The sequence below is a fragment of the Streptomyces sp. NPDC056734 genome (genome assembly GCF_042790455.1).
GTDB lineage: Bacteria > Actinomycetota > Actinomycetes > Streptomycetales > Streptomycetaceae > Streptomyces.
The window spans coordinates 121449-179119 of the sequence record NZ_JBHTZD010000001.1 but is presented as its reverse complement, the minus strand read 5'-3'; the positions used below and the strand labels follow the sequence as shown (position 1 = coordinate 179119).

Sequence of the window (57671 nt, the reverse complement as noted above, 5' to 3'; positions counted from 1 at the left end):
GGACCGTGAACCAGCGGTCGCCGAGGCCGCTGACGCGGATGCCGAAGGTGCGGCCGTTGCCGGACATCGTGGTGACGACGGGGCTGCCGGGGACACCGGCGGCGGCCAGGGTGACCGCCTTGGCCGCGGAGATCGCGAAGGGCAGCGCGAAGTGGCCGTTGCGGGCCATGATGCCGGTGATCCGGGCCAGGTCCTCGCGGTCGGCGGAGCCCCGGAGCAGGCCCGGCGTCAGGGCGGTGAGCAGGGCGGCGCTGGTCGCCACGAGCCGGTTGTGGCAGTCGTCGCCGCGCCGGAGCCCCTCGGCCACCAGGGCGAGCAGATCGAGCGGCTCGGACCGCTGCACGGCCTCGTCCAGGGCGGGCGCGAGGACGTCGCCGAGCATCCGCAGCCGGGCGAGGGTCGCCCCGTCGTAGGAGCCGTAGCGCACGGCACCCTCGATGCCCTCGTTGAGCGGGGAGAAGGTGCGGATGGCCCCGGCGGCGGCCACCACGACCGGGGTGCTGGGGGTGATGATCCCGGCCATCGCGCCCACGGCGCCCGCGTCGTGGCAGGGGCTGATGCCGACCTCGCCCCGGTCGATGACGGCCTCCGCCTCGGCGACGGAGGCGACCTCGCCTTCGAGGAGCAGCCCGCCGATGATCGCGCCCCGCATGGGGCCCGGGATGTCGGCCAGCGCGATCGGGGGTCCGGCGTGCAGGAAGTGCCGTCCGGACACCCGGTCGGTCACCTCCCGCGCCTTGCAGACGCGATGCAGCAGCACCTCGGTGTGGTTGAGGGCGTCGAGGGACACCTGGGTCGGGGACGGCGTGATCGCCGGGCCCGGGGTGGAGGTGGGCATGCGAGTGCTCCTGGGTGGGAGGCGGAGGAGGGAGGGGGCGCGTCTGCTCGCCGGATGAGGGCACGTCGGCGCACCACCGGGGGGGCCGTCGGGCGGTCCGGACCGTCGGGCGCGGACGCCGCCACCCGGCGGGGAAGCCGTCGGGCGCCGGTGACGAGGCCCGGCGGAAAAGCCCGTCAGGTGCCGGTGACGAGGCCCGGTGGAGAGCGCTCGGGCATCGCCCCGGACGTCACGCGGAGGGCGTGTCCTGGGCGCGTTCGGCCATCAGGCGGCGGACGATCTCACGGTTGAGCCGGTTGTGGTGGCGGGCGTGTTCGGCCGCGCGGTCGGGGGAGCCGGAGGCGATGGCCTCGAAGAGCGCGGTGTGCTCCGCGAGGAGGTCGTAGGGGTCGCCGGTCTTGCGGAGCAGCCAGTGCAGCCGCCCTTGCAGGGGGTGCAGCACGGTCTGGAGCAGGTCGTTGTGGGACAGCTTCAGGATCTCGTCGTGGAACGCCTCGTTGGCGTGGCCGAGCGCGACCTGGTCCCCGGCGTCGAGGGCCTTGCGGGCGCGGGTGAGCTGGGAGCGGACCCGGCGCAGATCGGTCTTGGTGGCCCGGGTCGCCGCCTGCCGGCAGGCCAGCACCTCCAGCGCCTCGCGTACGTCGAAGAGTTCCTCGATGTCCTGGGCGGACAGTTCCACGACGACGGCGCCCCGGCGCGGGACGGTCCGTACGAAGCCCTCGCTCTCCAGTCCCCGCATGGCCTCGCGGACCGGGACGCGGGAGACGCCGAGCTGGGCCGCGATCTCGCTCTCCACGAGCCGGGTGCCGGGCGGGTGGACATCGTCGATGATGCGCCGGCGCAGCTCGTCACGGACGCGGTCGCGCAGCGGCTGGTAGTCGGCGTCGATGTCGAAGGAACCGGCGTCGCCGGCCTGCCTGCTCACCGGGTGGTCTCCCTGGTCGTGGCCTGTGTCGTGCGGGCACCCGGTCCGGTCCCGATGGGCGAGGGGCGCTCGTCGGCGTCGAACGGGTAGCGGCGGCGGAAGTCGTCGGCCGCCGCGTCGAAGGTGGTGAACTCTACGCCGGGCAGGTCGAGCCAGCTCTCGAAGAGCCGTTCCAGCATCATCAGCACCTGCGGTCGTCCGGACACATCGGGGTGCAGTGTCACGGGGAACACCGCGTAGTCGAGTTCACGGTAGACCCACTCGAACTGGTCGCGCCACAACCGCTCGACGTCGTGCGGGCTGACGAAGCCATGGCTGTTGGGGGACTTCTTGACGAACATCATCGGCGGCAGGTCGTCCACGTACCAGTTGCCGCAGAATTCGACCAGGTCGACCTCGGTGCCGTGGCGCAGGGGTTTCATCCACTCGTCGGCCCGCCGCGAGAAGTCGATCTTCGTCCATTCGTCGCCGACCCGGGCGTAGAAGGGGTGGAAGTCGTTGTAGTTCTGCGAGTGGTCGTAGGAGAAGCCGAACTCCTGGAGCAGGGCGGCGGTGTCGCGGCTCATCTCCCACCAGGGGGCGACATAGCCGCGCGGGGGTCTGCCCCACAGCCGTTCCACGAGTTCGACGCAGCGGCCGAGTACGTCGCGCTCCTGCTGGGGGCTCATCTGGACGGGGTTCTCGTGGGAGTAGCCGTGCGCGCCGATCTCATGGCCCCGCTCCACCACGGCGGCCATCTCGGCGGGGAACGTCTCGATGGAGTGGCCGGGGATGAACCAGGTGGTGCGGAGGTCGTAGCGGTCGAAGAGCTGGAGCAGACGGGGGGTGCCCACCTCGCCCGCGTAGACACCGCGCTGGATGTCGTTGGGGGAGTCCTCGCCGCCGTACGAGCCGAGCCAGCCCGCGACCGCGTCGACGTCCACGCCGATCAGCACCTTGATGTTCTTGGCCATGGTGTCCCTCATGTCTGTGTGTGGTGGGCGTCGGGAGTCGCGTGCGGGTGCCGGGGTCCGGCGGGGGCGGCGGCGATGGGTGGCAGGTCGGCGAGCAGCCGCCCGTATCCCTGGATGGGTGTCGCGTCGCCGGCGAGCCGCAGTGCCTGCCACAGGGTGGCGGCCACGCTGTCGACGACGGTGACCGGCCGCCGCTGTTCCCAGCGCTTTGCGAGGTGGGCGGCGCGGAGGTTGGTGCAGACGACCGCGACGGTGTCGCAGCCGCGGGCGGCGAGGGTGTCGAAGGCGGTGTCGAGTTCGCCGTCGGTGGTCAGTGCGAAGTCGTAGTTGGTGGTCCGTGCGAAGTGGTGGGCGGCGTGCACGGGGAAGCCCCTGGCCGCGTAGTGGCCGGTGATGGCACCGGCGAGGTCGTCGGTGTAGGGCGTGAGGAGTCCGAGCCGCTGGGTCCGGCAGTGTTCCAGGGCGGCGAGGAGGGCGAGGGTGGCGGTGGTGGCCCGGATGCCGGTGGCGTCCTCGATGGCCCGGCACATCTGCCGGTCGTGGTCGGGGCCGAGCCAGGAACCGGAGGTTCCGTGCCAGGCGATGACATCGACGCGGGCGTCGGCGAGCAGCTGTGCCGCCCGGACGAACGCCTCCTGTGCGAACTGGTCGGTGTCCTGGGGATCGAGGCTGATCCGGGTCACCCGCAGCCGGGTGAAGTGCACGGAGACATCGGCCAGATCGCGGGTCAATGCGCTGGTCACCGGCTCAAGGACGGTGTTGGAGGAGGGGGTGATCATTCCGATCCGCAAGGCGGCCTGCCGCATGGGAGCCTCCCTTCCAGGGCGCTCAGCAGGGATACGGTATACAGGAATGTAGAGAGATGAGGCGCCAAAAATCAAGGCTGACTCCTCATTGACAGTGACTTGGACCACGCTTAGCCTCCGTATACCGGATCCCGGTCGCAGGACCTTCTGACGGGAAATCCCCGGCCTCTACAGATGCGTGTGCGCTGCTCTGGCAGCCCTCGCAATCGTCTGCCCATAACTCCGGATCACGCAGGGTGATCACCGTCGGAGGGACCAGGGCGCGATCGTCGTCTTAGTGCCAGGAGACCCTCGTGTCACCTCTCAGCCGCGCACCCCGCGCCGCGACCTCGGACCGCCATCCGGTGGACGAAGTCCTCCCCGCTTCCCGGCTCTTCTTCTTCGGCCTGCAACACATGCTGATCATGTACGCGGGCTGTGTCGCCGTTCCGCTGGTGCTCGGCGCCGTCCTCGGGCTCGACACCCATACGATCGCGCTGATCGTCAACGCCGACCTGCTGGTGGCGGGCATCGCCACGATCATCCAGAGCGTCGGCCTGACCCGCTTCTTCGGCATCCGGATGCCGGTGGTCGCGGGTGCCTCGTTCACCTTCCTGACCCCGATGATCCTCATCGGCTCCGAGTACGGCCTGCCCACCATGTACGGCTCGATGATCGCCGCCGGTGTCTTCGGGATGCTGCTCGCGCGCCCGTTCTCCAAGGTGCTGCGGTTCTTCCCGACGCTGGTCACCGGGTGTGTCATCACCATCATCGGGCTGTCCCTCATCAAGGTCAGCGCCGATCTGATCATCGGGTCCGACCCCGAGTCGGCCAACTACGCCAGTGTGAAGTACATCCTGCTGGCGTTCGGTGTCGTCGTCGTCATCGTGCTGATGAACCGGCTGTTCACGGGCTTCGTCCGCAATGTGTCGGTGCTCTTCGGACTGGCGATCGGGGCCGTCGCCGCCTGGCTGATGGGCATGGCCCACTTCGGTTCGGTGGGGGCCGCCAAGTGGTTCGGCTTCTCGACGCCGCTGCACTTCGGCGCACCCGAGTTCAAGGTCGTACCGATCATCGCGATGTGCGTCGCCATGATCGTGGTGTTCAGCGAGATGACCGCCTGTGTCCTCGCCATCGGGGACGCCGTGGGCAAGAAGGTCACCGACAAGGACATGGCCCGCGGGCTGGCCACGGACGGGCTCGCCGCCACTCTCGCCGGTTTCATGAACTCGGTGCCCGACTCGACCTTCGGGCAGAACGTCGGCCTGATCAGTCTGACGAAGGTCAAGAGCCGGTACGTCATCACGGTCACCGGCGTGCTGCTGCTGGTGATGGGCGCCATCCCCAAGCTGGGCGAGGTCGTCGCCAGTCTGCCCGGTCCGGTGATCGGCGGCGCCGGCCTGGTGATGTTCGCGATGACCGCGGCCGTCGGCATCCAGATGCTCCAGAAGGTCGACTTCGAGGGCAATCAGAATCTGCTCATCGTCGCCGTCGCCCTCGGGGTCGGCATGCTGCCGGTCGTCGTGCCGGCCATCTACCAGAACTTCCACCGGGACGCCCAGTTCATCCTGGGCAGCGCCATCACGGCGACGGTGCTGGTGGCCTTCGTACTGAATCTGCTGTTCAACCATCTGCTGCCGGGGCAGCGGGGTGCGAGCGCCGGGGGCGGGAGCACCGGGGGCGGCGGCGAGGCCGGTAACGGAGTCGTGGTCCGGGTCGAGGACGGGCGCGGGAGTACAGGTGTGCCGGAGAGCACCGCCGTGCCGGAAGGCGTGGTGCTGCCCGACGGCGCCGGGCTCACGCCCGGTACCGGGCGCACGGACGCCCCGCGCGAGGCCGACGGCCGGGCCTGAGTCCCCGCCTTTCACCCCAGCCTCTCGCCCCGCCCCACCTCGCCCCACCTCTCCACGAACCCGCACGTCAGTAAGTGAAGGAGCACCACCACCATGGGTCACGCACCCGTCTCCGCACACATCCAGAAGATCCTCAAGGTCATCAAGGACGGCTCCCACGACATGACCACGGGATGGAACCTCCCCCGTGAGTGCTATGTCGACCCGGAGTTCTACGCCTTCGAGCAGGAGGCCGTCTTCATGCGGCAGTGGCTCTGTCTGGGCCGCGTGGACGAGATCCCCCGGCCCGGTGACTTCGTCCGGGTCGACATGGGTGACGAACCGCTGATGATGGTCCGCGGCAAGGACATGGACATCCGGGTCCTCTCCCCCATCTGCGCGCACCGGGCCCATCTGGTGTGCGAGGGCGCCGGGAACACGGGCAAGCTGTTCCGCTGCCCCTTCCACGCCTGGACCTACGGCCTCGACGGCAACCTCATCGCGGCCCCGTCCATGAACGACACGATCGGCCTGAAGAATCTGAAGAGCGAGGCGTATCTGCCCTCGCACCGGGTCGAGATCTGGAACGGCTTCGTCTTCACCAACCTCGACCCGGACGCCGCGCCCCTCGCGCCCACCCTCACCAAGCTCACCGCCGAGCTGGAGAACTACCACGTCGACGAGATGGTGAGCATGCCGGTCGCCGAGCTGCGCGGCAACCACTGGAACTGGAAGTCCCAGCTGGAGAACGGCATCGAGCCGTACCACAGCGCCTATCTGCACGGCATGCTGCATGACTTCGCGCATGTCCGGCTGACCAGCTTCGTGGACATCAGCCCCGACGAGGGCGCCATCTACCACCCGACCGGCTTCTATCACCCCGACGCCGGTTTCAACCCGACCACCAAGGCGCTGCTGCCGGTCATCCCGACGCTCGGCGAGAAGGAACGCAACCAGGTGATCTTCGCGTCGATCCCGCCGAACCTCGGCTTCGGCGCGGTACCGGAGGGCCTCTTCTACTATCTGGTGCTGCCCGCCGGACCCGAGCACATGAACCTGCGGATCGGCCATCTCTATCCGGAGGAGAGCACCAAGCACCCCCGCTTCGAGCAGCTCTACCGGATCGCCCAGGACGGTCTCGTCCTCTTCCACCAGCAGGACGCCAGCTCGGACGCGTCGCTCCAGAAGGGCATGCGGTCCCGCTTCCGCAGGCCGGGCCGCTACTCCTTCCAGGAGGAGTCCCTGCTCCAGTTCAACCAGTGGCTGCTCAAGCGGTACCAGGACTATGCGGCCCACGCGGACGGCACGGACACCACCAGCGGTACATCCCTCGCCGACCGTCCCGCGCCCGCCGCTTCCTGACCCACGACACCCCTGTGAGGACCGCCATGAAAGTCACTGTTGACCGCCAGCTGTGCGACGGGAACGGCGTGTGCATGGGCATCGCGCCGGATGTGTTCGACATAGACGACGATCTGACGCTGCACATCGCCGCCGAGATCCCCGACGACCCGGTGATCCGGGCCCAGGTACGGCAGTCGGTCACCTCCTGCCCGATTCTCGCCCTCTCGCTGGAGGAGTGAGCGGCCATGACCGCCACCTCCGTACGGACCGTCGTCGTGGCCGGCGGCTCACTCGCCGGCCACACGGTGGTCACGGAACTCGACCGCCGGGGCTTCACCGGGAACGTCGTGTGGGTGGGCGGGGACGAGGGTGTCGCCGCCTACTCCAAGCCCGCGCTCTCCAAGGAGTTCCTCCAGGGCAAGCTCGCCCGCGACCGGATCTCCCTGCCCCCACCGCCCACCGATCACATCCGGCTGCGCCGCCTCGACCGCGCGTTGTGCACCCGGCTCGACCCCGAAGCGGACCGTGTCCTGGTCGACGGGACGTGGATCGACTTCGACGCCCTGTTCGTGTGCACCGGGATGCGGGCCCGGGTGCCTCGGCCGTTCACCGGGCTGCCGGGTGTGCATGCCCTGCGCACCTTCGCCGACGCGGCGGCGATCCGGGCCCGGCTCACCGGGCGGCCCCGGACGGTGGTGGTCGGCGCGGGCCTGATCGGCAGTGAGACCGCCGCCTCCCTGCGCACGCTGGGGCTGCCGGTCGAACTGATCGCGAGCGGCGCCCTGCCCATGGAGGAGATCGTCGGCGAGGAGCTGGGACGGTTCTGTCTCGACCAGCACACGGCCCACGGGGTCGTCACCCGGGCCTCGACGATGGTCACCGCTCTGACATCTTCCTCGCCGGGCGGCCCGGTCACGGTGGAGTTCGACGACGGTACGGGCACCCGGGCGGACCTCGTCGTCCTCGGCCTCGGCGCTGTCACCTCCTGCGACTGGCTGCGCGGCGCCGGGCTCGACACCTCCGACGGGCTGCGCTGCGACGCGACGCTGCGGACCGGGCGGGCGTCCGTCTTCGCCGCCGGGGACATCGCCAACTGGCCGCACCCGGTGTTCGGCCGGCGGCTGCGGGTGGAGCACTGGAGCAACGCCTCCGCGCAGGCCCGGCACGCCGTCGAGAGCTGGCTGGCGGACCTGGAGGGGCGCGAGCGGCCGGTGTTCGCCGACATCCCGTACTTCTGGTCCGACCAGTACGGGCTCAAGTACCAGATGGCCGGTCACGCGCGCGGCCATGACGAGGTCAGCGTCGCCACCACGGGCCCCGGCGGACGGCCCTTCGTCACGTACTTCCGCGAGGGGCGGCTGGTCGCCGCGGCCGGGGTCAACGCCACCCGCGCGGTGATGCGGACCAAGGCGCTGATCCAGTCGCCGGACGCGTCCCCGGCCGTATCCCCGGCCCCGGCCCCGCACGGCATGAGAGAGACGACGACATGAGCGACGAGCCCAGTGACCTCACGGCCCGGGACAACGCCGGGTCGGACAACACCAGGTCGGACACCGCCGGGTCGGACACCGCCCGGTACGTCATCGTGCGGGACAGCATGTGGTCCCTGCTGAGCGACCGGTACCGCACCAACCGCCGGGCGGGCGGGGCCCCGGCCGAGGACGAGTTCCTCCATGAGCGCCCCTTCTGGCCCGCGTTCACCTTCGAGGACGTGGTGCATGTCGTGGAGGACGGCGTCGACCGGCTCCTGGTGACCTTCCACGACACCGATGAACCGTCGGTCACGCTCGGCTTCCGGATCGACCTGGCCAAGGCGATGACCGAATGGTCCCGGCGGGTCGGCGGACGCGATCCACGCGAGCATCCGGAGATGTTCGCCGCCGAACTGATCTGGTTCATGGTCTGTTTCATCGGCGTCACCGACTTCGCCGCCGCCACCGGCACCCCGGACGCCCCGCACTTGATCAACGACGGCACCGAGATCTTCGGGCGCCTGAAGAACAACCCCAACATGGACGCCTTCGACTCCCACCACTGACCGTCCCACCACCACTGACCGTCCCACCACCGACTGTCCCGTACGCATGGAAAGGGCCGCCCCATGGCCGTCGTAGAAGTCGACCGACCCCAGGACGGCGTCGCGGTCGTCCGCCTGAACAGGCCGGATGTCCGCAACGCCCTGAACACCGAGGTCCGCAGGCTGCTGGCGGACGCCGTGGCCGAGCTGAACCAGGACGACGAGGTCGGCGCCCTCGTCCTCACCGGCGGTGAGACGGTCTTCGCCGTCGGAGCCGACCTCGCGGAGCAGGCGGACCGCGATGTGGTGGGCGCCATCGGCGCCTACACCCACCAGGCGTTCTGGTACAGCGCCAAGCCGGTGATCGCCGCCGTGAACGGAGACGCCTTCGGCGGCGGCAACGAGTTCGTCGCCCAGTGCGACTTCGTCATCGCCTCCGACGCCGCCCGCTTCGCACAGCCCGAGGTCACCATCGGCCTGGTCCCCGGCGGCGGCGCGACCCAGCGCCTGCCCCGCGCCATCGGCCGCCAGAACGCCCTGTACGCCCTGCTCACCGGGCTGCCCCTGACCGCCCAGGACGCCTATCGCCTCGGATATGTCGCCGAGGTCGTGGCGGGCGACGCCCTCGGCCGGGCCGTCGAACTGGCCGCCCTGATCGCGTCCCGTCCCCGTCTCGCCGTACGGCAGATCAAGGAGGTCGTACGGCTCGGCCTGGACGCCCCCTTCGAAGCGGGCATCGCACTGGAACGCCGGGGCTACCAGCTGATGTTCGGCACGCGCGACCTGCGGGAGGGCTTCGCGGCGGTCCGGGAGGGCCGCGAGCCGAAATTCACCGGCACCTGACCCCCACTCACCCGCCCTCATCCACACTCACCCCCCCGCTCTCCCCTGCTCCCCCTCCTCCCCCGTCCCCCGACCACCCGCCGACCGTCGCCCCCACCGGCCGTCCCCCACCAGCCGTCCCCAGATCTCATCCCGCTCAGCAAGTCACTGAGCCGGTGCCCCCGCACCGGCTGGAGAGTGGTGCACGGACATGGAAAGAGAACTCCTCGACGGCACGGGGTCCACGACGCCCCCGGCCGCCCCCGAACTGATCGAGAGCAAGGGCATCGAGCTGGTCGGGCCCGATGAACGCACGGGCCGGCTGCGCGACCAGACCACGCTGTGGTTCTCGGCGAATGTGCAGTTCGCGGCACTGACCGCGGGGGCCCTGTCCACCGCGGTCTTCGGCCTCGACCTCCTGTGGGCATCGGTGGCGATCGTCCTGGGTACGGGCCTCGGCTCGGCGGCGCTGGCCGTCCTGGCCGGTGCCGGTCCCCGGATCGGCGCCGCCCAACTGGTCCAGTCCCGGGGCCCGTTCGGGCATCTCGGCAATCTGCTGCCCGCCGCCGCGTTCTTCCTCACGGCGACCGGCTGGTTCGCCGTGAGTGTGGTCCTCGGCGTGTTCACCGTGCAGGCCCTGGTGGACATTCCGTTCGCCGTGGCCTGTGTCGGGTTCGGTGTCGCCATCGTCGCCATCGCGGTGTTCGGCTACCGGGTGATCCACTCGGTGGAGAAGATCCTGTCGGTGATCCTGCTGGTGCTGTTCCTGGTGGTCACCGTGTACGCCCTGTTCCGGGTGGACTTCGGGGTCTCCGTGGAAGGGCTCGCGGACGCCCGGCTCGGGGTCGGCGGCGCCTTCGCCACGGTGACCGCGATCTGCGCCGCCCGCTGTCTGGGCTTCGCCGCCGCCGCGTCCGACTACAGCCGCTACCTCCCGGCCGACAGCCGCCCCCGGGATGTCTCCCGCCATGTGTTCCTCGGCTCGTTCATCGGCGGCACGTGGATGGGCGTCCTGGGCGCCGCACTCGGGCTCGTGGCCATCATCGGCAGCCCCGCCGACCTGGTCACCGGGCTGCTGCCCACCGCGCTCGGGGTGATCGCGATGATCGCCCTCATGCTGTCGACGGCGGCGTCGAGCTGTATCGACATCTACTCGTCGTCGCTGGCCACGCTGGTGATGGGGGTCCCGGTCAGGCGCTGGGTGTCGGCACTGACGGTCGGCGGCCTGGGAGTGCTCGCCGCCTGGTACGCGGGGACGAACGACTACTACCGCAGCTTCGAGACGTTCCTGATCTTCCTCGGCTACTGGCTGGGCCCCTGGGTCGCCATCATGCTCGTACAGCTGAAGGTCGGCCCGCGCGGCGAGGAACTGCGCCGCCAGCTCTACGACCGCACCCGCCGGTTCGGCCCCGGGCTGATCGCCTGGGTGGTCGGCTTCGCCGCGGCGATCCCGTTCATGAACCAGGCGGACATCTACATCGGCCCCTTCGCGAAGGCGTACCCGGGCGCCGGAGACCTCACCTCGCTGGTCGGCGCGGTGGTGGCGGCGCTGGTGTACGCGGTGCTGGCGGGGCGCGAGCGGCAGCGGTCCGGAGTGACCCGATGACCCGGCACCTCACCGACCCGGCTCCGACCCTGCTGCGCGGCGGCATCGTTCTCACCATGGAGCCCGGCCGCCGGGCACTCGACACCGGCTCGGTCCTCTTCGACACGGAGCGGATTCTCGCCGTGGGCCCGGTCGCCGAGGTCGACGCCCACCCGCGGAGCGCGGGCGCCCGTACGGTGGACGCCACCGGCCATGTGGTGATGCCGGGCCTGCACAACACCCATCTCCACTCGGGCCTGTTGCGCGGCACCGCCGAGTCACTGTCGCTGTGGGACTGGCTGAAGTACCACGTGGACCCGGCGCACCGCGCGATGACCCCGGAGATCGCGCGGGCGGCGGCCGAACTCGCCTACACCGAGGGCCTGCTCGCCGGGACCGTCTCCGTCCTCGACATGTGGCGTTTCCAGGAGGGCGGCGCCGAGGTGGCCGCGGCCCTCGGAATCCGGGCCACGCTCGCCCCCTACACGGCGGATCTGGAGCCGTACACCTACTTCGAGACGCTGGACAGCAACTTGCGCCTGCTGGAGTCCGTCGCGGACCGGGCCGATCCGCTGATCCGGGCGTGGGTCGGGCTTGAGCACTGGCTGTACAGCACGGAGTCCGGCATCCGCAAGGCCGTGGATCTCGCCCGCTCCTGGGAGACCGGCTTCCACACCCATTCCTCGGAGAGCGTCTGGGAGGTCCAGGAGTGCCTGTCGCGCTTCGGGCGCAGGCCGATCGAGCAGTTCTACAACTGGGGCATCCTCGGCGAGGACAGTGTGGTCGCCCATTGCGTCTGGCTGGACGACCGGGAGATCGAACTCCTCGCCCGGACCGGCACCTCGGTCGCCCACTGCCCCTGCTCCAACATGAAACTCTCCTCCGGCGCCGCGCCCGTGCGGCGACTGCGCGAGGCGGGGGTGACGGTCGGGCTGGGCACCGACGGGGAGAAGGAGAACAACAATCTCGACCTCGTGGAGGAGATGAAGTTCGCCTCCCTCCTCCAGAAGGTCACCACCCTCGACCCCACGTCGGGCGACCCCTGGGACATCCTGGAGATGGCGACGATCGGCGGGGCCCGCACCCTGGGTCTGGCGGCCGTCTCCGGCACCCTCACCCCCGGCAAACAGGCCGACCTCATCACCCTCGACCTGCGCGCCCTGCACCTCACTCCCCTCCTGCACGGCCCCGACTTCAACGCGGCGGCACATGTGGTGTTCTCCGCGTCGGGACATGACGTGGACAACGTGTGGGTGGCCGGCCGCCGGCTGATGGCCGACCGCACCCTGCTCACGGCCGACGCGGACGACGTACGACGGCACGCGCAGGACGCGGCGGAGGAACTCTTCGGGCGGGTGGCGGCGTTGCGGGACAGCGGGGATGTGCCGCTGCGTCCGCCATCGACGGGAGGAGAGGGCGGGTGATGGTGGGGGGCGGGGCCCGGCGCGCATCGCCGGGCCCTGCCCCCCACCGGTGCCGGCGCGCTACAGCGCCCGTTCCAGCCGTTCCGCCACCAGCTTCACGAAGCGGCCCGGGTCGGCGGGCTGGCCGCCCTCGGCGAGGATGGCGAGGCCGTAGAGGAGTTCGACCGTCTCGGTGAGGGCCGTGTCCTCCTCGCCCCGGCCGTGGGCCTCGTTGAGGGCCTTCACCAGCTGGTGGCCCGGGTTGAGTTCGAGGATCCGCTTGGTCTTCGGGACCTCCTGGCCCATCGCCCGGTACATGTTCTCCAGGGCGGGGGTGAGTCCGTCGGAGTCGGAGACGACACAGGCGGGCGACACGGTGAGCCGGGAGGAGAGCCGGACGGCCTTGACATCCTCGGCCAGCCGCTCGGTCATCCAGGCCAGGAGGGCCGCGTACTCCTCGGTCCGCTTCTCCTTCTCCGTGTCGGCGATCTCGTCGTCGTCCGCGCCCAGGTCGATCTCGCCCTTGGTGATCGAGCGCAGCTTCTTGCCGTCGTACTCCCCCACGGCGTCGACCCACACCTCGTCGACGGGGTCGGTGAGCAGCAGCACCTCGATGCCCTTGGCGCCGAAAGCCTCCATGTGCGGGGAGTTCTCCAGCGCCTGCCGGGAGTCGCCGGTGATGTAGTAGATGTCGTCCTGGCCGTCCTTCATCCGCTCGGCGTAGGCCGCGAGGGTGGTCGGCTCGTCGGCGTCGTGGGTGCTCGCGAAGGAGGAGGCGGCGAGGAGGGCGTCACGGTTGTCGGGGTCGGTGATCAGCCCCTCCTTGAGGACGGCGCCGAACTCCCGCCAGAAGGTGGTGTAGCGGTCCGGGGCGGAGGTCCTCAGGTCCTTGACCGTGGACAGGATCTTCTTCGTCAGCCGGCGCTGCATCATCAGGATGTGCCGGTCCTGCTGGAGGATCTCCCGCGAGACATTGAGGGAGAGGTCCTGCGCGTCCACGACGCCCTTGACGAAGCGCAGGTAGGACGGGAGGAGTTCCTCGCAGTCGTCCATGATGAAGACGCGCTTCACATAGAGCTGGACGCCACGCTGATAGCCCTGGGTGAACAGGTCGTGCGGGGCGTGGGAGGGGATGTACAGCAGCGCCTGGTACTCGAAGGTGCCCTCGGCCTGGAGGCGGACGGTCTCCAGGGGGTCGCGCCAGTCGTGGCTGATGTGCTTGTACAGCTCGTGGTACTCGTCGTCCGACACCTCGTTGCGCGGCCTGGCCCACAGCGCCTTCATCGAGTTGAGTGTCTCGGGCTCGGGGGTGTCCTCGCCGTCGCCCTTCTCGGGGACGAGCCGGACCGGCCAGGTGATGAAGTCCGAGTAGCGCTTGATGGTCTCCTTCACCTTCCAGCGGTCGGTGAAGTCGTGCAGTTGGTCCTCGGGGTCGGCGGGCTTCACACGCAGGATGACGGAGGTCCCCTGCGGCGCCTCGTCGACGGCTTCCAGGGTGTACGTGCCCTCGCCCCGGGACGTCCAGCGGGTGCCCTTGGTCTCACCGGCCCGGCGGGTGAGCAGGGTGACCTCGTCGGCGACCATGAAGCTGGAGTAGAAGCCCACACCGAACTGGCCGATCAGTCCGTCCGCCCCGGCGCCGTCCTTCGCCTCCCGCAGTTCCTTCAGGAACGCGGCCGTGCCCGAGTTGGCGATGGTGCCGATCAGCTGGGAGACCTCGTCGTACGACATCCCGATGCCGTTGTCCCGCACGGTGAGCGTACGGGCTTCCCTGTCGATGTCGATCTCGATGTGCAGGTCGGAGACGTCGGCGCCGAGCGTGTCGTCGCGCAGGGCGGCGAGACGCAGCTTGTCCAGCGCGTCGGACGCGTTGGAGACCAGCTCTCGCAGGAAGACATCCTTGTTCGAGTAGATCGAGTGGATCATCAGATGGAGCAGCTGACGCGCCTCTACCTGGAACTCAAATGTTTCAGTCGCCATGGTTCGCGAGTACCTCACAGGTCCACTGTTCGACGGAGCTTGTCACGCAGAGTTTAGTGATGTTCGGGAGCGCCGTCCGCTCGTCTCGTCCACCCTTCCGGATCAGGCCATGATCGAAGGCGGGTTCGACGGTGGGGCGTTGTCAGTGGCTGCCTCTGGCATTGTGGTCATGGTCCCCTCGGGCGCGGTCCCGGCCCGCCCCTTGGCGGATTCGGCGGGCCCCTCCCTCATGGCGGCGGACGCCGACCGGGCCCGGGGCGGCGGGTGATACCGGCACTGTCCAGCCGACCGGCCGCGTGCGACCCGGTGCGTGCGACCCGCTGCGTGCGGGCCTCTTGGGGAGAAGATGGCCCGGAGAGACCGACAGCGTGGAGAGGAAACCATCATGGCCGGTGACAGGGCGATCATCTTCCGGGCCGACGAACCGGGTGAGCCCGGCGCACCGGGTCCGGACCCGGTGCGTACCGGACCGGACGGCGCGGCCACGCACATTCTCACGGCCGCCACCCCCGCCGCCGCGGCGGCCGTCGCGGCCGAGTACGCGGACCGGGGGGTGACCACGATCGAGCTGTGCGGTGCCACCGGCTATCTGTGGACGGCCGAGGTGGAGGCCGCCGTGCGCGGCCGGGCCCGGGTGCGTACCGTGCTCTTCGGGTTCGAGTCCCTCGTCGATGTCGCCCGGTTCAAACAGCGTGCCCTCGCGGGCGAGGCTCAGCGGGAGCTGTTCCTGTACGTCCAGCCGGGCGCCGACCCCGGCACGGACCGGTTGCTGCGCAACGCGGGCGCCACTGCCTTCGTCGCCGTGCCGGAGGCGGGTGCGGGGGCGGCGGTCGCGGCCGAGTTCGCCGACTCCGTCCAGTTGATCGAGCTGTACGGCGAGTGGGATCCGGAGTCGGTGGCCGCCGTGATCAGGGCCGTCGGTGAGCGGGTGCCGGTGGGGGTGTGCGGATCCTCGGCCTGATCCCACCCCCGCCGCCGGTCAACCTGTCACCACGTCACCACGTCACCACGTCACCACGTCACCACGTCACCGGCAGGCTCAGCGGGAAGCGGCGGATGGTCTCCGTGTCCCAGCGGACGTCCTCCGGGGCGATGGCCAGGCGCAGGCCGGGGAAGCGGGTGAGCAGGCCGGTGATCGCGGCGTCGAGTTCCGCGCGGGCCAGCGGGGCGGCGACGCAGTGGTGGCCGCCCCAGCCGAAGGTCATATGGGGGTGGCTGGGCCGGTCCAGGTCGAGTGTGTGCGGGTCGGGGAAGACGGCCGGGTCGCGGTTGGCGGCCAGGTAGGACACATGGACGTAGTCACCGGCGCGGATGAGGGTGCCCTCGACCTCCGTGTCCTCCAGCGCGACGCGGGGAATGCCCACGCCCTTGCGGAAGGGGATGTACCTCAGCAGTTCCTCCAGCGCGGCGGGGACGCGGGCGGGCTCGCGCGCGAGTGCGGCGCGCTCCTGCTGCCGGGTCAGCAGCAGATAGGCGATGTTGCTGATCTGGCAGGTGGCCGTGTCGTTGCCGCTGAGGATCAGGGTGACGGCCAGCACCGCGAGTTCGTCGTCGCTCAGCGGTTCCTGGCCGTCGGGTACGTCGGCGGTGACCATGGCGCTGAGCAGGTCCGGGCCGGGTGCGCGGCGTCGGCGCGGGACGAGTTCGGCGAAGTAGGAGCGCAACTGGGCCTTGGTCGCGCCCTGGCGGGCGTCGGGGGCCGTGGACAGCAGGCGCATGGTGTGGTCGCGCAGTTCGTCGCGGTCGGCCTCGGGGACGGCCAGCAGTTCGCAGATCGTCAGGTGGGGCAGTGGCACCGCGAGCCGGGCCACCAGATCGGCGGGCGGTCCCGATGCGGCCATCGCGGTGAGCAGTTCGGCCACCGCGCGGTCCACGGCCGGGCGCATCGCGGCCACCCGGTCGCGGGTGAACGCCACCGCCGCCGCCTGCCGCAGCCGGGTCGCCTGCGGCGGGTCGGCCACATTGACCGACTCCGGCGAGACGATGGGCTCCGGGGTCATCCTCGGATAGTCCCGGCCCACGATCGCCGCCCGGCTGAAGCGGGCGTCGCACGTCACTTGGCGCACCCCGGCGAAGCTGGTCACCAGCCAGGCCCCGGTCTCCCCGTACGGCAGCCGGATCCGGCTGACCGGGCCGTTGCCCGCCAGCTCGGCCAGTGCGGGATCGAAGTCCAGCGCGTCGCTGAAGTCGAAGGGACAGGCGAGTACCGGCGGGTCTTGGGACAGCATGAAACTCCTTCGGCCACGGGCGGGCACAGCTGTCATCAAGTCTCCGGCCAGGTCATCCCGGCGGGTACCGGCGTGCGGAAGCAGCCCCCGCGCTCGGCGTCGCCGCCGCACCACCGGCCCGCCCCGCGCGCGGCACCGGACGCCGCCCGCGACGGGGTGCGGGTCGTCGTACCGGCGAACTCGACCGGTCCCTGCGGTCGGTGGGCGCCCGCCCGCCGCCCCGGACGGGACGGGGACGGCCGACCGGCGGGATCGGTCCGTACGGCCCCGAGGCGCCCAGAGCGGGCAGGCCCTCGGTCGCCCCGGGCCTACGGGCCTCAGGCATCCGGTGCGGGCGGTTCCTCGGAGCCGTCGAGCTGACGCATCAGGGTTTCCATGTCCCAGCCGATCCATTCCTCGGCGAGGAGACCGTCGGTGACGCGGTACAGCTCCAGGCTGGAGAACCGGACGCGCCGGCCGGTGGCGGGCAGGCCGCGGAACTCACCGCGGTGGGTGCCGCGCATGGTCAGCCGGACCGCGACCCGGTCGCCGGACCCGAAGGCGTCGTCGATCCGCACCTCGAAGTCGGGGAACGCCGTCCGCAGCACGGTCGCGTTGCCCCGCCAGGCGTCACGGCCGCGCATCTGGAACGGCATGCCCGCGATGTTGATCGCGAAGTCCTCGGTGAGGAGCTGGACGCAGGCGTCGAGGTCCTCGCGGTTGAACGCCGTGAACGCCGCACGGAGGAGATCGACGGCCGACCGGTCGGCGGTTCGGTGGGACGGGGACGTGTTCATGGGGTTTTCCTCGCTTCGGGTGGCGCGGAGATGCGCGGCGGCCGGGGCGCCCGGTGGGGGCGCACAGCCAGTACAGACCGTGACGTCGCGACAAGGTCAACCCATCGCTCCGGGCGGCGGCACGGGGGCCGCCCCGGGGTGGGCGCCACGAGCGGGAGATCACGTACACGACCGCGGAGTATCTGGAGCTGCTGCGGACCTACTCCGGTCACCGGGCGCTGCCCGGGGCCGCGCGGGAGGGGCTGCTGGGGTGTGTCGCCGGGCTGATCGACGGCCGGTACGGCGGCCGGGTGACCAGGCGGTATCTGATCGAGCTGGCGGTGTGCGCCCTGCCCGGCTGAGGGGGCCGCACAGGTCGGAGTGCCCCGGGACCGGTCCCGGGTCGGGTGCCGCGCCCGCCGGGCCATCGGCGCCCGGCCGGTGGTGGCGGTGACTGGCCGGGTTCGCTCGCTTCCCCGGGCGCCCGGGCGGGAAGGAACCCACCGGCAGGTACTCGGCAGCGTCTTCGGCGCGAGGGAGGTGCCGCTCGTGGGCGGCGAGTTCGGGGAGTCCGATGGGGACAGCGGGCCCGGCGGGGGCAAGGGGTACGGGTTCCGGCGGATCGAGCGGGGCGGGGCGGCGGCCGGGTGCCCTGTCGTGCGGGGCGGTGACGGGGTCTGGGAGGTGCGCGGGTACGACGAGGCGCGTGCCGTGCTGCGCAGTACGGCGACCGTCCAGGCCGGGCTCGGTATCGAGACCGTGGAGAAGCTGCCGCCGAGCGTCCGTCGGCCGGTGCTCTACCGGGACGGGCCCGAGCACCGGGAGCACCGTCGGCAGACCGCGCGGTTCTTCACCCCGCGCCGCGTGGACGAGCACTACCGCGAGGTGATGGTCCGGGTCGCGCAGGCGCGGCTGGACCGGCTGCGGGCCGACGGGCGGGCCCGGCTGTCCGAGCTGAGCTTCGATCTCGCCATCGAGGTGGCGTGCGCGGTCATCGGTCTGACGGACAGCAGGCCCGGCATCAAGAGGCGGCTGGAGAGCTTCTTCCCGGAGCGGTTCGGCAGGCCGGGGCTGACCAGCCTGCACGGCGTCTACTGGATGGCGCGGCTGAACACCAACTGGTTACGGGTGTACCTCGGCGACGTACGCCCGGCCGTGCGGGCCCGGCGGCGGGCCCGCAGGGACGATCTCATCTCGCACCTCATCGACGAGGGGTGTTCGTCCGGTGAGATCCTCGGGGAGTGCCTCACGTTCGCCGCGGCGGGCATGGTCACGACCCGTGAGTTCATCAGCGCGGCGGCCTGGCATCTGTTCTCCGAGGCCGAGTTGCTGGCGCGCTACCGGGCGGCGGAAGAGCCGGAGCGGCTGGCGGTCCTGGGCGAGATCCTGCGCCTCGAACCGGTCGTGGGCCGGCTGAGCCGCCGGACCACCGCGCCGCTCGATCTGCCCGGTGCCGGGGGTGAGCGGGTGACCGTACCGGCCGGGGAGCAGATCGACATCCTCCTCGACCACACCAACGTCGATGAACGGACCGTGGGGTCCCGGCCGCGCTGTCTGCGTCCCGGCCGGGCCATGGCGGACGGGGCCGGTGCGCCGGGGCTGTCCTTCGGTGACGGTCCGCACAAATGCCCGGGGCTGCACATCGCGCTCCTGGAGACGGATGTCTTCCTCAGCAGGCTGTTCGCCCTGCCGGGGGTGCGGATGGCGGCGCCGCCCACGATCGGTTTCATCGACGGCATCGGCAGCTATGAGCTGCGGCACTGTGTCGTGGAGGTCGACGCGGACGCCCGGGCGGCCGGCTGAGCACCGGCACGCGGCGGGCCGGACGGCCCGTGGTGCTACGGCCGGTCCCGGAGGTGCCGCCAGACGAGTTCACCGCGCGGTGAGAGCCGGTAGCCGATGTCGAGGCTCTCGGTCAGGCCCTGTTCCTTGAGGCGGCGGACGTCCGCCTTGAAGGGCAGGGTGTCGCGGCCGGTGCGGGCGGCCAGGTCGGCGGCCCGGGTGGCGGGGTGGTCGTGGATGAGGCGCAGCACGGTCCGGGTCCAGGGCCCGCGGGTGCTGCGGGCGTCGATGCCGTCCAGCCGGGCGACGATCTCGGCGACGCCCTCGGGCGTGAGGTCGGTGTCCTCGCGCAGGGCGGTCCGGGGGTCGGCACCGGCGAAGCGGAGGGTGACGCGGTGCAGGCGGCGGTCCTCGCCCCGGTGCTGGTCGGCCAGGAGGGCCGCGCGGTCCGGGTAGCCCGCCCGGTGGGCGTCGCGGGCGGTCAGCGAGGCGGGGTCGAGGGGCTCCACGCCGGTGATCTCCACCAGTCCGACGGCCGTGCGAAGACTGGTGCCGGGGCGTACGGCGGGCCTGCGCCAGCTGCGGAAGGCCAGGTCGACCGCGCCCGAGGCGATCTTGTCCAGGACTTCCCGGGTGAACAGCATCGCGGTCTCCGTCCCTGCCGTGCTCGATGCCTGGAGCGTACGTCGCCCCCGCCCTGGGGGCGCCCGCTCATGGTGTCCGCGGGAAGTCCGAGCACACGTGGGTCGTGGACGGGCCCGTGTCCGCCCGGAGCACCACGCGGATGTCGTCCGTGCGGGTCGTGCCGGCGCGGTCCGTCATGGCGCGGGCGCGCGCCAGGCTGCACACGAGCTGGCCGGTGAGGTTGCGGTCCCGCAGGGAGGCCGGGTCCAGGGGCGGGCCGTCGATGTCGACCGTGACCGTTCTGTCCCGGGGTGGTCACCTCGAAGGTGCCGCCCTCCACGAGGGAGGTGAGGCCCGTCTCGCGTTCGGCGGGGGTGGGGCCGCCCATGAGGTACTTGAGGATGTTCTGCAACTCGGGTGCCGGGGGCACGGGTGTGCCGGGGCGGGAGACGGCTTCCAGGCGGCCCGACTGGGAGACGAAGTACAGCCGCAGGCCCTTGGTCAGTCCCCCGGCGGGCTCGCCGCCGTCGAGGACGCCCGTGGGCCGTACCCCGCACGCGGTGAGCAGGGCCGCCGCGGCGAGGGCGGCGGCCGTGATGGCCCGGTGCCGGGGCCGGATCGCGGTCATGCGCCGGCCTCCTCGGCCGGGGGGCGCCACGGCAGGCGCAGGGTGAACACGGCTCCGCCGCCGGGCCGGTCGGCGGCGTCGATGGTGCCGCCGTGCAGACGGGCGTTCTCCAGGGCGATGGCGGTGCCGAGTCCGCTGCCCTCGGAGCGGGTGCGGGCGGTGTCGGCCTTGTAGAAGCGGTCGAAGACCCGGGCTAGGGCGTGTCTGACAATTCCCGTCGTCGCCCGGAGGGCGGCGCCGCGGGGTCAGGTGCGTGCTCTCGGCGTGCCGGGCACGAGTCCTCGTACTGGTTGTACGTGGGCTTGTGCCCGGTGCGGCGAGAGTGCGTGCATGGCGTCGCGGGGCAGGCGGGAATTGTCAGACACGCCCTAGGGCCTCGGGCGGGAGTCCGGGGCCCAGGTCGGCGACCTCGACGGTGACCCGGCCGGCCGTCCGGTCGCCGGTCAGGGTGATGGTCACGGGGGCGGCGCCGTGCCGCAGGGCGTTGCCGACGAGGTTGGCGACGGTGACATCGACGCGGACACGGTCCACCGACGCCCGTATGCCGTCGGGGAGTTCGGCGCGGGCGTGGCCGGTCCAGCCGCGCAGGGACAGGGTGACGCGGACGGCCTGCGCGAGGTCGGTGTCCGCGAGGTGGAGGGTGGCGGCGCCCGAGTCGAGGCGGGACATCTCCATCAGGTCGTCCACGAGCCGGGTGAGCCTGCCGGTCTCCTCGCTGACCGTACGGGCGGCGCGGGCGGCGTCCGCCGGGAGGTGGCCGGCCTCCTCGTCGAGCACGGTGACGACCATGGTCATCGCGGCGAGCGGGGTGCGCAGTTCATGGGAGACATCGGCCACGAAACGTTTCGCCCGCGCCTCCGAGGAGGCGACAGCGTGAGTGTCTGGCTCTCGGAGCGCCCCGCCCGGTAACCGGCCGGGGTGCGCTCATCGATCACAGTGGCGGGACCACGCCGGATTCGCACCGGCTTCCTCGGACCGCTGCCGCCTGGTCGCCGGTCATCCTCTCATCCGGCCGGCCCGGGTCCCAGAGGGCCTCCAGGCGCCGGACGGCCCCGGGACCTCGGCGGGTCACGTCTCCCGGGGCGCCACGCCCCCGGAGCCTCACGGCCCCCGGTGCCCCGCACCCCCGAGAGCCCACGCCTCCAGGACCCCCCGCGCGTTCACTCCGTCTCATGGACGTGCGGGCTGGCCGCCGGTGGCTCGGCGGGGCGTTCCCGGCCGCCGTCGCGACCGGAGACCACGACCACGATCAGGCCGATCACTACGGCCGCGGCGGCGATCCGCCCGGCCGCCCGCAGCACCCAGCCCGGCAGGGAGCCGCCCCGGCCGGGTGCGCGCAGCCGTTCGGCGCGTCTGGCCGGGCGCAGCAGCCGGATCAGCAGCAGGACGGCGATGGGGAGTTGCAGCAGCCACAGCGCGGTGCGCGGCCAGGAGCCGTACCAGACATTGGTGCCGTACAGCAGGGTGTGCCACACGCTCAGCACATAGACGACGATCACGAAGCGGTGCAGCCGGCGCCAGGTCGCGGCGCCGATGCGGTGGCGGATGTAGAACAACAGGCCCAGTGGGATCGCGAGATACAGGGCGCCCTGGCCGATGGGGATGGCGGTGCGGCCGGTCCCGGAGTCGTACCAGCCCGGTACGAAGGAGTCCGCGAAGCCCGCCCACAGGCGTCCGGCCCAGCCCAACTGGTCCTCGTAGCGGACGAGTTCGGCGGCGAACATCAGGGCGTGCGCGAACATCAGGGCCATCGTGGTGAGGCTCGTGGTGCGGTGCCAGCGCTCCAGCCGCTGGTGGGAGACGGGCAGCCGGGAGGTGCCGGGCCCGGACAGCAGCAGGCCGAACATGACCGTGCCCCACGCCCACAGCAGGCCCGACCAGCCGAACGCCTGGCTGAGCAGGTACATCCAGTACTCGCGGGGGTCGCTCATGAACGGCATGATCGCGACGGTGTCCCCGGTGCCGGACTCCATGCGGGCCCAGAAGAACACGAAGACGGCGGCCGTGACGACCATCGCCGCGCTCGCGTCGGGTATCGCGGCGCGCAGATCGCCGCGCAGGGCGACCCGCTCGGCGGGGCGCCGCTCCGGGGTGTCGGGCGGAGCCGTCGCCCCGCTCTCCGGCGCGGTCTCCGGCGGAGTCTTGGGGGATGTCTCCGGCGATGTCTCCGGTGGCGTCTCTGGCAGCATTTCGGGGCCTCCCGGCAACACGGACCGGCTACGGGTGTGGGGCACGTGTGGTGTCCGAGGCCCCAGTCTGGACTAGTCCATTCACGATCATCGAGTCCAAATTCGGCCAGCACTTTTAGGTCAATTTTGGTCGGGCCGCGACCGGATACCGGACGGATTCCGGCCCGACCGCGCGCGCCCGTTGCATATCTCCCGCCTCATTTCAACCCACTGCATCAGGACAATCGAACGCATCAGGACAACCCATGGATGCTCCCCTGCCGCAGCGGCTTGCTCCCCCCTACGCTCAGGGATGCCGCACGGCGTACGCATCGCCACCTCTCGCGGTACGTATCGCCGCACCTCGCTCCCGGTCGCGGTTCAGCACGGACCAGGAGGAGGACCCGTACGTGACCACACGAGTGCCCGTCGTCCGGGCGGGCCGGCCCCGGTCGGCGCCGGGGGACGCCGAGGGTTCCCCGGCGGCGCGCGAGCCGGTGACCCGTACCGTGTCCGGGGTCTGCCACGGCACCCTGGGCGAGCTGTATCAGGGGCCGTTGCGGGCCGGGCCCGAGCCGGACATCGCGCTGGTGTCCTTTCCCGTCGACCGGCACGCGTGGGTGCACTTCACGCCGGACGAGACCGCACAGGGGCCGCCCGTCCTCGGAGAGAAGTCGGCCGCTGCCGTCCGGCTGTTCCTGGACCGCTTCGGGCTCACCCTGCCGCCGGGCCGGTGGAGCGCCCACTCCGATCTGCGGGTGGGGGTGGGGATGGCCAGTTCGACCGCCGACATCGTGGCGACCCTGCGCTGTCTGTTCCAGCTCTTCGGCCTGCCCTACGACCTGGACGTGGTGCTCGGCGTGCTGGCGGCGATCGAACGGGCCGACAGCGTGTTCCTGGACGAGTTCGCGCTCCATCTCAGCGGCCGGCACCGGGTGGTGCGGCGGCTCGGCACCCAGCTCGGCTTCCACACCGCGTACATCACCGAGCCCGGCACGGTGGACACCGCCGCCGTCACCGAACCGCTGCTCGCCCACTACCGGCGGCGCGGAGCGGAGTACGAGCGCTGCCTGGACGCTCTGCTGAAAGGGTTCTCCACAGGTGACGCGGGGGCCGTGGCGCGGGCGGCCACCGGCAGTGCGGTGCTGTCCCAGGAGGTGCTGCCCAAGGCGGCGTTCGACGCCGTGCTCGCCCAGCGGGAGCGGTTCGGCGCCGACGGGGTCTTCGTCGCGCACACCGGCTGTCTGATCGGCTATCTCTTCGCGCGGCGCCCCGGCGCCGCCGTCAAGTCCGAACTGTCCGCGTTCTTCCACTCGCTCGGCCACCAGTGCTCATTCGCCCAAGGAGGCTACGGGTGATCCACCCCCACATCGCCGACGCCCTGAAGATTCCCGACCTGGTACGGCTCACCGACGGCCTGGTGCTGATCCGGTTCGAGTCGATGAAGATCTACTCGGCGCTCGCCGCCGTCCGCCGGCTGCTGGAGCGGGGCACGGTCCGCCCCGGGCAGACCCTGGTCGACAGCTCCAGCGGCATCTACGCCTACGCGCTGGCGCTCGCCTGCCACCGCTACGGCATGCGCTGCCACATCGTCGCCTCCACCACCGTGGACACCACCACCCGGGCCCAGTTGGAGGTCCTCGGCGCCACGGTGGAACAGGTCCGGCCGTCCCTCAATCTCAAGCTGGACCAGGAGTTGCGGGTGCGCCGGGTACGGGAGATCCTCGCCGACCGGCCCGACTGCCACTGGATGCGCCAGTACCACGACGACATCCACTACCTCGGCTATCAGGAGGTCGCCGACCGGATCACCGCCGCGTTCCCCGGCCGGCCGCTGGCCCTGGTCGGCGGGGTGGGCTCGGGCGCCTCGACGGGCGGCATCGTGCAGCGGCTGCGGATGACGGACGACTCGGTGCGGCTGGTGGGTGTGCAGCCGTTCGGGAGTGTCACCTTCGGCAGCCAGGACCATCACGACCCGGAGGCGATCATCGCCGGGATCGGCTCGTCGATCGTGTTCGACAACGTCCGGCACGATCTCTACGACGCCCTGCACTGGATCGACTTCACCCACGCCATGGCCGGGGCCGTCGCCCTGCTGCGCGAACACGCCGTGTTCGCCGGGCTGTCCACCGGCGCCGGCTATCTGGCCGCCGTGCACGAGGCCCGCCGCCACCCCGACCGGCTGCATCTGCTGATCGGCGCCGACACCGGGCACCGCTATGTCGAGCGGGTCTTCGCCCGGCATACGGAGGCCCTCAACCCGGCCGTGCTCAAACCCGTCGAGATCTCCGGCGCCGGGGAACTGTCCATGCCCTGGTCGACCATGGCGTGGCGGCGCACCCCCTGCCCCGCCGACTGGAAGGAGCGGGCGGCATGAGTGTCGTACTGCTGGAGTCGCTCACCTTCGGCCTCGGACACCTGGTCCGCGCCGCCGACGCGCTCGGCGAGCGGCTGGTGCTGCTGACCCGTGATCCGGCCTACTACGCCTACGAGCTGGAGCGGCTGCCCGCGCACGCGCTGGACGTGGTGGAGACCGACACCTTCGACGTGGACGGCGTCGCGGAGCTGCTGGGCCGCACGCCCGGGCTGCGCGGGCTGATCAGCTCCACCGACACCTGGATGCTGGTCGGCGCCGAACTGGCGGCCCGGTTCGGGCTGCCCGGACTCGACCCGGACGTACTGCGGCTGACCCGTGACAAGGCCGCCGTGCGCAATCTGCTGCACGAGGCCGGGCTGAGCAGGGGCCGGGCCCTGGCGGCGGACGGGCCGGGCGGGGACGTCCGGGAACTGCTGCTCAAGGAGATCGGCCTGCCCGCCGTGGTGAAGGACTCGGCGGGCACCGGGAGCCAGAATGTGTGGCTGGTGCGGGACGAGACCGAACTGGACGCGGCGCTCGCGGAGTCGGCCGGGCGGACCCTGAAGGGCAGGCTGTTCGCGGAACCGTACTTCGGCGGGCCGGTGTACAGCGCCGAGACCCTCACCTGGGCGGGCCGGACCCGGCTGCTGGGGGTGTCCAGCCGGCTGATGTCGCCGGAGCCGCACTTCCGCGAGGAGATCACGGCGTTCCCGGTGGCCCTTCCCGAGGCGCTGCGCGGCTCCCTGGAGGGGTGGCTCGACGCGCTGCTGGCAGCCGTCGGGTACACCGACCGGTTCGCGCATGTGGAGTTCGTGCTGACCGCCGACGGGCCGGAGCTGGTGGAGGTCAACCCACGGATCGGGGGCGCGCTGGTCGGGGAGGGGCTGTGCCGGGCGCTCGGGGTCAATGTGTACGAGGCGATGGTGGAGGCGGCGCTGGGGCGGCGGCCCGGGCTGCTGGACGCCGAGCCGCCGGGCGGTCCCGCCGTGGCGTTCGTGCTGGGGTATCCGGCCGCGCCGGGCGTGTTCAGCGGGGTCGCCGGACTGGAGCGGCTGGCGGAGCTGCCGGGCGCGCCCGCCTGGTTCCCGGTGAAGCGGGTCGGCGACCCGGTGGAGCATCTGGCGGACAGCCGGGGCTACGCGGGGATCGTGTACGCGGAGGCGGAGACCGCCGAGCTGGCGACCCACCGGGCGGTGGCCGCCGCGAACGCCGTACGGGTGCTCACCGAGCCGTTCGCGCCCGGTGAGTGAACGTGACAAGGGCCGGGCAGGATTGGGGCCGCTCGACGGGCCGCTGCGCTTCCTGCTGCTCAGCTCGTTCCTGATCCCGCTCGGCAGTTTCATGGTGCTGCCGTTCATGTCGGTGTTCCTGCACGAGCGGCTCGGCATGGGGCTCGGCACGGTCGGTGTGGTGCTGGCGGTGGCGTCCCTCGTGCAGTTCTCCGGCGGGATCGCGGGCGGGGCGCTCGCGGACCGGATCGGGCTGCGCCGCACGATGCTGTGGGCGCTGATCGTCCGTACGGCCGGGTTCACCGGGATGCTGCTGGCGCTGCGCTGGCCGCCGCTGGCCGTTCCGGCGCTGATCCTGACCTGCTGCGGCGCGGCCCTGTATCTGCCCGCCAACAAGGCGTATCTGGTGCACGGGGTGGCCGACGAGCGGCGCCCGGCGTTCCTGTCGGCGGGCAACGCGGCGCTCAACGCGGGCATGGCGGTGGGCCCGCTGATCGCCGGGCCGTTCGTGCTGTCCTCGCCGGGCTGGCTGTTCGTCGCCGTCACGGCCCTGTTCCTGCTGGTCACGGCCGGGCACACCCGGCTTCCGGCGGTCGGGGAACGCCCGCCGGGCCGGCAGCCGTCCCGGCAGGGCCTGCTGGCCGGCGTTGCGGCGCTCCCGTTCGCCGCCAACCTCCTGGCCTTCTATCTGTACTTCCACTTCCAGCACTTCCTCGCGGTGTACGCCGTCGAGCGGGCCTCCAGCGAGTTCTACAGCCTGGTCCTGCTGCTGTGCTTCGCCCTGGTGATCGTCGTCCAGCCGCTCGCGTCGGACCTGATCCGGCGGATGCCGTACGCCCTCGCCCTCGGCGTCGGTTTCGCCGGGCTCACGGCGGGGCTGGCGGTGCTGGCGATCGGCAGCCGCCCGGCGCTGCTGGCGGGCGGGGCGCTGATCACGCTGGGCGACATCGTGCTGTTCCTCAAGAACGACCTGGAGGCACTGGCGCGCAGCCCGCGCTCGGACGCCGTCGTCTTCGGCCAGCAGCGGCTGGCGGCGGGGCTGGGGGCGGGCGCGAGCGGGGTGCTGGGCGGGCAGCTGTACGGGGCCGGGGAACGGGCCGGGGACACCGGCTGGTTCTGGCTGCTGGCCGCCGCGCAGTGTCTGCTGCTGCCCTGGCTGCTGGCGCTGCTGCGCGGCCCCGCGACCCGGGACGCCCTGACCGCCGTACCACCCGAGACCCCCTCCCCCACGGTGCCGACGACGAAGGAGCGATGAGGCCGTATGACACGGACCGGCGGGTTCCAGGACGACGACTTCTGGACCGAGTTCCATGACTTCCTGTTCTCCGAGCAGCGCCACACCCAGGCCGCCGACCTGCTCGGCGGCTCTCCCCTGCTGGACTTCCCGGCCGGGGCGCGGGTGCTGGACCTGTGCTGCGGTCCGGGCGTGTTCACCGTGCCGCTGGCCCGGCGCGGGTACGCCGTGACGGGGGTGGATCTGAGCCCGGCGATGCTGGAGCGGGCGCGCAAGCTGGCGGCCGACGCGGGGGTCGGCGTCACGTATGTGCGGGCGGACGCGCGGGAGTTCACGGCGCCGGGCGGCTTCGATGTCGCCCTCAATCTGTTCACGTCGTTCGGGTACTTCGAGGACCCCGCCGACAACGCCCGGGTGCTGCGCACCCTGTACGACTGCCTGGCGCCCGGCGGGACGCTGCTGCTCGACCTCGCGGGTAAGGAGCTGCTGGCCCGCCGGGTCACCCCGCCGAAGGTGGTGACGCGCGGCGAGGATCTGATGGTGCAGACGGACACCGTGCTGGACGACTGGGCGCGGCTGCGCAGCGACTGGGTGCTGGTGCGGGGCGAGCGGGTCACCCGGGCGACGCTGGTGTGGTTCGTGTACAGCGCGGTCGAGCTGCGGCGGATGGTGGCGGAGGCCGGGTTCGGCCGGGTGGAGGTCTTCGGCGGCTTCGACGGGCGGCCCTACGACGAGAACGCCGAGCGGCTGGTGGTGCGGGCGACGCGGCAGGACTGAGGGGGCGACGCGCCAGGGGCGGGGGGGTGTGATCCCCCCGACCTTTTGGCCCGGACTGTGCGGAACGTAGTATCACGAGGTCAATAGCCGCGACGGGAGACAGGAAGCCGGTGTGAATCCGGCACGGTCCCGCCACTGTGACCGGGGAGTGCAACCCTTCGACATGCCACTGCGCGACGCGCGGGAAGGCGGGGGGAGCGTCGATCCGGGAGTCAGGACACTGGCCTGTCGCGGGCCCGTTTTGAGGAGCGCGGACTCCCCAGGAGGCTCAACGTGTACGACGGCATGTCCCGTCCCGCCCTGTCCACCCCTGCCCGCCGGCGGCTGCGCGCGGCGGCGCTCGCGCTGTCGGCGGCGCTGCTGGCCGCCGGGTGCGGCTCGTCCGGTGATTCCGGCGCGGATCCGAAGGCTTCGGCCGCCCCCGCCGGTGGTTTCCCCGTCACCGTCGACAACTGCGGGGTGAGCACGACGTACGACGCCCCGCCCGAGCGGGTCGTCACCATCCACCAGCACCCGGCCGAACTGATGCTCGCGCTCGGGCTGAAGGACCGGATGGTCGGCACCGCCTTCCCCGACTCGGCGCCGCTGCCCGAGCTGGCGGAGGACTTCGAGGCGATCCCGGAACTGGCGGAGAAGGAACCGTCGTTCGAGACGGTTCTCGACGCCGAGCCCGACTTCGTCTACGGCGGGTACGGCAGCGCGTTCGCCGACAACGAGGGCCGCTCCCGTGAGGCGTTCGCCGACGCGGGCATCGACACCTATCTCAACCGCGAGTACTGCGAGGGGGCGGCGTCGGCCACGATGCGGGACACCTACGACGAGATCCGCGCCATCGGCGAGATCTTCGGGGTGTCCGAGCGGGCCGACGCACTGGTCGCCGATCTTGAGGGCCGGGTCGAGGCGGCGTCCGCGGCGGTGGCCGGCGAGGAGCGGGTGCCGGTGTTCGTGTACGACAGCGGCGACAAGTCCGCGTTCACGGCGGGCGGCAAGGGGCTGGGCAGCGAGCTGATCCGGCTGGCGGGCGGCGAGAACGTCTTCGCCGATCTCGACGAGGTCTTCGGGGACGTCTCCTGGGAGCAGGTCGTGGAGCGCGGGCCCGAGGTCATCGTCATCTACGACTACGCCGGGGCGGGGGGCGTCGAGCGGAAGAAGGAGTTCCTGCTCGCGCAGCCGGCGCTGGCCGACGTACCGGCCGTGCGGAACGAACGGTTCGTGGTGCTGCCGCTGACGGACACCCTGGTCGGCGTGCGGTCGGCGTACGCGGTCGAGGATCTGGCCCCGGCGCTGCACCCCGAGAGCTTCCGGTGACGGTTCCCGCCACCGAGCGGGCCGCCGGGTCTCCCGGGGGCGGGCCGAGGGCGGGCCGGGCGACGCTCGCCACGACCCTGCTGGTGCTCACCGCGCTGCTGGTGCTCTCGGCGACGGCCGCGCTGGCGATCGGCTCGGTGCGGGTGCCGCCGGGGCAGGTGTGGGGCATCGTGACGCACGCGCTGGGTGCCGGGTGGGTCGAGCCGGACTGGTCCGGGGCGCGGGAGACCATCGTGCTGGAGGTGCGGGCGCCGCGCGTCCTGCTCGGCGCGGTGGTCGGCGCCGGGCTCGCGGTGGTCGGTACGGCGATGCAGGCGCTGTTGCGCAACCCGCTCGCCGAGCCCTATCTGCTGGGGGTGTCCTCCGGGGCGTCGCTCGGGGCGGTCGTGGTGATCGTGTTCTCGCTGACCCTGTTCGGGGCGGTGTCGCTGTCGGTGGCGGCCTTCGCGGGTGCGCTCGGCGCGCTGCTGCTGGTGTACGCCACCGCGCGGACCGGCGGGCGGATCACCTCGGTGCGGCTGGTGCTGTCCGGGGTGGCCATCGCGGCGGTGCTCACCGCGGCGACGAACCTGCTGCTGCTCACCACCGAGCGGGGCAATCAGGCGCGCGAGGTGCTCGCCTGGACCCTCGGCGGTCTCGGCGGCGTCAACTGGGACACGCTGTGGCTGCCGGCCGGCGCGCTCGCGGCCGGGGTCGGGGTGCTGCTGGTGCAGTCCCGGAATCTGAATCTGCTGCTGGCCGGTGAGGAGGCGGCGACCACGATGGGGCTGGACGTGGGGCGGTTCCGGGCCCGGATGTTCGTCCTGCTGTCGCTGGTCACCGGGGTGCTGGTGGCGGCGGCCGGGCCGATCGGGTTCGTCGGCCTGATGCTGCCGCACATCGTCCGGCTGTTCGTGGGCGGCGATCACCGCCGGGTGCTGCCGACGGCCGCGCTCGGCGGGGCCGTCTTCCTCATCTGGGCCGATGTCGCCGCCCGGACCGTCGCCGCGCCGCTGGAGATCCCCGTGGGGGTGCTCACCGCGCTGTGCGGCGGACCGTTCTTCCTGTGGCTGATGCGCCGGGACGCCCGGCGCGGCACGGATCGAGGAGCCGTATGAGCCCCGCCGAACTCGTCGTCGACCAGGTCACGCTGTCCGCCGGTGCGCACCGGCTGGTGCGGGACATCTCACTGACCGCCCGGCCGGGCGAGGTGGTCGGGCTGGTCGGGCCCAACGGCAGCGGCAAGTCCAGCCTGCTGCGGGCCGTGTACCGGGTGCTGCGCCCGGACTCCGGGGAGGTGCGGGTGGACGGCGCGGACGCCTGGACGCTGCCGGTGCGGGAGCTGGCGCGTACCGTCGCGGCGGTCGTGCAGGAGGCGGGCGCCGACTTCGATCTGACGGTCCGTGAGGTCGTCGCCATGGGCCGTACCCCGCACAAGAGGCTCCTGGACGGCGACACCGCCGACGACGCCCGGCTGATCGAGTCCGCCCTGGACACGGTGGACGCCGCCGAGCTGTCGGCCCGCTCCTTCGACCAGCTCTCCGGCGGCGAACGCCAGCGGGTCCTGATCGCCCGCGCGCTCGTCCAGCAGCCGTCGCTGCTGGTGCTGGACGAGCCGACCAACCATCTCGACATCCGCCACCAGCTGGCCGTCCTCGGCACCCTGCGCCAACTCCCGGCGACGGTCCTGATCGCCCTGCACGACCTCAACCTCGCCGCGTACTACTGCGACCGCCTCTACGTCCTCCACGAGGGCCACGTCACGGCCTCCGGCCCGCCTGTTGAGGTCCTCACCCCCCGGCTGCTGGCCGAGGTGTACGGGGTCACGGCCGAGGTCACGATCCATCCCCGGACGGGGGCACCACAGGTGACGTTTCTGCCGGCGCGGGTGGGGGTGGGGGCAGGGGCTCCCGGTACGGCGGGGGCGGGCGGGACGGCTGGGGGCCGCGATCCGGCGGGGGTGCGGGACGCGGCGGGGTGAGGAGGGCTCGCCGGCCGGGTCGGCGGAGGGGGCTGGGCCGGCGGGGCTGCTGGGCGACGCCGGGTGAGCGCCTACGCGGCGGCGCGGGCTCCGGTCCCGGTGGACCGACGGGGGCGTGCCGGGTGGCGGGCACCAACCCGCCGACCAGGAACGGGCCCACCGCGCCCGGAGTACGCCTCAAAGACCTGGGTCAGCGCCGCACGGGAGCGGGGTGGGGCGCCGGGTCATGTCCTGCCACCAGTGCGGACCGTCCTCCAGGTGTCGCAGGAGGATGCCCTCGCGCAGTGCCCAGGGGCAGACGGCGAGGGTTTTGAGGCCGCTCAGTTTCATCGCGGTGTGGCCGACGATCGCGCCCGCGAGGCTCTGGCGGGCGCGCGGCGCGGAGATGCCGGGGAGGTCGGAGCGGCCGCCCGGGGGCAGTTCCGCGAGCCGGTCGATGGCCGTGCGCAGCTCGGCGCGGCGCAGGTCGCGCCCGACGAACGGGCCCCGGCGGCCCGGGGCGGCCCCGCACAGCCTGGCCAGTTGCTGGAAGGTCCGTGAGGTGCCCACGGCGGTGTGCGGGTGCTCCCAGCGGATCCGGGCCCCGGCGTCGCGCAGCTGATGGCGCACCTCGCGGCGCAGGGCGAGGATCTCGGACGCCGACGGCGGGTCGGCGTGGGCGAGGTAGTCGTCCGTGAGGCGGCGCGCGCCGAGCGGCAGGGAGATCGCGAACTCCGGTGTGCGGCCCCGGCCGAAGGCGACTTCGAGGGTGCCGCCGCCGATGTCGAACAGGGCCAGCGGGCCCGCCCGCCAGCCCATCCAGCGCCGTACGGCGAGAAAGGTCAGCTCGGCCTCCACCTCGCCGGGCAGCAGACACAGCCGTACCTCGGTCCGGGCGTGCACCGCCGCGAGCACCTCGGCGCGGTCGGGCGCGTTGCGCACGACGGCGGTGGCGAAAGCCAGCGGATGCGGCGCCCCCCAGCGTCCGGCCGTCCTGGCCGCCTTGGCCACGGCGTGCACCAGCTGCTCGGTGGCCGCCTCGCCGAGGCCGCCGTCGGCACCGACCTGTTCGGACAGGCGCAGTTTCCACTTCGCGGTGTGGACGGGCAGCGGCACCCCGTCCTTGGTGTCCGCCACCACCAGCCGCACCGTGTTCGATCCCGCGTCAATCACACTCAGCCTCATCGGCGTTGCGTACCCGGAGCCGTGCCGGTGATGCGTACACGCATGCCCTCTTGGCGGGCGCGATACGAAGCCGGCGCGGGTCCGGGAGCGGGTTTCGGTCAGGGGACCACGGGAGGCGCGGGACCCCAGGGGCAAGGGAACCAGGGGGTCAGCTGTCGCAGACGACCTCGTCGCGGGGGACGTACCGGGTGTTGAAGGTCTCCCGGCCGACTTCCTCGCCGTCGTTCTCGAAGACCCGGTCGACGGCGACGTCGAAGCCTTCGAGCGGGGTCTGCGGCACGCACTGCTCGGCGGCGCCCTCGCGGGTGCCGGGCTCCTTCACATTGGTGCGCGGGCCGGTGACGGACTCCACCGAGTCGTACTTCTTGGTGCCGAGGAAGCTGACGGTGACGGAGGTGTCGGTGGCCTGGGCGTCGATGTAGATGGCGTTCCCTGAGTCGTTGCGGAACTTCAGGTCGAGGCTGCCCCAGGCGATGGTGGCCTCGCGGCCCTCCGGGTAGCGCTCGATGTAGAACGAGTGGGCGCCGTACTCGACGGGGTCGACGCCCGCGAAGAAGACCGCGTTGAAGACGGTGGTGGCGACGGCGGAGACACCGCCGCCCGCCGCCATCTCGAACTGGTCGTTGTTGATGATGATGCCTTCGACGAAGCCGTTGGCCTCGGTGCGCTCGCCCACGGTGCCGTTCATGCTCCAGGTCTCGCCGGGCAGGACGAGGGATCCGTCGATGAGTTCGGCGGCGCGGCCGATGTTGGTGACCCGGTAGGGCTCGGGTTCGAAGTCGACGGTGAAGGTGGACATCTGCTCCTTGATGCCCAGGGCGTCGAGGTTGTCGGCGGAGAGTTTCGGCTTGACCTCCTCGACGGCGACCGCGCCGGTGCGGGCGGCGCCGGCCTTGGTGAGCAGGGGCTGTACGGCGTCCTTGAGGGCCTTGGCCGTGACCTCCTGCCCGGACCGGCCGCCGGAGGCGACGACGACCCGGCCGCCCTCCATCCGGAGGTTGGCCTCCTCGGCCTCGTCGGTGGCCAGGGCGAGCGGGCTCGCCACCGCCGGGTCGGCGAGGAGGGCGGCGCCGTCGAGCGTGGGGACGAGCTTGTTCGACTTGTCCGGCTTGACGGTGAGGTGCTCGCCGAGGGTGACCGGGCTGATCTCCACGCGTCCGGCGCTCGTGGTGAGGGTGACGGGGCCGGACATCGCGGGCCGGGCGAACTCCGCCAGGGCGCGGTCGACCTCGTCCGCGCCGACGCGGGGCTCGGTGGTGTCCACCGGGAGCCGGACCGGCTCCGAGGTCGTGCCGGGGATCACCGAGGACAGCGCCCCGATCGCGCCGTCCACGTCGAGGGACTGGCCGGTGACCGGCTTCACCTGGGTCACCTCGCCCTCGCTGAAGCCGATCGCGCCGTCGCGGGCCTCGCGGTCGTGGTCCTTCGCCAGTGCGGTGAGGGCGGTACGGGTCTGGTCCCGGTCGACGGCGACGGCCGGTTCGACATCGCGGTCGGGGCTGGTGAACAGGCGGCCGATCACCGTGAAGGGGCCGTTGCCCGAGCGGGCGGCCTCGGTGACGGTCTGCTCGCTGTCCAGGGTGAGGCCGGCGGTGCGGGCGTCGACGGTGGCGTTCTCCTCGCCGACCTGGACCGGTATGGGCTCGGCCCAGGCGTCCCCGAGGCCCTTCTCCAGGGCCGCCCTGGCCTCCGTACGGCTCATGCCGCCGATGTCCACGCCGCTCACCCGGACGCCGTCGGGTACGTCGTCGCCCGCGGCGAGCAGGCCCACGAGGTAGAGCCCGCCGAAGCCGACACCGGCCGCCGCGCCCGTCACGAGCGCGGCCCGGCCTATTCGGCGCCGGGCGGCCCGGGAGGCGTCGGCGGTGCCGTCGGGGTCGGCGGGCGGACCGGCGGGGGCTGAGCGCGGCACGGGGTCTCCTCGTCTGTGGGCGGTCGCGGCGAGTGGCGGGTGGTGGGCGCCGTCGCGGCGCGCGGCCCCCTCGGAAGAGCGGGCCGCGCGCGGTGATGATATGAGAATCTATGTGGTGATTCCGTAAGCTCTGTCACCGCCCCCCACTCCGCGGGCCCGGTCACCGCCGTCACTCGGGTGTCGTTACCCCACTCCGGACCGCCTCAGCCACCCCGGACCGCGTCAGTCACCCCGGACCGCCCCAATCGCCCCCGCACCGACCCGGGCCCGGCCACCCGTGAGGTGCCGGCCGCCCGCCCCGCGTCAGGCTTGCCCGCCGCCCAATCCGGTGCGGACCAGGGTCAGGAACTCCTCGTCCGTGAGGCCCAGCCCGCGGGCCTGTCCGATGAGGCCGTGGACGCCCGTGGTGAGCCGGGCCCGGCCCGCCGCGTCGGGAGCGGCGGTGATCACCGCGCCCCGTCCCGGCGCAGCTCGATCAGGGACTCGTCCCGCGGCCGCTGGTAGCCGCGCAGCACGGTGTGCACATTGACGCCCAGCGACTCGGCGACCTCGCGGGCCGGTGGCAGCCGCTCGCCCGGAACCGCCGTACCGTCGGCGATCGCCCCGCGCACACAGGCGGCGATCTGTTCGCCCAGCGGCACGGGCGAGCCCGGGAGCACCCGGAGCAGCATCGTCAGCCACGCTCCCCGGTACGCCGCTCGACGAGCGCGTTGAGCGGGGCCGCCGCGGTGGTCGCGTCGTCGACGGTGATGACGTACTCCCGCCCGCCCGTCGTACGGACCGACAGGGCCTCCCCCGAGCGCAGCACCACTCCGCGCCGGTCGGGGCGGAGTGGTGGCCCCAGCCGCCGAAGTCGCCCACGGCGTGCACCCGGACGCTTCCGACGCGCTCGACCCCGCTGAGCGGCAGGGCCGGCCGGGGTCTGGGCAGCAGGGTGGAGGCGACGGTGACCCCGCGCCGGTCGACGGTGACCCGGACCGCCCCGGACGCGGCGCAGACGAGGCCGAGGACGAGGGACAGCAGCCCGGTCCACCAGGAGGCGAGCAGCAGGGCGAGCAGCAGGGCGAAGAGCCCGCCGAGCGCCATGAGGGCGGCCGGGTGGAGCAGGGCGCGCGAGCGGACCGTACGGCTCCACGCCGCCGCCTCCCCCTCCGCCGGCGGCAGCGCGGGGACCGGCGGCGTGGTGGCGGGGTCGGGACCGGCGTCCATGAGCCGCCGGCCCACGGCGGTGGTGGTGAGGCCGGCGAGCGGCAGCACGGCCACGTGCCAGAGCGGCAGCCGCACGTCCGCCGGGTCCTGGACGCCCGTGTTGACCAGGACGGTGATCACCAGCGGACAGCCGAGCGCGACGGCCGTGCCCGCCCCGGCCGCGGCGGGCAGCCGCGCCTTCGCGCCTCCTCCCTCGGTCACCGTCAGCACGGTGAAGAGCCCGCCGAGCCCGACGAGCAGACCGCCGCCGGACCACAGCACGGAGGTCCGGCTCATGAAGCCGTTGGCCCTGCCGGGGCCCGAGAAGTGGGTGGCGATCCGGTCGGGCAGCCGGTCGTGCCCGCCGCCGGGCAGGCCCCCGTGGACGGTCCCCTTCTCACACCGCGTGCCAGCGTCCCGTGCGCGGGCCGTAACGCCGTTCCCCGTCGCCGTGTGACGGAACGGAAATTCGGTTTCCGTACGGTGCCCGGGACGGCGTACGCACCGCACGGTGGGGGTTCAGTGGCAGCTGGTTCGACCGAGGACAGGGTCCGCACGGTCTGCTCGTACTGCGGGGTCGGCTGCGGGATCGTGCTGGAGCTGGACCGCAGCCCCGTCGACGGGCGCCGCCGGGTGGCGCGGGCGGCCGGGGACAAGGCGCACCCCGCGAACGCGGGACGGCTGTGCACCAAGGGCGCCACGAGCGCGGACATGATGGCCGCGCCGGGCCGGCTGGACTCGGCGCTGACCCGGGCCGAGCGGGGCGCGCAGCCGGTGCGCACGGACGTGGACGAGGCCATCGCGTCGGTCGCGGGCAGGCTGCGGGCGATCCTGGACGAGCACGGGCCGGACGCGCTGTCCTTCTATGTGTCGGGACAGCTGTCCCTGGAGGCGCAGTATCTGGCGAACAAGCTGGCGAAGGGGTTCGTGCGGACGAACCAGATCGAGTCGAACTCGCGGCTGTGCATGGCGTCCGCCGGGACGGGCTACAAGCTGTCGCTGGGCGCGGACGGCCCGCCGGGCTCGTACCAGGACTTCGACCACGCGAACGCGTTCTTCGTCATCGGCGCCAACATGGCCGACTGCCACCCGATCCTGTTCCTGCGGATGATGGACCGGGTCAAGGCGTCCGGCGCCAAGCTGATCGTGGTCGATCCGCGCCGCACCGCCACCGCCGACAAGGCCGATCTCTTTCTCCGGATCCGGCCCGGCACCGATCTCGCGCTGCTGAACGGGCTGCTGCATCTGCTGGTCGAGGGCGGTCACACGGACGGCGGCTTCATCGCCGAGTTCACCGACGGGTGGGCCGAGATGCCCGCCTTCCTCGCCGACTACCCGCCCGCGCGGGTCGCGGAGATCACCGGTATCCCCGAGGACGATCTGCGGCTGGCCGCGCGGTGGATCGGCGAGGCCGGTGACTGGATGAGCTGCTGGACCATGGGGCTCAACCAGTCCACGCACGGCACCTGGAACACCAACGCCCTGGTCAATCTGCATCTGGCCACGGGCGCGATCTGCCGTCCGGGCAGCGGCCCGTTCTCGCTGACCGGCCAGCCCAACGCCATGGGCGGGCGCGAGATGGGGTACATGGGGCCCGGTCTGCCCGGCCAGCGGTCCGTGCTCGCCGAGGACGAGCGGGCCTTCGTGGAGGAGCTGTGGCGGCTCCCGCCCGGCACCCTGCGGACCGAGGTGGGACGCGGCACGGTCGAGATGTTCGAGCGGATGGCCGCCGGTGACATCAAGGCGTGCTGGATCATCTGCACCAACCCGGTCGCCTCGGTCGCCAACCGCAGGACCGTCATCGCGGGTCTGGAGGCCGCCGAACTGGTCATCACCCAGGACGTGTTCGCCGACACCGAGACCAACGCGTACGCCGATGCCGTGCTGCCCGCGACGCTGTGGGCCGAGTCCGACGGGGTGATGGTCAACTCCGAGCGCAATCTCACCCTCGTCCCGGGCGTGGTCGACCCGCCCGGACAGGCCCTGCCCGACTGGCTGCTGATCGCCCGGGTGGCCTGCGCGATGGGCTTCGCGGAGGGGTTCACGTACGGCAGCGCGGAGGAGGTGTTCGAGGAGCTGAAGCGGGCGTGGAACCCGAAGACGGGGTGGGATCTGCGCGGGGTCGGCTACGCGCGGCTGCGCGCCACGCCCGTCCAGTGGCCCGCCCCGGACGCCGACGGCCCGGACCGCAACCCGATCCGCTATCTCAACGACGGTGTCAGCCAGACCCTCCTGGAACGCCCCGACGGGACCCGCCCCCGGCTGGCCTTCCCCACCGCCGACGGCCGCGCCCGGTTCTTCGCCCGCCCGCATCTGCCGGCCGCCGAACTCCCCGACGACGACTACCCGTTCGTCCTGAACACCGGCCGGCTCCAGCACCACTGGCACACGCTGACCAAGACCGGCAAGGTCGGCAAGCTCACCAAGCTCCATCCCGGCCCGTTCGTGGAGGTGCATCCCGAGGACGCCGCCGCGCTCGGCGTCACCGACGGCGACCGGGTGGAGGTCGCCTCCCGGCGGGGCCGGGCCGTGCTGCCCGCCGTGGTCACCGACCGGGTGCGGCCGGGGAGCTGTTTCGCGCCCTTCCACTGGAACGACCTGTTCGGCGAGTATCTCAGCGTCAACGCCGTCACCAGCGACGCCGTCGACCCGCTCTCCTTCCAGCCCGAGTTCAAGGTCTGCGCGGTGGCCCTCACCAGGATGGCCGCGCCGCTGTCGACGGGGCGGCGGGAAGGGGAGTCCGCCCCACGCCCGGCGGGACTGCCGGGGGGACTTCCCGAGGGACGGCCGGCGGGAGTGCCGCAGAGCGTGGGGGTGGCATCACCGGTCGGCTCCCTCCCGGGCGGGCACGTGGCGGCCCCTGTGCCCGACACCGCCGACGCCCCCGTCCGGGCCCTCGCCGAGCTGTTCGGCCTCGCCGATCACGCCCCGGCGCCCCTCACCGAGCCCGAACGCCGCTACCTCTCCGGGTATCTCTCCGGCCTCGCCCGCACCCCGCCCGACGGACGCGTCCCCGTACTCCCCCCGGGCGCCCCCTTCGCCCCGGACCACGCCCTGTGGGTGGACGGCGTCCTCGCCGGGATGTACTCCCGTTCGAGCACGAGCACGAACACGGCCACCGCCACCGCAGCGGCCGACGCCCCGGCCGCCGACGCCCCTCCCCCGGCCCGCCGTCTGCTGGTCCTGTGGGCCTCGCAGACCGGCAACGCCGAGGAGTTCGCGGCCGGGGCCGCCGCGCGGCTGGCGCGGGCGGGCCGGGCCGCCGAGGTGCTGCCCATGGCCGACACGGCCCCGGCGGGGCTCGCCGGGGACACCGATGTCCTCCTCGTCACCAGCACGTTCGGCGATGGCGACGCGCCCGACAACGGCTCCGGCTTCTGGAAGGAGCTGTCCGCGCCGGACGCGCCCCGGCTGGAGGGGACCCGCTACGCGGTGCTGGCGCTCGGCGACTCCAGTTACGACGACTTCTGCGGCCACGGCCGTCGCCTCGACGAACGGCTCGACGCCCTCGGCGCCACCCGGCTCGTCCCGCGCGCCGACTGCGAACCGGACTTCGAGGACAGCGCCGGGCACTGGCTCGGCCAGGTGGTCACCGCCCTCGCCACGGACGGCGCCGAACCGGTCCCGCCGCCCGAGGTCACCGTCCGCGCGCCCGCGACCCCCGAGCGGGCCGCCTACACCAGGACCTCCCCCTTCGCCACCCTCCTCATGGGCAACCGGCTGCTGAGCCTGCCGGGTTCGGGCAAGGAGGTCCGGCAGTTCGCCTTCGACACCCGGGACGGGGAACTCGCCTACGACGCCGGGGACGCGCTCGGCGTCTGGCCGGTGAACAGCGCCCACCTGGTCACCGAATGGCTCGCGCTCACCGGACTCGGCCCGGACGAGCCCGTGGACCTCGGCGATCCGTCCCCCGTGTCCCTCGAAGAGGCGCTGCGCACCCGCCTGGACATCTCACGGATCGGCGCCGGTCTGCTCAGGTTCGTGACCGAGCGGACCGGCAGCCATGACCTCAAGCGGCTGCTGCGCCCGGACAACAAGGACGCGCTGGCCCGGTGGAGCTGGGGGCGCCAGGCCGCCGATGTGCTCGCCGAGTTCCCCGTACGGGCCTCGGCGGCGGAGTGGGCCGGGGTGCTGGGACGGCTGACGCCCCGGCTGTACTCCATCTCGTCCAGCCCGCTCGCGCACCCCGGGGAGGTGCGGCTCACCGTCTCCGTCGTCCGCTACACGGGCGAGGCGGGCCGGAACCGTACGGGGGTGTGCTCGGCCTATCTCGCCGACCACGCGGACGACGGGCCGGTGCAGGTGTTCGTCCAGCGCTCCCCGCATTTCCGGCCGCCGGCCGACCCCGCCGCCCCGCTGATCATGGTCGGTCCGGGCACGGGGGTGGCTCCCTTCATCGGTTTCCTGGAGGACCGTCAGGCCCGGGGTCACTCCGGCCCCAACTGGCTCTTCTTCGGTGAACAGCGCCGGGCCACCGACTTCTACCACCGCGAGGAACTGGAGGCGTACCGGGCGGACGGCCATCTGGACCGGCTCGACCTCGCCTTCTCCCGCGACCAGCGCAACAAGGTGTACGTCCAGGACCGGATGCGTGAGCACGGGCCCCGGCTGTGGCAGTGGCTCCGCGACGGCGCCCACTTCGCCGTGTGCGGCGACGCGGGCCGGATGGCCAAGGACGTGGACGAGGCCCTCAAGGAGATCGTGGCCACCCAGGGCGGCATGGCACGCGATGAGGCTGCCGCGTATGTCCGGCGGATGGCCACGGAGAAGCGGTATGTGCGGGACGTCTACTGACAGCCGCCTTCCGCGGAGTGCCACCGGAGGAGACCTGTCCCTGGCGAAGGCGCCCTTCGGCCAGGGAAGCGCCCCCAGGGGGAGGCGCCGCCCCAGAGGTGCACACCCCCGTGAACACGCCCCGCAGTCGGGGTCAGCAAGGAGCGGGCCGTCGAGCTGGTGCACACCCCCGTGAACACGCCCCGCAGCCAAGGCGGCCACCGCCCGAGGAAACACCCCGCAGGAGCACGCCACGGCGAAGGCGCCCCTCGCAGGGAAGTCGCCGCCCCGCAGCCGAGGCGACCGTCGCCCGAGGAGACCACCCCGGAGGGGCCCCGCCCCGGAGGAGACCACCGCCGGGCCGCTCACGGGCGGCGATCGCATCGGGCCGCCGCGCGCGCCGTGCGCTCCCCGGCCCCCGGCTGCCGGGGCACCCGCCCACCGCCCCGCCGCCGCGCCCAGGCCGGCCATCTCCCCTCACCCCACCGCACCCGTACGGGCCACCCCTTGTCGCCCCGCCTCGCCGGTCTGCCGGGCCGCCCCGGTCCCCACCCCCGTCCCCCGGGTCCCCCGGGCCGCCCCAGCCACACCCCCGCCAGCACCAGCACCAGCCCGCACACCTGCTGGGCCGTCAGGGCCTCCCCGGCGACCGCCGTGCCGAGCAGGACGCCGGTCACGGGGTTGAGCAGGCCGATCAGGCCAACCGTCCCGGCGGGCAGATGGCGCAGCCCGGTGAACCAGGCGACGAAGGCCAGCGCGGTGGCGACGAGGGCGACATAGGCGAAGGCGAGGAGCGTGGACGCCGGGAGCGCGGGGGGTGCGCCCTCGACGGCCGCCGCCACCGGGAGGAGCAGGATTCCGCCGGCCGTGAGCTGCCAGGCGGTCGCGGCGAGCACATCCGCCCCGTCCTTCCACCGGGTGGCCAGGAGGTGGCCGAAGGACGAGACCAGGACGGCGGCCACGGAGGCGGCGACGCCGGGCAGGCTCAGGCCGTCCTGCCCGGTGAGCAGCATGAGCGCGACCCCGCCGAGCCCTATGGTGGCGCCGAGCAGATGGGCGGCGCGGGGCCGTTGGGAGACCAGGGGCCAGGCGACGAGCATCATCGTCAGCGGCGAGACCGCCATGACCGTCGAGGCCACGCTGGTCGGCAGGAGCTGCGAGGCGACGTACACGAGGACGAAGAAGACGCTCATGTTGAGCAGGCCGAGCACCGCCGACCGCCACCACCACGCCCCGCGCGGGCGCCGGCGGGCCACGGCCAGCAGCACCAGCCCGGCGGGCAGCGCGCGCAGAGCGGCCCCGTACAGCGGGCGGTCCGCCGGGAGGAACTCATGGGTGACGTAGTAGTTGGCACCCCAGGCCACCGGGGCGACGGCGGTCAGGGCCACCCAGCGCATATTGCCTTCCATGGAAGATAATGTAGCCGCATATTAGTTTCCCGGGAAGCTATTATCGGAGACATGGACAGGAGCAGTCAGGAAGCGGCCGGTACCGGGGCCGGGGAGCACACGCCGGGGCCGGATCACGTGGCCCGTATCCAGGCCGAGTGGGGCCGTGAGCGGCCCGATCTCGATGTGGGCCCGCAGGGGGTGATCGGGCGGCTGCACCGGCTGGCCGGCCGGCTCACCGAGGAGCTGACGCTGGTGTACGGCCGTCATGGGCTCGGCGAGGGCGAGTTCGACGTGCTGTGCGCCCTGCGCCGCGCCGGGGAGCCGTACGAGCGGGCGCCGGGCGAGCTGGCCGCGTACACCATGGTGACCACGGGGGCGATGACCAAGCGGATCGACCGGCTGGAGCGGGCCGGGCTCGTCACCCGGCGGCGCGCGGCCGACGATCAGCGCGGCCGGATCGTCGCCCTCACCCGCCCCGGCCGTGAGCTGATCGACCGGGCGTTCACGGACCACATGCGCAATGAACGGCGGCTGCTGGACCGGCTCACCCCCGCCGAGTCAGCGACCCTCGAAGCGCTGCTCACGAACTGGCTGGCCCGTCTGGAGGATCCGGAGCCCCGGGCGGACGCCCGCTCCGCGTCCGGGCCCACAGCGGCAGGATGAACCAGCACAGGACGAACCACAGCACCACCGGTACGACCAGCCAGCCCGCGAGCGTGTTGTGCAGGACGACCCGCAGGATGAGCAGCAGGGCCGAGGCCATGGTGCCGAGCAGCAGGACGAGCCCGATCACCGTCAGCCGGGACGCCCACTGCACGGTCTGCGGCTTCACCTTGCGGCCGGTGAGCATCCGGTGCAGGGCCACCGGCCCGATCAGGGCCCCGGTCGCCGCGGCGCCCAGGAACACGGTGGCGAGGTAGATGCCCTGGTCCGCGTCGGAGAGATCGGCGAAGCGCGGCTGGAAGACGACCGCGAGCAGGAAACCGAACAGGATCTGCACACCCGTCTGGGTCACCCGCACCTCCTGGAGGAGGTCGGCCCACCGCCGGTCCGCCCGCTCCTCCTCGCTCTCCGCGCGTCCCCGCCGGGGACCGTCACCGTCCGATGTCACCCTCACCGCCCTCCTCTCATCTCCCGCCCGGATTCCGGCCGATCGGGTTCCGTCCCCTCCCGCGCCCGCCGCTCCGGCAAGCCGCCCTCACCGCACCTCGGATACTCGCGAAGCCGATGATCAGAACTGGGAACAGCCCCGGCGTCCGATATCGCGGACCTTCCCGGACCCGTGACGACACAGACACCGAGGGGCATATCGTACGAATATCAGCCCAGCCGCGCTCTCCGGGCGCCGCACCCCGCCCCCGCCCCTGCCCCGGGCCCTCGGCGGCACCCGACCGATCGGCCCGCGCGATCAGCCTTGATCAGAAATCGGCATTGGACGTGGCCCGGACCGGTCCTGCATGCTCAAGGGCATGTTCGGGCCTATGACTGCGACGGAATTCGGCCGGGGTGCCGCCGATGCGGTCCGCCCTGGACGCAGCGATCTCCTGATGCCCCGTCTGACGCAGTGCCGCGTCGTGGACTTCGGCAAGGTCAAGTCGACCAGCTGTCGCTGACCCCCTCCGCCTGACCCGTACCCTGCGCACCGCCGCTCCCGCGGTGGGCCCGGGGTGCGCAGGCCGGACCGCGGGCCGCCCGCCCGCGCTCTTCGACACGGTCTCCCCGCCTCTCCCCACGCCCGGCGCCCGGCCGGGGTCCCGCACGGATCCCCGCCCCCGCGCCCGAGGTGGGCCGTGTCGTCGTCCCCCGTTCCGCTCACCCCACGTGCCCGGAGCGTCACCCGACACCAAGGACACGCCCATGTCTCAGGCCCCCGCACCGGCTCTCCTCGCCCAGGCGAGGGCGTCATGAGTCCCGCCGCCGATGTCGCCGCCGATGTCACCACGGACGTCGCCACCGATTCGGTGACCGGTTCGGTGACCGGTTCTCTCGCCCGTCCCACCGCCGCCCGGAGCGGACCGGCCGGTCCTGACCTCGGCCGGCTGGACGAGGTGACCGCGGCGCTCGCGGCGCGGGCGCCCGAGTACGACCGCACTGGCGCCTTCCCCCACGAGTCCCTCCAACTGGTCCATGACGCGGGGCTGCTGACCGCGGGGGTGGATCCCCGGTACGGCGGTCCCGGCGGGTCCTTCACCGACCTCACCCGGATCCTGCTGGCCCTGGGCCGCGGGGATCCGTCGGTGGCGCTGATCGCCGGGATGACGATCGTCCCGCATCTGCTGCACTCCCGCAGTCCCTGGCCCGAGGAGCTGTACCAGCGGGTGCTGGCGGAGTCCGCGCTGCGGCCGACGCTGCTCAACCACGCGCGGGCCGAGCCGGAGATGGGCTCGTCCACCCGGGGCCCGCTGCCCGCGACGACGGCCCGCCGGACCGCCGACGGCTGGTCGCTGACCGGCCACAAGCGGTATGTCACCGGCTCCGAGGGGCTCAGCTACTTCCTGGTCTGGGCCGCGACGGACGAGCCGGAGCCGCGCGTCGGCAACTTCATCGTCCCGGCCGGGACGCCCGGCATCGAGATCCTCCCCACCTGGCACCAGCTCGGCATGCGCGCCACCGGCAGCAACGAGGTGGTGTTCACGGACGTCGAGATCCCCGCGGACCAGGTGCACGAACTGGCCGCGCCCGGCGCCGCGCCCGCCCCGGGGGTCCTGCCCGGCAGTGTGACGCTGCTGCTGTCGTCCGCCCTCTACCTCGGGGTCGCGCGGGCCGCCCAGAGCGCGGTGCACACCTACGCCCATGAGCGGGTGCCCGCCGCGCTGGGCCATTCGCTGGCCGGCACCGGACGGTACAAGAGGGGGGCCGGCGAGATCGAGACCCTGCTCTCCAGCGCCGAGCAGCTGATCTTCGGGGTCGCCGGGCAGGTGGACCGGGGCGAACCCGTCCGCGGTGTCGACGCACTGGCCTCGAAGGTCATCGTCGTACGGCATGTCACCAGCGCCGTGGAGACCGGGCTCCGGCTGCTCGGGAACCCCGGGCTGGCCCGGGAGAACCCGCTGGAGCGGCACTTCCGTGACATCCAGTCGGCCGGGGTGCACGCGCCCGGCGAGGACGCCGTCCTGCCGCTGGTCGGCGCCACGGCCCTCGCGGCGGAGGCACCCGATGCCTGAACCTCTCCCTCCCGTTCCCCCTCCCGTTCCCCCTCCCTCACCCAGCAGCACTCACGCCCGGAGAACCACCATGCGCCCGTCCCTGTCAGCCCGGCCGGCCCCACCGGCCAGATCGTCCCGGCCGGCCCGTACGGCCCGTATGTCCCTGGCCCGCCTCACCCGTCCGCTCGCGGCGGCGCTGGCCGGGTTCCTCCTGCTCACCGCCTGCTCGTCGGGCGGCGGGAACACGAGTGACTCCGGCTCCGACACCCCCGTCCAGGGCGGCACGCTCACCACCGCCGTCGACACCGAACCGGTCTCCTGGGACGTGCACGCCAGCACCCAGGACATCACCGCCGAGATCCAGCGGCAGGTGGTCGACTCCCTGGTCGCGCAGGACGCCGACGGAGAGTTCCACCCCTGGCTGGCCACCACGTGGGAAGTGGCGGACGACTACAAGAGCTACACCTTCGAACTGCGCACCGATGTGACGTTCAGCGACGGCACCGCCTTCGACGCCGCCGCGGTGAAGGCCAACTTCGACCACATCGTGGCCGACTCCACCAAGTCGCTGTACGCGGTGAGCCTGCTCGGCCCCTACACCGGCACCGAGATCATCGACACACACACCGCGAAGGTGAACTTCTCCGCGCCGTTCGCCCCGTTCCTCCAGGCCGCCAGCACGCCCTACCTGGGTTTCTACTCCCCCGAGACGCTCAAGACCGACGCGGCCGAGCTGGCGGCGGGCGGGCCCACCAACGTGGGCAGCGGACCGTACCTGTTCACCAGCTACACCAAGGGCCAGTCCGCGGTGCTGACCCGTAACCCGGACTACGACTGGGCGCCCGAGACGGCCGCCCACACCGGGCCCGCCCATCTCGACAAGCTGGAGTTCCGCTTCCTGCCCACCGCCTCGGTGCGCTCCGGCGCGCTGACAAGCGGTCAGGTGGATGTGGCGAAGGCCGTGCCGCCGCAGAACGTCGCCACGGTCGAGGCCAGCTCCTCGCTCTCCCTCCTGACCCGCGCGGCCCCCGGCGGCAACTACAACCTGTGGCTCAACGGCTCGCTGGCCCCCTTCGACGACCAGCGGGTGCGCGAGGCGGTGCAGCGCGGGATCAACATCGACCAGGACGTCGAGACAGTCACCTTCGGCCAGTACCCGCGCGCCTGGAGCCCGATCAGCCCCACCACCCCCAACTACGACAAGACCCTTGAGGGCAGCTGGCCCTACGACGCGGAGCTGGCCGGGCAGCTGCTGGACGAGGCGGGCTGGACCGCGCGGGACGCGGACGGCTACCGCACCAAGGACGGCGAGCGGCTGACCATCGAGTGGCCGGTGCTGTCGATCCAGGCCACCCGCGAGGGCCGTGACGTCCTCGGCCAGGCCGTCCAGGAGGACCTCAAGAAGATCGGCATCGAGGTCGAGCGGCCCAGCCTGGACCTGGGCACGTACAACACGCAGGTGTACGGCGGTCAAGCGCACATCGTGGACCTGAGCTGGCCCCGGTTCAGCCCGGACGTGCTGTGGCTGTTCCTCAACTCGGGCAGCGCGCCCGCCGAGGGCGGCATCAACGCCACCTTCGTCCAGGACGACCAGCTCGACGCCTGGACGGACGAGGGCCGGGCCACGCTGGACGAGACGGTCCACGCCGACGTCTACCCCAAGGTGCAGCAGCGGGCCATCGACCTGGCGCTGGTGGTGCCCATGTACACCCAGGTCTCCCTGGTCGGGACGTCCACCGCCGTCAAGGGGCTGACGTTCAGCGCCAGCAACTGGCTGACGTACTACGACGCCTGGCTGGCCGGCGAGTGAAGCCGGCCACGGCGGCGGGGCCGGCCCGCGCGGTTCTCACCCGGCTGGGATCGGCCCTCGCGGTGATGGTGGGGGCGGCGACCCTCGCCTTCCTCGCCCTGCGGATGATCCCCGGGGACCCGGTGTCGGTGCTGCTGGGGCCGTCCAACGCGGGCTCCCCCGAGGTGCGGGCGGAGATCCGCCGCGAGTACGGCTTCGACCTGCCCGTGGCCGAGCAGTACGTGCGTTATCTGGTGCGGCTGGTCCAGGGTGACCTCGGCGAGTCGTACCAGCTCCAGCGGCCGGTGTGGGAGCTGATCGGGGATCAGCTGCTGCCGACCGTGCAACTGGCGCTGAGCGCGCTGGTGCTGGCCGTCGTCCTCGCGGTGCTGTCCGCGGTGGCGACGGCCGGGCGGCGGCCCGCGCTGCGGGCGGTGGCCTCGGTGTGGGAGCTGATCGCGGCCTCCACCCCGTCCTACTGGGTCGGGATCGTGCTGCTGACCGTGCTGTCGTTCCGGTTCCCGGTGTTCCCGGTGGCCGGTGCCGACGGGTTCGCGGCGCTGGTGCTGCCCGCCGTGACGCTGGCGCTGCCGCTGACCGGGGTGCTGGCGCAGGTGCTGCGCGAGGGCCTGGAGGCGGCGCTGGCCCAGCCGTTCGTGGTCACCGCCCGCTCCCGGGGGGTGGGTCAGTCGGCGGTACGGGTGCGGCACGCGCTGCGGCACGCGGCCGTACCGCTGCTCACCCTCGCGGGCTGGCTCACCGGTTCGCTGATCGGCGGGGCGGTGCTGGTGGAGACGGTGTTCGGGCGGCCCGGTATCGGCTCGCTGGTGCTCCAGGCGGTGACCGCCAAGGACATGCCGGTGGTGATCGGGGTGGTGCTGCTGTCGGCCTTCGTCTTCGTCGTGATCTCCACCGTGGTGGACCTGCTGTACCCCGTCATCGACCCGCGGCTCCGGAGCACCTGATCCATGACCAGTACCCTCCTCCCCGATCTCGGCCCCGGCCCGGCGCCCGCCGTGTCCGCCCCGGCACGGCGGCGCTGGGCCGGACCGCCGGTCAGTGTCCTGCTCGCGGGCGCGCTGCTGCTGCTCGTCGTGCTGGTGGCGGTCGCGCCGGGCCTGTTCACCGGCGTCTCGCCCACCGCGACCGATCCGCCGGCCGCGCTGCGCGGCCCCGGCGGCGAGTACTGGCTCGGCACCGACCAGCTGGGCCGCGACCTGTACACCAGGATCCTGTACGGCGCCCGGCCGTCCCTGCTGCTGGGCTTCGGGTCCACGGTGATCTCGGTCGTGCTGGGCGCGGCGTTCGGGCTGGCCGCCGCGCTGGGCGGGCGGCTCGCCGACCAGGTGCTGATGCGGCTGGCGGACATCCTGCTGGCGCTGCCCGCGCTGCTGCTGGCCCTGCTGATCGTGACCGTGCTGGGCGCGGGCACGGTCAATGTGATGACCGCGATCGGTATCGCCTTCGTCCCCGGGTACGCCCGGCTGGTGCGGGCGGAGGCCATGGTGGTGCGGCGTTCCGGGTATGTGGAGTCGGCGGTGGCGCTGGGGCTGCCGCGGCGCTCGATCGTGCTGCGGCATGTGCTGCCGAACGCGCTCGCGCCGCTGCTGACCCTGGCGACCGTCGGGTTCGGTACGGCGCTGATCTCGGCGTCCGGGCTGAGCTTCCTCGGGCTCGGTCCGGCCGCGCCCTCGCCGGAGTGGGGGGCGCTGCTCTCCGCCGGGCGGGACTTCCTCCAGACGGCGTGGTGGATCGGGGTGTTCCCGGGCGCCGCCGTCACCGTGACCGTCATCGCCGTGAATGTCGTCGGCCGCCATGTCCAGCAGCGTTTCACCCGGAGGTCCGCCCGATGAGCGTCACCGAGTCGCCGCTGCTGAGCGTGGAGGGCCTCGACGTTTCCTTCGGGCGCGGCGAGCCGGTCCGTGCCGTCCGGGATGTGTCCTTCAGTCTGCGCCGGGGCGAGTGCCTCGCCGTGGTCGGTGAGTCGGGGTCGGGCAAGAGCGTCACGGCCCGCACGCTGCTCGGGCTGACCGGCGCGCGGGCCCGGGTCGCGGCCCGGCGGCTGGTCTTCGACGGCGTCGATCTGACGGCCCTGTCCGAGCGGGAGTGGCGGTCGGTCCGGGGCCGCCGGATCGGGCTGGTGCTCCAGGACGCGCTGGTCTCGCTGGACCCGTTGCGGACGGTGGGCGCGGAGATCCGCGAGACGCTGGCCACGCACCGTCTGGCGCGGGGCGCCGAGGCACGCGAGCGGACGCTGACGCTGCTGTCGGACGCCGGTATCCCCGATCCCGCGCGCCGGGCGGCCGAGCGGCCGCATCAGCTGTCGGGGGGGCTGCGGCAGCGGGCGCTGATCGCGTCCGCGCTGTCCGGGGCGCCGGAACTGCTGGTGGCCGACGAGCCGACGACCGCCCTGGACGTGACCGTGCAGGCCCAGATCCTGGACCTGCTGGGCCGCCTGGTGGGCGACGGCACGGCCCTCCTGCTGATCAGCCACGACCTGGCGGTGGTGGCGCGGCTGGCCGACCGGGTGGCGGTGATGTACGGCGGGCTGCTGGTCGAGCAGGGCCCCGCCCAGGACGTCCTGAAGGATCCCCGGCACCCGTACACCAGGGCCCTGCTGGCGGCCGTCCCCACCTTCGCCTCCAAGGGCGGCCCCCTGTCCGTCCCGTCCCCGCCGGGTCAGCCGGCGGCGGGCCCCGACGGCTGCCCGTACGCCGCCCGCTGCCCGGCAGCCGACGACCGCTGCCGCACGAAGCTGCCTGCGGCGACGGCGGACACGGGCGGACATCTGACGCTGTGCTGGTATCCGGACGGAAGATCGGCGGGGGTGTCCGTCCCTGGGGCGGGGGGTGCCGAGGTGTTCTCGGGGGGTGGGGCCGCGGCTCTGCTCGACGCGGCTTCGCCGGGAAGGGGTACGGCGCCTGCGGGCGAGCCTGCGCCGGACGAGGCAACGGCACCTTCCGGCAGCCACTCGCCGGACCACGGCAACGACGCCTCCGACGAGCCTTCGACCGACGCTCATTCGCGCGGGGGCGCCTCGGCTCTGCTCGACACGCCTTCACCGGGCAGGCGTACGGCACCTTCGGACGAGCCCGCGCCGGACCAGGCAACGGCTCCCTCCGACGGCCATGCACCGGCCCACCGCGACGGCGTCTCCGATGAGCCTTCAACCGATGAGCTTCCGCGACTGTCCGACGAGCCTTCGCCGGGCGGCCCTTCGCCACTGTCCGGCACACCGTCGCCGGGCGGCCCCGCGCGACTGTCCGGCACACCGTCCACGGACGCCCTCACGCCACTGTCCGGCACGCCCTCGCCCCGCACGGCGTCTCCGGACGCCCCGTCACCGGCCGCCAGGCCCACGGCGCCCACAGACGCCCCCGCGCCGGACGACGGCCCGGCCCCCTCCGACGTACCCGCGCCCCGCAAGGGCGCCGTGCCGCCGGGCGGCGACGCGTCCCTCCTGAGCACGACGCGGCCCCGAACCCCGTCGCCCGCCCCAACCCCTGCTTCTGCCCAAATCCCCGCGTCCGCCCGTCAGGATGCCGGCGGCGCCCTCGCCAAGGGCAGGCAAGGCGCCCAGCGCGAACCCCTGTTGGACGTCCAGGGTGTCTCCAAGACCTTCCGGTCGGCCGACGGGGGGGCCTACCGCGCCGTCGCGGACGTGTCGTTCCAGATCATGGGCGGGGAGACGCTCGGGCTGGTGGGTGAGTCGGGGTCGGGGAAGACGACCACGGCACAGATGGTGCTGGGGCTGGTGGAGCCGGACGAGGGGGTCGTGCGGTTCGAGGGGGAGGCGTGGAGCGGGGTGCCGGAGCGGGAGCGCCGGGCGCGGCGTTCGCGGCTCCAGGTGGTGCATCAGGATCCGCTCGGTTCGTTCGATCCCCGGCACGATGTGCGCCGGATCCTGGCGGAGGCCGTGGCGCGGGCGGGGGTGCCGCGCGGCCGGGCCCGTACCGCGCGGGTGGCCGAACTGCTCGGGCAGGTCGGGCTGTCGGCGGCGCTGGAGGGGCGGCGTCCGCTGGAGCTGTCCGGCGGGCAGCGCCAGCGGGTGGCCATCGCGCGGGCGCTGGCGACCGGGCCCCGGCTGATCGTGTGCGACGAGCCGGTGTCGGCGCTGGACGTGTCGATCCAGGCCCAGGTGCTCGATCTGCTGGCGGACCTCCAGCGGGAGCTGGGCGTGGCGCTGCTGTTCATCTCGCATGACCTCGGCGTCGTGCACCACGTCAGCGACCGGGTCGTGGTGATGAAGGACGGGCGCCTGGTCGAGTCCGGGCCGGTCGCACAGATCTTCGCGAACCCCCGGCATCCGTACACCCGGGAGCTGTTGACCTCGCTTCCCCGGCCCGAGCGGACCCAGGAAGGACGAGAATCGCGGGCATGACGACCAACCTCGACACCGACCGCTGGATCCGGCGCTTCCATCCCGGCGCGGGGCGGGCCCCCCGTCTGGTGTGCTTCCCGCACGCGGGCGGCTCGGCCGGGTTCTACCGCCGGCTCTCCGAACTGCTGCACCCCCGAGTGGAGGTGCTGGCGGTGCAGTACCCGGGACGGCTGGAGCGCCGGGACGAGCCGCTGTTCACGGAGATCGCGCCGCTGGCGGACGCGATCGCCGGGGTGCTGGAGCCGTCCTGGGGGACCCCGCCCGCGTTCTTCGGGCACAGCATGGGCGCGGTGGTGGCCTATGAGACGGCCCGGCGGCTGGGCGCCCGCACGGGTGCGGGGCCGGTCGCGCTGTTCGCGTCGGGGCGGCGGGCGCCGTCCACCGTGCGCGACGGCGAGCGGCTGCATCTCGCCGGGGACGGGGAACTGGTGGCCGAGATCGTCCGGCAGGGCGGCACCCCGCCGGAGCTGCTGGCCGACCCCGAGATGCGCGCGCTGGTCCTGCCCGCGCTGCGCGGCGACTACCGGGCCATCGAGACCTACCGCCACCGCCCCGGCCCGCGGATCACGGCCCCGGTCACCGTCCTGGTGGGCGCCGGGGACGCGAAGGTGACGGCGCGGGAGGCCCGCGCCTGGGAGGGGCACACCGACGGCACGACCGAGGTACTGAGTTTCGACGGCGGTCACTTCTTCCTCGCCGAACAGCCGGAGCGGATCGCCGCGGTGATCCGCTCCCGGCTGCTGCCGGCCGCGGCCGGAGGGCCAGCCCCGACCGGAGGGCAGACGCCGACCGGAGGGCCAGCCGCGACCGGAGGGCCGACCGCCCCGAGGGGTGGCTGAAACCCGGCCCTCTGCTCTGTACCTGCCCGACGCGGATGTCAGCGCCGATGTCCGCGCCATGTACGACACCACCGCGAGATGTCGGATGGGGAGCCTGCTGTGGTCTTGGTGGAACGCGAGATTCAGGTGAGGCGACTACGAGAGCTGCTGGCGGACTGTCTCGTGGGCAGAGGCGGTGTGGCGGCGCTCAGCGGGCCGGTCGCCGGCGGGAAGACGGAACTCCTCCATGTCCTGGGCGAGCACGCGGCGGCGGCCGGAGCCGTCGTGCTGCACGCCACGGCCCGGTGTTCGGAGTCCGGGGTCGAACTCGGTGTGATGGGCCAGATCTTCCGGCACCAGCACTTCTCCCCCGCCGACCGGGAGCGGGCCCTGCGCCCGTACGAGCCGGGCCCGGCCATCGCGCCGTGCGACGCGGACCTGCTCACCCACAGCCCGATCCCGGCGCAGGTCAGCCAGGTGCACTGGCAGTTGCTGCGCGCCCTGGCGGAGCGGACGCCCGTGGTGATGATCGTCGACGATCTGCACTTCGCCGACGCGGCCTCCCTGGACACCCTCACCTATGTGGGCCGACTGCTGCGCACCACGCGGCTGCTGCTGGTGGTGGCCGAACGGGACACCGCGTCGGGCACCAGCACCACGGAGCTGTCCTGGCGGACCTCGCTGGTGCGCCAGCCGCATGTCACCCGGCTCCGGGTCCGCCCCCTGACCCCGGCGGGCACCCGGGAACTCCTCACGGAGCTGATCGGTCCGCACCTCGCGGGCGCGTCCTGGCACCGGCTCAGCGGCGGCAACCCACTGCTGCTGCGCGCCCTCGCCGAGGACCACCACGACCGCACGGCAGGACTCCCGCCACCGGCCGGGCCCGGCCTGGTGGAACCGTCCGTGGGCGAGGAGTACGGCCGGGCGGTGGACGCCTGTGTCCGGCGGGCCGGGGAGCGGCACCGGGACACGGCCCGCGCGCTCGCGGTGCTGGACGCCTCGGGTTCGGCACGCCACCTGGCCCGGCTGACGGGCCGCCCGCACCACCTGGTCGACCAGGCGCTGGCCGCGCTGGACGGCTTCGGGGTCCTGGACGAGGGCCGCTACCGGCATCCGGTCGCCCGCGCCGCCGTGCTGGCCGGGATGCCGGCCGCCGAACGGGCGCTGCTGCACCGGCACGCGGCCCGGCTGCTGCACGCCGCAGGGGAGCCCGCGTCGACGGTCGCCGTGCATCTGGCGGCGGCCCGGCACAGCGAGGAGCCGTGGGCGTTCCCGGTGGCCCTGGAGGCCGCGCGGGAGGCGCTGCGCCGGGACGACACGTCGTTCGCCGAGGCGTGCCTGGATGTGGCCGAGGCGGCGGCGGGCGACGAGGACCGGCGGGTGACGGTGACCGTGCTGCGCAGCCTGGTCGACTACCGCACCGACCCCGACACCGCCTGCCGGCGGCTGCGCCCGCTGATCGCCGCGCTGCGCGAGGGCCGGCTGTCGGGCTGCCAGATCGTGACGCTCCTGGGCCGGCTGCTGTGGACCGGCGGCAACGACGAGATCGCCCTCGCCCTGGGCCGCCTCGAACGGTCCGCGGAGGCGCTCGACGCCCGCGTCACGGCCGAGTACCACGCCGTACGGCAGGGGCTGTACGCCTCGCATCCGGGGCTGCTCCCGAGGCCCGCCGCCCGGCCCCGGCCGCCCCGCCGGTCGCTGGCGCGGGGCGCCGAGGGGGCGCCGCCGCGGATGTCCGGCGTGCTGAACCGGCTGCTGCGCTCGGGCCCCGGCCCGGACGCCGTGCGCAGCGCCGAACTGGCGTTGCAGACCACCACGCTGGACGACGGCAGCTTCCCGGCCGTCCATCAGGCGCTGTCGGTGCTGGTGTACGCCGACCGGGCCGATCTCGCGGCGCCCTGGTGCGACCGGCTGGTCGGGGAGGCCGCCGCGCGCGATGTCCCCACCTGGCAGGCGCTGTTCGCGGCGCTGCGGGCCGAGGCAGCGATGCGCCAGGGTGATGTGCTGCTCGCGGAGGGGTGCGCCCGGCAGGCGCTGGGGCTGCTGTCGCTGCGCGGCTGGGGGGCGCTGATCGGCTCGCCGCTGGCCACGCTGGAGCTGGCCGCCGCCGCGACGGGCCGGGCGGAGGCGGGCGGGCCGCCGGTGGCGGCGCTGCCGGAGCAGCTGTTCCAGACCCGGTTCGGGGTGCAGTATCTGCACGCGCGCGGCCGGTGGCGGCTGTCGGTGAATCTGCTGCACGGCGCGCTGGACGATCTGACCCGGTGCGGGCGGCTGATGCGGGAGTGGGACATCGACCTGCCCGCGTTCGTGCCGTGGCGCGGCGACGCGGTGACGGCGCTGCTGCGTCTGGGCCGGACGGAGGAGGCCCGGCGGCTGGCCGTGGAACAGCTCGCGATGGTGCCGGTGACCCAGCCCCGGGCACGGGGCATGGCCCTGCACACGGCCGCGTCGGTGGCCGATTCCCGGCGCCGGGCGACCCTGCTGCGGGAGTCCGCCGATCTGCTGGACGCCGCCGGGGACCGGCTGGAACTGGCCCGGGTGCTGGCCGATCTGAGCGAGGTGCACACCCGGGCGGGGCAGAGCGGCCGAGCCCGGATGGTGGCCCGGCAGGCCCTGGACATCGCCGAGGACCAGGGCCTGGCCCCGCTGTCGCGGCGGCTGGCGGCCCGTCAGGCGCCGCCCGCGCGTCCGGAGCGGGGCGGCGGCACCGGCCGGGTCGGGGTGCTGAGCAGCTCGGAGGCGCAGGTGGCGTCGCTGGCGGTCGCCGGGCTGTCCAACCGGGAGATCGCCGAGAAGCTGTTCATCACGGTCAGCACGGTGGAGCAGCATCTGACGCACACCTATCGCAAGCTCCGGGTGAAGGGACGGTCGGATCTGCCGCTGTCACTGCTGGCGGCGGTGGACGGCGGACCCGAGCGGCAGGCGCCGGCGGAGGGGGTGCGTCAGGCGACCGCGTCAGAGCGGGTCGGGGGCCGCCCGTAGCGGCAGTCCGAGCAGCCCGCGCAGGGTGCCGGCCTCGTAGGCCCTGCGGAACACTCCCCTGGCCTGGAGTTCCGGCACCAGCTCGCGGGTGACGGCGGTCAGGTCGTGGGGCAGCTCGCCGGGCCGCAGCCGGAACCCGGAGATCCCGGCCCGCCGCCACTCCAGGAGCAGCTCGGCGAGTTCACCGGGGGTACCCGTGACGATGTGCGCGTCGGAGGTGAACTCGCTGCCGTGCGCGTCGTCCAGGCGGGCCTTGCGGGCGGCGGCCTCGCCGGGGGTGGGGTCGAGGAAGACCACGAGGTCGGCGAAGACGTGCACGGTCTCCGCCGCGCGCCCGGCGGCGGCCTGCGCGCCCCGGATCTCCTCGACGGTCGCCCGCGCCTCCTCGGCGCTGTGCGGGGTCACGGACACCACGTCGGCGGAGCGGGCCCCGTACCGGTAGGGCAGGCTGATGTGGGCGAGGGTGAAGACCAGCGGGTGGCCCTGCGGGGAGCGCGGGGCCAGGGCCGGTGCGTCGATGGTGAGCCAGTCACCGGCCGTCCCACCGAGGGGCTCGATCGTGGTGAAGCTGCCGTGCGGGTCGGGGTCGGCCGGGGCGAACCGGCCGGGCGCGAGCGCCCGCAGCTCCTTCTCGTCGTCCACGCCGTCCCACAGGGCGCGCACGACCCGCACCAGATCGGCGGCGCGTTCGAAGAGTTCGGCCATCGGCCGCTGCACCTCGGGCGTGAACAGCTCCGCGAGCACGATCGGGCGGGCCGGGGTCACCTGCGTACGCCAGCCGGCCCGGCCGCCGGTCAGCTGGTCGAGCGTGGCGATGGCCCGCGCGATCCGGGTCGGCTGGACCTGGTCGAGCACCCCGGTCGGCACCAGTCCGATGTGCTCGGTGCGGGCGGCGAGCGCGGCGGCGACGAGCAGCGCGTCCAGCCGGTGACCGACCGCGCTGCCGTCCGCCGGGCGCTTCGGCGGGTCCTCCAGCGTCACGAAGTCGAGCAGCCCGCGTTCGGCCTCCTCGACCAGTCCGGTCCAGTGGGCCAGCCCGTAGGGGTCACCGTCGGGGGCGCCGGACGCGGGGTGCCAGCCGGTGGCGTCCAGGGCCACGGCGAGATGGAGGGGGTGGGGCGCGGTCATGATGGGCTCATTTCTTGAGGTGCGGGTGCGGGTGCGGGGTGTTGGTACGAGTGCGGGTGTGAGCGCGGGTACGGGTACCCGTGTGAGCGCGGGTGCGGGTACGGGTGTGAGCGCGGGTGCGGGTACGGGTGTGAGTCCGGGTCAGGGGAGGGGTCGGGGTCGGGAAGGACACGGTCCTGGGTCGGCGGCCCGGACGGCCCGGACGGGGTGGCCGGGGTGGCCCGGACGGGGTGGCCCGGGTGGCCCGGACGGGGTGGCCCGGACCGGCCACCCCCGCGTCGGCGGCGGTCCGGCCGGTCGGGACTTAGCCGACCGGCCGGTCCAAGTCGTTCAGCCACTCCTCCACCGCCGCCGCCGTGGTCGCCGAGTGCTCCTCCAGGACGGAGAAGTGGTCGCCGGGCACGTCGGCGGTGGTGTGCGGGAGGCGCCAGAAGGCGCGGGTGTCCTCGGCGGGAAGGCCGTCGGGCGTGCCCGGCAGCGGGTCGGTGGCCCGGAGGAGCAGGGTCGGGGTGGTGACCGGCCGGGGCTCCCAGGGGCCGAAGGTACGCAGATAACTCCCCATCGTCGTCAGCCCGTTGTCGTTCAGCCCCAGCTCGAACGCGTCGAAGCGGGCGACCATGCCGTTGATCATCGCGGGCATCCACCAGTCCATGCCCGGCAGGGCCGCCGTGTCCATCGGGTAGGTGTCGACCATCGCGAGGCCCGCCGGAGGTGTCCCCCGGCGTTCCAGCTCGGCCGTCACGGCGTGGGCGACACAGCCGCCCAGGGACCGGCCGAGCAGCGCGAACGGCCGCCCCCCGGCGAGCCGCTGGACCGCGTCCGCCTGCATCGCGACGAAGGTGTCCGCCGTGTCGGGCACCGCGCTGTCGGGCGCGTATCCGGGCGCCGGTACGGCCCGGACGTCCCGGCGCCCGTCGAGGGCCTGCCCGAAGCGGGCGTACTCGTGGGGTCCGGACAGGGCGGTCAGCGCCGGGAAGCAGATCAGCGGGGTCGGGGCGTCGCCCCGGGCCAGGACGACCGGTTCGACGGCGTGCCGGGCGCTGTCCGCCGTGGCGAAGGTGTCCCGCAGGCGGGCGGAGGCGACGATCACCTCGGTGGCGGCGGTGATCTCCCGCGCCGCGCACAGCCGCAGATAGAGGTCCGTGAGCGGCCCTTCCCGGCGTGCCGTCCCCGGCCGTTCCCGCAGCAGTTCGCCCAGGTGACCGGCGAGATCCTGCGGGGTCGGGAAGCGGATGGTCAGAGCGCCCCCGAGGGACAGCCCGGTCGTGGCCGCCAGCCGGGCCCGCAGCTCGACGGCGGACAGCGAGTCGAGCCCGGCCTCCACGAACGGCCGTCCCGCGCTCACCGAGTCCACCGCCGCGTACCCGAGCACCCCCGCCGCCTGCGTCCGTACGAGATCCAGCAGGGCGGCGTCCAGGGCGGGGCCGGTGAGCCGGGCGTGGCGCTCGGCCCAGCCGGGGCCGGGG

43 protein-coding genes, 4 pseudogenes and 2 riboswitches (2 of these 49 cut by a window edge) are annotated in these 57671 nt (G+C 73.0%); of the genes and pseudogenes, 29 read left to right on the top strand and 18 right to left on the bottom strand.

Annotation, left to right across the window (positions count from 1 at the left end; translation table 11 throughout):
• The 4 genes from ACFRFC_RS00665 to ACFRFC_RS00650 all read right to left on the bottom strand — a co-directional run.
• A protein-coding gene (locus tag ACFRFC_RS00665; RefSeq protein WP_382679608.1) for a DUF1116 domain-containing protein crosses the window boundary here: on the bottom strand, positions 1 to 838 show its 5' portion. Its footprint begins 443 nt before the window's first position; 838 of the gene's 1281 nt are visible here — the first part of the coding sequence; it begins with the start codon at positions 836 to 838; its stop codon lies off the left edge, out of view.
• A 229-nt stretch (positions 839 to 1067) separates the two neighbouring features.
• Positions 1068 to 1763, bottom strand: coding sequence for a GntR family transcriptional regulator (locus tag ACFRFC_RS00660; protein ID WP_382679605.1), 696 nt, complete (start codon positions 1761 to 1763; stop codon positions 1068 to 1070).
• Positions 1760 to 2728 carry a polysaccharide deacetylase gene (locus ACFRFC_RS00655; protein WP_382679602.1) on the bottom strand — a complete coding sequence of 323 codons (969 nt, stop codon included), beginning with the start codon at positions 2726 to 2728 and terminating at the stop codon, positions 1760 to 1762. The genes ACFRFC_RS00660 and ACFRFC_RS00655 overlap by 4 nt, the downstream gene beginning before the upstream one ends.
• A complete protein-coding gene (locus ACFRFC_RS00650) occupies positions 2725 to 3522 on the bottom strand; it encodes an aspartate/glutamate racemase family protein (protein ID WP_382679599.1) in 798 nt (265 codons plus the stop codon). Before ACFRFC_RS00650 ends, ACFRFC_RS00655 begins: the two co-directional genes overlap by 4 nt.
• Positions 3523 to 3815: 293 nt before the next feature.
• Here ACFRFC_RS00650 and ACFRFC_RS00645 point away from each other — a divergent pair, with 293 nt between their 5' ends.
• The 8 genes from ACFRFC_RS00645 (at position 3816) to ACFRFC_RS00610 (ending at position 12525) form a co-directional block, all read left to right on the top strand.
• A complete protein-coding gene (locus tag ACFRFC_RS00645; protein ID WP_382679596.1) occupies positions 3816 to 5354 on the top strand; it encodes a nucleobase:cation symporter-2 family protein in 1539 nt (512 codons plus the stop codon).
• Between the two features lie 93 nt (positions 5355 to 5447).
• Positions 5448 to 6695 carry an aromatic ring-hydroxylating dioxygenase subunit alpha gene (locus ACFRFC_RS00640; RefSeq protein WP_382679592.1) on the top strand — a complete coding sequence of 416 codons (1248 nt, stop codon included), beginning with the start codon at positions 5448 to 5450 and terminating at the stop codon, positions 6693 to 6695.
• 26 nt (positions 6696 to 6721) lie between these two features.
• A complete protein-coding gene (locus ACFRFC_RS00635) occupies positions 6722 to 6916 on the top strand; it encodes a ferredoxin (RefSeq protein ID WP_382679589.1) in 195 nt (64 codons plus the stop codon).
• 6 nt (positions 6917 to 6922) lie between these two features.
• The gene (locus ACFRFC_RS00630) at positions 6923 to 8167 is read left to right on the top strand and encodes an NAD(P)/FAD-dependent oxidoreductase (protein WP_382679586.1); all 1245 of its coding nucleotides are present in this window, start codon (positions 6923 to 6925) and stop codon (positions 8165 to 8167) included.
• Positions 8164 to 8715 carry a hypothetical protein gene (locus ACFRFC_RS00625; protein ID WP_382679583.1) on the top strand — a complete coding sequence of 184 codons (552 nt, stop codon included), beginning with the start codon at positions 8164 to 8166 and terminating at the stop codon, positions 8713 to 8715. The genes ACFRFC_RS00630 and ACFRFC_RS00625 overlap by 4 nt, the downstream gene beginning before the upstream one ends.
• A gap of 63 nt (positions 8716 to 8778) precedes the next feature.
• Positions 8779 to 9537 (top strand): enoyl-CoA hydratase-related protein, encoded by a 759-nt coding sequence (locus tag ACFRFC_RS00620; protein ID WP_382679581.1) that lies wholly within the window; start codon positions 8779 to 8781, stop codon positions 9535 to 9537.
• 190 nt (positions 9538 to 9727) lie between these two features.
• Positions 9728 to 11122: a purine-cytosine permease family protein gene (locus ACFRFC_RS00615; RefSeq protein ID WP_382679578.1), complete on the top strand. Its 1395-nt coding sequence runs from the start codon at positions 9728 to 9730 to the stop codon at positions 11120 to 11122.
• The gene (locus ACFRFC_RS00610) at positions 11119 to 12525 is read left to right on the top strand and encodes an amidohydrolase family protein (RefSeq protein WP_382679575.1); all 1407 of its coding nucleotides are present in this window, start codon (positions 11119 to 11121) and stop codon (positions 12523 to 12525) included. The genes ACFRFC_RS00615 and ACFRFC_RS00610 overlap by 4 nt, the downstream gene beginning before the upstream one ends.
• Positions 12526 to 12585: 60 nt before the next feature.
• Here the strand turns inward: ACFRFC_RS00610 and htpG are convergent, their stop codons facing one another.
• The gene (htpG, locus tag ACFRFC_RS00605) at positions 12586 to 14484 is read right to left on the bottom strand and encodes a molecular chaperone HtpG (RefSeq protein WP_382679572.1); all 1899 of its coding nucleotides are present in this window, start codon (positions 14482 to 14484) and stop codon (positions 12586 to 12588) included.
• A 385-nt stretch (positions 14485 to 14869) separates the two neighbouring features.
• Between htpG and ACFRFC_RS00600 the strand changes: the two genes are divergently transcribed.
• Positions 14870 to 15445 (top strand): DUF6506 family protein, encoded by a 576-nt coding sequence (locus tag ACFRFC_RS00600; protein WP_382679569.1) that lies wholly within the window; start codon positions 14870 to 14872, stop codon positions 15443 to 15445.
• Positions 15446 to 15503: 58 nt separating this feature from the next.
• On the opposite strand, the gene ACFRFC_RS00595 is transcribed toward ACFRFC_RS00600, so the two are convergent.
• Together ACFRFC_RS00595 and ACFRFC_RS00590 are read right to left on the bottom strand one after the other, a co-directional pair.
• Entirely contained in the window at positions 15504 to 16712 is a 1209-nt protein-coding gene (locus tag ACFRFC_RS00595) for a cytochrome P450 (RefSeq protein ID WP_382679566.1), read from the bottom strand.
• A 317-nt stretch (positions 16713 to 17029) separates the two neighbouring features.
• Positions 17030 to 17488 carry an ester cyclase gene (locus ACFRFC_RS00590; protein WP_382679563.1) on the bottom strand — a complete coding sequence of 153 codons (459 nt, stop codon included), beginning with the start codon at positions 17486 to 17488 and terminating at the stop codon, positions 17030 to 17032.
• 143 nt (positions 17489 to 17631) lie between these two features.
• Here ACFRFC_RS00590 and ACFRFC_RS00585 point away from each other — a divergent pair.
• Positions 17632 to 17829: pseudogene (locus ACFRFC_RS00585) on the top strand (SAM-dependent methyltransferase); the annotation flags it as partial.
• A 295-nt stretch (positions 17830 to 18124) separates the two neighbouring features.
• Positions 18125 to 19270, top strand: a complete 1146-nt coding sequence (locus tag ACFRFC_RS00580) for a cytochrome P450 (RefSeq protein ID WP_382680162.1) — start codon at positions 18125 to 18127, stop codon at positions 19268 to 19270.
• A 35-nt stretch (positions 19271 to 19305) separates the two neighbouring features.
• Here the strand turns inward: ACFRFC_RS00580 and ACFRFC_RS00575 are convergent, their stop codons facing one another.
• The 3 genes and pseudogenes from ACFRFC_RS00575 to ACFRFC_RS00565 form a co-directional block, all read right to left on the bottom strand.
• Positions 19306 to 19893: a hypothetical protein gene (locus ACFRFC_RS00575; RefSeq protein WP_382679561.1), complete on the bottom strand. Its 588-nt coding sequence runs from the start codon at positions 19891 to 19893 to the stop codon at positions 19306 to 19308.
• 604 nt (positions 19894 to 20497) lie between these two features.
• Positions 20498 to 21356 (bottom strand): annotated as a pseudogene (locus tag ACFRFC_RS00570) (sensor histidine kinase); the annotation flags it as partial.
• 20 nt (positions 21357 to 21376) lie between these two features.
• Positions 21377 to 21473, bottom strand: a riboswitch (cobalamin riboswitch).
• A 188-nt stretch (positions 21474 to 21661) separates the two neighbouring features.
• Positions 21662 to 22687 carry a ferric reductase-like transmembrane domain-containing protein gene (locus ACFRFC_RS00565; protein ID WP_382680161.1) on the bottom strand — a complete coding sequence of 342 codons (1026 nt, stop codon included), beginning with the start codon at positions 22685 to 22687 and terminating at the stop codon, positions 21662 to 21664.
• A 392-nt stretch (positions 22688 to 23079) separates the two neighbouring features.
• On the opposite strand from ACFRFC_RS00565, the gene ACFRFC_RS00560 reads away from it, so the two are divergent.
• The 8 genes from ACFRFC_RS00560 (at position 23080) to ACFRFC_RS00525 (ending at position 31533) form a co-directional block, all read left to right on the top strand.
• Positions 23080 to 24027 (top strand): hypothetical protein, encoded by a 948-nt coding sequence (locus tag ACFRFC_RS00560; RefSeq protein ID WP_382679558.1) that lies wholly within the window; start codon positions 23080 to 23082, stop codon positions 24025 to 24027.
• Positions 24024 to 25046 carry a cysteine synthase family protein gene (locus ACFRFC_RS00555; protein WP_382679555.1) on the top strand — a complete coding sequence of 341 codons (1023 nt, stop codon included), beginning with the start codon at positions 24024 to 24026 and terminating at the stop codon, positions 25044 to 25046. The genes ACFRFC_RS00560 and ACFRFC_RS00555 overlap by 4 nt, the downstream gene beginning before the upstream one ends.
• Complete coding sequence (locus ACFRFC_RS00550; protein ID WP_382679553.1) at positions 25043 to 26275, top strand: ATP-grasp domain-containing protein; 1233 nt, start codon at positions 25043 to 25045, stop codon at positions 26273 to 26275. Before ACFRFC_RS00555 ends, ACFRFC_RS00550 begins: the two co-directional genes overlap by 4 nt.
• Positions 26268 to 27509, top strand: a complete 1242-nt coding sequence (locus ACFRFC_RS00545; protein WP_382679550.1) for an MFS transporter — start codon at positions 26268 to 26270, stop codon at positions 27507 to 27509. The genes ACFRFC_RS00550 and ACFRFC_RS00545 overlap by 8 nt, the downstream gene beginning before the upstream one ends.
• Before the next feature lie 6 nt (positions 27510 to 27515).
• Positions 27516 to 28265: a class I SAM-dependent methyltransferase gene (locus ACFRFC_RS00540; RefSeq protein ID WP_382679547.1), complete on the top strand. Its 750-nt coding sequence runs from the start codon at positions 27516 to 27518 to the stop codon at positions 28263 to 28265.
• A 60-nt stretch (positions 28266 to 28325) separates the two neighbouring features.
• A riboswitch (cobalamin riboswitch) is annotated at positions 28326 to 28509 on the top strand.
• Positions 28510 to 28538: 29 nt separating this feature from the next.
• Positions 28539 to 29573, top strand: a complete 1035-nt coding sequence (locus ACFRFC_RS00535) for an ABC transporter substrate-binding protein (RefSeq protein WP_382679544.1) — start codon at positions 28539 to 28541, stop codon at positions 29571 to 29573.
• Positions 29570 to 30670, top strand: a complete 1101-nt coding sequence (locus tag ACFRFC_RS00530; RefSeq protein ID WP_382679541.1) for a FecCD family ABC transporter permease — start codon at positions 29570 to 29572, stop codon at positions 30668 to 30670. The genes ACFRFC_RS00535 and ACFRFC_RS00530 overlap by 4 nt, the downstream gene beginning before the upstream one ends.
• The gene (locus ACFRFC_RS00525; protein ID WP_382679538.1) at positions 30667 to 31533 is read left to right on the top strand and encodes an ABC transporter ATP-binding protein; all 867 of its coding nucleotides are present in this window, start codon (positions 30667 to 30669) and stop codon (positions 31531 to 31533) included. The genes ACFRFC_RS00530 and ACFRFC_RS00525 overlap by 4 nt, the downstream gene beginning before the upstream one ends.
• Positions 31534 to 31710: 177 nt before the next feature.
• Here the strand turns inward: ACFRFC_RS00525 and ACFRFC_RS00520 are convergent, their stop codons facing one another.
• From ACFRFC_RS00520 to ACFRFC_RS00505, 4 genes and pseudogenes are all read right to left on the bottom strand, one after another.
• Positions 31711 to 32697 (bottom strand): Ppx/GppA family phosphatase, encoded by a 987-nt coding sequence (locus tag ACFRFC_RS00520; RefSeq protein WP_382679535.1) that lies wholly within the window; start codon positions 32695 to 32697, stop codon positions 31711 to 31713.
• A 148-nt stretch (positions 32698 to 32845) separates the two neighbouring features.
• Positions 32846 to 34513, bottom strand: coding sequence for a VanW family protein (locus ACFRFC_RS00515; RefSeq protein ID WP_382680160.1), 1668 nt, complete (start codon positions 34511 to 34513; stop codon positions 32846 to 32848).
• Between the two features lie 399 nt (positions 34514 to 34912).
• Positions 34913 to 35280, bottom strand: a pseudogene (locus ACFRFC_RS00510) (GntR family transcriptional regulator).
• Positions 35281 to 35282: 2 nt separating this feature from the next.
• Positions 35283 to 35417, bottom strand: coding sequence for a hypothetical protein (locus ACFRFC_RS00505; protein WP_382679532.1), 135 nt, complete (start codon positions 35415 to 35417; stop codon positions 35283 to 35285).
• A gap of 902 nt (positions 35418 to 36319) precedes the next feature.
• Between ACFRFC_RS00505 and ACFRFC_RS00500 the strand changes: the two genes are divergently transcribed.
• On the top strand, positions 36320 to 40591 hold the full coding sequence (locus ACFRFC_RS00500; protein WP_382679529.1) for a molybdopterin-dependent oxidoreductase: 4272 nt from the start codon (positions 36320 to 36322) through the stop codon (positions 40589 to 40591).
• 344 nt (positions 40592 to 40935) lie between these two features.
• On the opposite strand, the gene ACFRFC_RS00495 is transcribed toward ACFRFC_RS00500, so the two are convergent.
• Positions 40936 to 41967 carry an EamA family transporter gene (locus ACFRFC_RS00495; protein WP_382680159.1) on the bottom strand — a complete coding sequence of 344 codons (1032 nt, stop codon included), beginning with the start codon at positions 41965 to 41967 and terminating at the stop codon, positions 40936 to 40938.
• Between the two features lie 63 nt (positions 41968 to 42030).
• On the opposite strand from ACFRFC_RS00495, the gene ACFRFC_RS00490 reads away from it, so the two are divergent.
• The gene (locus tag ACFRFC_RS00490; protein WP_382679527.1) at positions 42031 to 42624 is read left to right on the top strand and encodes a MarR family winged helix-turn-helix transcriptional regulator; all 594 of its coding nucleotides are present in this window, start codon (positions 42031 to 42033) and stop codon (positions 42622 to 42624) included.
• On the opposite strand, the gene ACFRFC_RS00485 is transcribed toward ACFRFC_RS00490, so the two are convergent.
• A complete protein-coding gene (locus ACFRFC_RS00485; RefSeq protein WP_382679524.1) occupies positions 42542 to 43072 on the bottom strand; it encodes a DUF6328 family protein in 531 nt (176 codons plus the stop codon). The two genes, ACFRFC_RS00490 and ACFRFC_RS00485, sit on opposite strands and share 83 nt — an antisense overlap.
• Positions 43073 to 43442: 370 nt before the next feature.
• Here ACFRFC_RS00485 and ACFRFC_RS00480 point away from each other — a divergent pair, with 370 nt between their 5' ends.
• The 8 genes from ACFRFC_RS00480 (at position 43443) to ACFRFC_RS00445 (ending at position 55077) form a co-directional block, all read left to right on the top strand.
• Positions 43443 to 43574 carry a hypothetical protein gene (locus tag ACFRFC_RS00480; protein ID WP_382679521.1) on the top strand — a complete coding sequence of 44 codons (132 nt, stop codon included), beginning with the start codon at positions 43443 to 43445 and terminating at the stop codon, positions 43572 to 43574.
• Between the two features lie 291 nt (positions 43575 to 43865).
• Positions 43866 to 45125, top strand: coding sequence for an acyl-CoA dehydrogenase family protein (locus ACFRFC_RS00475; protein WP_382679518.1), 1260 nt, complete (start codon positions 43866 to 43868; stop codon positions 45123 to 45125).
• A 139-nt stretch (positions 45126 to 45264) separates the two neighbouring features.
• Entirely contained in the window at positions 45265 to 46917 is a 1653-nt protein-coding gene (locus ACFRFC_RS00470; RefSeq protein ID WP_382679515.1) for an ABC transporter substrate-binding protein, read from the top strand.
• Positions 46914 to 47861, top strand: coding sequence for an ABC transporter permease (locus ACFRFC_RS00465; protein WP_382679512.1), 948 nt, complete (start codon positions 46914 to 46916; stop codon positions 47859 to 47861). The genes ACFRFC_RS00470 and ACFRFC_RS00465 overlap by 4 nt, the downstream gene beginning before the upstream one ends.
• A 3-nt stretch (positions 47862 to 47864) precedes the next feature.
• Positions 47865 to 48749, top strand: coding sequence for an ABC transporter permease (locus tag ACFRFC_RS00460; RefSeq protein ID WP_382679510.1), 885 nt, complete (start codon positions 47865 to 47867; stop codon positions 48747 to 48749).
• Positions 48746 to 51277, top strand: a complete 2532-nt coding sequence (locus ACFRFC_RS00455) for a dipeptide ABC transporter ATP-binding protein (protein WP_382679507.1) — start codon at positions 48746 to 48748, stop codon at positions 51275 to 51277. Before ACFRFC_RS00460 ends, ACFRFC_RS00455 begins: the two co-directional genes overlap by 4 nt.
• Complete coding sequence (locus ACFRFC_RS00450; RefSeq protein WP_382679505.1) at positions 51274 to 52116, top strand: thioesterase II family protein; 843 nt, start codon at positions 51274 to 51276, stop codon at positions 52114 to 52116. The genes ACFRFC_RS00455 and ACFRFC_RS00450 overlap by 4 nt, the downstream gene beginning before the upstream one ends.
• Positions 52117 to 52194: 78 nt before the next feature.
• Entirely contained in the window at positions 52195 to 55077 is a 2883-nt protein-coding gene (locus ACFRFC_RS00445) for an AAA family ATPase (protein WP_382679502.1), read from the top strand.
• Here ACFRFC_RS00445 and ACFRFC_RS00440 read toward each other — a convergent pair.
• Together ACFRFC_RS00440 and ACFRFC_RS00435 are read right to left on the bottom strand one after the other, a co-directional pair.
• Complete coding sequence (locus ACFRFC_RS00440; RefSeq protein ID WP_382679499.1) at positions 55051 to 56205, bottom strand: LLM class flavin-dependent oxidoreductase; 1155 nt, start codon at positions 56203 to 56205, stop codon at positions 55051 to 55053. The genes ACFRFC_RS00445 and ACFRFC_RS00440 overlap by 27 nt on opposite strands.
• 304 nt (positions 56206 to 56509) lie before the next feature.
• Positions 56510 to 57671: pseudogene (locus ACFRFC_RS00435) on the bottom strand (type I polyketide synthase) (its annotated part continues 2804 nt past the right edge of the window); the annotation flags it as partial.

Coding starts and splice junctions, on each gene's coding strand:
- ACFRFC_RS00630 (WP_382679586.1), top strand. CDS start 6,923: ATGACCGCCACCTCCGTACGGACCGTCGTCGTGGCCGGCGGCTCACTC.
- ACFRFC_RS00490 (WP_382679527.1), top strand. CDS start 42,031: ATGGACAGGAGCAGTCAGGAAGCGGCCGGTACCGGGGCCGGGGAGCAC.
- ACFRFC_RS00445 (WP_382679502.1), top strand. CDS start 52,195: ATGTCGGATGGGGAGCCTGCTGTGGTCTTGGTGGAACGCGAGATTCAG.
- ACFRFC_RS00655 (WP_382679602.1), bottom strand. CDS start 2,728: ATGAGGGACACCATGGCCAAGAACATCAAGGTGCTGATCGGCGTGGAC.
- ACFRFC_RS00520 (WP_382679535.1), bottom strand. CDS start 32,697: ATGAGGCTGAGTGTGATTGACGCGGGATCGAACACGGTGCGGCTGGTG.
- ACFRFC_RS00470 (WP_382679515.1), top strand. CDS start 45,265: ATGTCCCTGGCCCGCCTCACCCGTCCGCTCGCGGCGGCGCTGGCCGGG.
- ACFRFC_RS00495 (WP_382680159.1), bottom strand. CDS start 41,967: ATGCGCTGGGTGGCCCTGACCGCCGTCGCCCCGGTGGCCTGGGGTGCC.
- ACFRFC_RS00610 (WP_382679575.1), top strand. CDS start 11,119: ATGACCCGGCACCTCACCGACCCGGCTCCGACCCTGCTGCGCGGCGGC.
- ACFRFC_RS00440 (WP_382679499.1), bottom strand. CDS start 56,205: ATGACCGCGCCCCACCCCCTCCATCTCGCCGTGGCCCTGGACGCCACC.
- ACFRFC_RS00635 (WP_382679589.1), top strand. CDS start 6,722: ATGAAAGTCACTGTTGACCGCCAGCTGTGCGACGGGAACGGCGTGTGC.
- ACFRFC_RS00540 (WP_382679547.1), top strand. CDS start 27,516: ATGACACGGACCGGCGGGTTCCAGGACGACGACTTCTGGACCGAGTTC.
- ACFRFC_RS00550 (WP_382679553.1), top strand. CDS start 25,043: ATGAGTGTCGTACTGCTGGAGTCGCTCACCTTCGGCCTCGGACACCTG.
- ACFRFC_RS00625 (WP_382679583.1), top strand. CDS start 8,164: ATGAGCGACGAGCCCAGTGACCTCACGGCCCGGGACAACGCCGGGTCG.
- ACFRFC_RS00595 (WP_382679566.1), bottom strand. CDS start 16,712: ATGCTGTCCCAAGACCCGCCGGTACTCGCCTGTCCCTTCGACTTCAGC.
- ACFRFC_RS00650 (WP_382679599.1), bottom strand. CDS start 3,522: ATGCGGCAGGCCGCCTTGCGGATCGGAATGATCACCCCCTCCTCCAAC.
- htpG (WP_382679572.1), bottom strand. CDS start 14,484: ATGGCGACTGAAACATTTGAGTTCCAGGTAGAGGCGCGTCAGCTGCTC.
- ACFRFC_RS00450 (WP_382679505.1), top strand. CDS start 51,274: ATGACGACCAACCTCGACACCGACCGCTGGATCCGGCGCTTCCATCCC.
- ACFRFC_RS00480 (WP_382679521.1), top strand. CDS start 43,443: ATGACTGCGACGGAATTCGGCCGGGGTGCCGCCGATGCGGTCCGCCCT.
- ACFRFC_RS00640 (WP_382679592.1), top strand. CDS start 5,448: ATGGGTCACGCACCCGTCTCCGCACACATCCAGAAGATCCTCAAGGTC.
- ACFRFC_RS00525 (WP_382679538.1), top strand. CDS start 30,667: ATGAGCCCCGCCGAACTCGTCGTCGACCAGGTCACGCTGTCCGCCGGT.
- ACFRFC_RS00600 (WP_382679569.1), top strand. CDS start 14,870: ATGGCCGGTGACAGGGCGATCATCTTCCGGGCCGACGAACCGGGTGAG.
- ACFRFC_RS00455 (WP_382679507.1), top strand. CDS start 48,746: ATGAGCGTCACCGAGTCGCCGCTGCTGAGCGTGGAGGGCCTCGACGTT.
- ACFRFC_RS00620 (WP_382679581.1), top strand. CDS start 8,779: ATGGCCGTCGTAGAAGTCGACCGACCCCAGGACGGCGTCGCGGTCGTC.
- ACFRFC_RS00615 (WP_382679578.1), top strand. CDS start 9,728: ATGGAAAGAGAACTCCTCGACGGCACGGGGTCCACGACGCCCCCGGCC.
- ACFRFC_RS00575 (WP_382679561.1), bottom strand. CDS start 19,893: ATGCTGTTCACCCGGGAAGTCCTGGACAAGATCGCCTCGGGCGCGGTC.
- ACFRFC_RS00475 (WP_382679518.1), top strand. CDS start 43,866: ATGAGTCCCGCCGCCGATGTCGCCGCCGATGTCACCACGGACGTCGCC.
- ACFRFC_RS00460 (WP_382679510.1), top strand. CDS start 47,865: ATGACCAGTACCCTCCTCCCCGATCTCGGCCCCGGCCCGGCGCCCGCC.
- ACFRFC_RS00590 (WP_382679563.1), bottom strand. CDS start 17,488: ATGAACACGTCCCCGTCCCACCGAACCGCCGACCGGTCGGCCGTCGAT.